Origin of the sequence: Paenibacillus spiritus (assembly GCF_008710135.1) — a bacterium.
Lineage (GTDB): Bacteria > Bacillota > Bacilli > Paenibacillales > Paenibacillaceae > Paenibacillus_AQ > Paenibacillus_AQ glufosinatiresistens.
On sequence record NZ_VYKK01000017.1, the window covers coordinates 1 to 57,327 of the forward strand.

General features: G+C 57.2%; 55 protein-coding genes, 8 tRNA genes, 1 other RNA gene and 1 riboswitch (1 of these 65 only partly in view). Of the genes, 56 read left to right on the forward strand and 8 right to left on the reverse strand.

Annotated elements, in window-relative coordinates:
* Nucleotides 1-62 precede the first annotated feature (62 nt).
* The 36 genes from F4V43_RS12995 (at nt 63) to F4V43_RS13170 (ending at nt 29,099) form a co-directional block, all read left to right on the forward strand.
* A tRNA-Ser gene (locus F4V43_RS12995) sits at nt 63-154 on the forward strand.
* Between the two features lie 25 nt (nt 155-179).
* Nucleotides 180-256 (forward strand) — tRNA-Met (locus F4V43_RS13000).
* 9 nt (nt 257-265) lie between these two features.
* A tRNA-Val gene (locus F4V43_RS13005) sits at nt 266-341 on the forward strand.
* 37 nt (nt 342-378) lie between these two features.
* Nucleotides 379-454: transfer RNA gene (locus F4V43_RS13010), tRNA-Thr, on the forward strand.
* Between the two features lie 14 nt (nt 455-468).
* A tRNA-Asp gene (locus F4V43_RS13015) sits at nt 469-545 on the forward strand.
* An 18-nt stretch (nt 546-563) separates the two neighbouring features.
* Nucleotides 564-636: transfer RNA gene (locus F4V43_RS13020), tRNA-Phe, on the forward strand.
* A gap of 8 nt (nt 637-644) precedes the next feature.
* Nucleotides 645-730 (forward strand) — tRNA-Tyr (locus tag F4V43_RS13025).
* 141 nt (nt 731-871) lie between these two features.
* The gene (locus tag F4V43_RS13030) at nt 872-1,795 is read left to right on the forward strand and encodes an NAD(P)/FAD-dependent oxidoreductase (RefSeq protein WP_150458687.1); all 924 of its coding nucleotides are present in this window, start codon (nt 872-874) and stop codon (nt 1,793-1,795) included.
* 192 nt (nt 1,796-1,987) lie between these two features.
* Nucleotides 1,988-2,962: a PucR family transcriptional regulator gene (locus F4V43_RS13035; protein ID WP_223879884.1), complete on the forward strand. Its 975-nt coding sequence runs from the start codon at nt 1,988-1,990 to the stop codon at nt 2,960-2,962.
* 98 nt (nt 2,963-3,060) lie between these two features.
* Nucleotides 3,061-4,182, forward strand: a complete 1,122-nt coding sequence (locus tag F4V43_RS13040; protein ID WP_150458688.1) for an ABC transporter ATP-binding protein — start codon at nt 3,061-3,063, stop codon at nt 4,180-4,182.
* 219 nt (nt 4,183-4,401) lie between these two features.
* Entirely contained in the window at nt 4,402-5,340 is a 939-nt protein-coding gene (gene hprK / locus F4V43_RS13045) for an HPr(Ser) kinase/phosphatase (protein ID WP_150458689.1), read from the forward strand.
* Nucleotides 5,341-5,352: 12 nt separating this feature from the next.
* Nucleotides 5,353-6,441, forward strand: coding sequence for a prolipoprotein diacylglyceryl transferase (lgt, locus tag F4V43_RS13050; RefSeq protein ID WP_150458690.1), 1,089 nt, complete (start codon nt 5,353-5,355; stop codon nt 6,439-6,441).
* Entirely contained in the window at nt 6,442-7,095 is a 654-nt protein-coding gene (gene ppaX, locus F4V43_RS13055; RefSeq protein ID WP_150458691.1) for a pyrophosphatase PpaX, read from the forward strand.
* The gene (locus F4V43_RS13060) at nt 7,092-7,628 is read left to right on the forward strand and encodes an acyltransferase (protein WP_150458692.1); all 537 of its coding nucleotides are present in this window, start codon (nt 7,092-7,094) and stop codon (nt 7,626-7,628) included. Before ppaX ends, F4V43_RS13060 begins: the two co-directional genes overlap by 4 nt.
* A complete protein-coding gene (locus tag F4V43_RS13065; RefSeq protein WP_150458693.1) occupies nt 7,629-8,810 on the forward strand; it encodes an acyltransferase in 1,182 nt (393 codons plus the stop codon).
* 391 nt (nt 8,811-9,201) lie between these two features.
* Nucleotides 9,202-10,416 (forward strand): ATP phosphoribosyltransferase regulatory subunit, encoded by a 1,215-nt coding sequence (locus F4V43_RS13070; RefSeq protein ID WP_150458694.1) that lies wholly within the window; start codon nt 9,202-9,204, stop codon nt 10,414-10,416.
* Between the two features lie 22 nt (nt 10,417-10,438).
* The gene (hisG, locus tag F4V43_RS13075) at nt 10,439-11,074 is read left to right on the forward strand and encodes an ATP phosphoribosyltransferase (RefSeq protein WP_150458695.1); all 636 of its coding nucleotides are present in this window, start codon (nt 10,439-10,441) and stop codon (nt 11,072-11,074) included.
* Nucleotides 11,075-11,110: 36 nt separating this feature from the next.
* Nucleotides 11,111-12,418, forward strand: coding sequence for a histidinol dehydrogenase (gene hisD, locus F4V43_RS13080; RefSeq protein ID WP_150458696.1), 1,308 nt, complete (start codon nt 11,111-11,113; stop codon nt 12,416-12,418).
* On the forward strand, nt 12,408-13,010 hold the full coding sequence (gene hisB / locus F4V43_RS13085; RefSeq protein WP_150458697.1) for an imidazoleglycerol-phosphate dehydratase HisB: 603 nt from the start codon (nt 12,408-12,410) through the stop codon (nt 13,008-13,010). The genes hisD and hisB overlap by 11 nt, the downstream gene beginning before the upstream one ends.
* A 2-nt stretch (nt 13,011-13,012) precedes the next feature.
* Nucleotides 13,013-13,630, forward strand: coding sequence for an imidazole glycerol phosphate synthase subunit HisH (gene hisH / locus F4V43_RS13090; protein WP_150458698.1), 618 nt, complete (start codon nt 13,013-13,015; stop codon nt 13,628-13,630).
* Nucleotides 13,631-13,701: 71 nt separating this feature from the next.
* A complete protein-coding gene (gene hisA / locus F4V43_RS13095) occupies nt 13,702-14,442 on the forward strand; it encodes a 1-(5-phosphoribosyl)-5-[(5-phosphoribosylamino)methylideneamino]imidazole-4-carboxamide isomerase (RefSeq protein WP_150458699.1) in 741 nt (246 codons plus the stop codon).
* A gap of 63 nt (nt 14,443-14,505) precedes the next feature.
* On the forward strand, nt 14,506-15,264 hold the full coding sequence (gene hisF, locus F4V43_RS13100; RefSeq protein WP_150458700.1) for an imidazole glycerol phosphate synthase subunit HisF: 759 nt from the start codon (nt 14,506-14,508) through the stop codon (nt 15,262-15,264).
* Nucleotides 15,261-16,034 (forward strand): bifunctional phosphoribosyl-AMP cyclohydrolase/phosphoribosyl-ATP diphosphatase HisIE, encoded by a 774-nt coding sequence (gene hisIE, locus F4V43_RS13105; RefSeq protein ID WP_150458701.1) that lies wholly within the window; start codon nt 15,261-15,263, stop codon nt 16,032-16,034. Before hisF ends, hisIE begins: the two co-directional genes overlap by 4 nt.
* 21 nt (nt 16,035-16,055) lie before the next feature.
* The gene (gene hisJ / locus F4V43_RS13110; RefSeq protein ID WP_150458776.1) at nt 16,056-16,877 is read left to right on the forward strand and encodes a histidinol-phosphatase HisJ; all 822 of its coding nucleotides are present in this window, start codon (nt 16,056-16,058) and stop codon (nt 16,875-16,877) included.
* Nucleotides 16,878-16,932: 55 nt separating this feature from the next.
* Nucleotides 16,933-17,892, forward strand: coding sequence for a ribose-phosphate diphosphokinase (locus F4V43_RS13115; protein WP_150458702.1), 960 nt, complete (start codon nt 16,933-16,935; stop codon nt 17,890-17,892).
* A gap of 221 nt (nt 17,893-18,113) precedes the next feature.
* Nucleotides 18,114-19,460, forward strand: a complete 1,347-nt coding sequence (locus F4V43_RS13120; RefSeq protein WP_411898463.1) for a tetratricopeptide repeat protein — start codon at nt 18,114-18,116, stop codon at nt 19,458-19,460.
* Nucleotides 19,461-19,560: 100 nt separating this feature from the next.
* Complete coding sequence (gene trxB, locus F4V43_RS13125) at nt 19,561-20,517, forward strand: thioredoxin-disulfide reductase (RefSeq protein WP_150458703.1); 957 nt, start codon at nt 19,561-19,563, stop codon at nt 20,515-20,517.
* Between the two features lie 195 nt (nt 20,518-20,712).
* On the forward strand, nt 20,713-20,940 hold the full coding sequence (locus F4V43_RS13130; protein ID WP_150458704.1) for a DUF1858 domain-containing protein: 228 nt from the start codon (nt 20,713-20,715) through the stop codon (nt 20,938-20,940).
* A gap of 30 nt (nt 20,941-20,970) precedes the next feature.
* Nucleotides 20,971-22,296: a DUF438 domain-containing protein gene (locus tag F4V43_RS13135; RefSeq protein WP_150458705.1), complete on the forward strand. Its 1,326-nt coding sequence runs from the start codon at nt 20,971-20,973 to the stop codon at nt 22,294-22,296.
* Between the two features lie 219 nt (nt 22,297-22,515).
* On the forward strand, nt 22,516-23,466 hold the full coding sequence (locus F4V43_RS13140) for an ROK family glucokinase (RefSeq protein WP_150458706.1): 951 nt from the start codon (nt 22,516-22,518) through the stop codon (nt 23,464-23,466).
* Between the two features lie 43 nt (nt 23,467-23,509).
* On the forward strand, nt 23,510-24,412 hold the full coding sequence (rapZ, locus tag F4V43_RS13145) for an RNase adapter RapZ (RefSeq protein ID WP_150458707.1): 903 nt from the start codon (nt 23,510-23,512) through the stop codon (nt 24,410-24,412).
* A 17-nt stretch (nt 24,413-24,429) separates the two neighbouring features.
* Nucleotides 24,430-25,425: a uridine diphosphate-N-acetylglucosamine-binding protein YvcK gene (locus tag F4V43_RS13150; RefSeq protein WP_150458708.1), complete on the forward strand. Its 996-nt coding sequence runs from the start codon at nt 24,430-24,432 to the stop codon at nt 25,423-25,425.
* A gap of 57 nt (nt 25,426-25,482) precedes the next feature.
* On the forward strand, nt 25,483-26,415 hold the full coding sequence (whiA, locus tag F4V43_RS13155) for a DNA-binding protein WhiA (RefSeq protein ID WP_150458709.1): 933 nt from the start codon (nt 25,483-25,485) through the stop codon (nt 26,413-26,415).
* A 132-nt stretch (nt 26,416-26,547) separates the two neighbouring features.
* Nucleotides 26,548-26,817, forward strand: coding sequence for an HPr family phosphocarrier protein (locus F4V43_RS13160; RefSeq protein ID WP_150458710.1), 270 nt, complete (start codon nt 26,548-26,550; stop codon nt 26,815-26,817).
* 162 nt (nt 26,818-26,979) lie between these two features.
* Nucleotides 26,980-27,735: an SIMPL domain-containing protein gene (locus F4V43_RS13165; protein WP_150458711.1), complete on the forward strand. Its 756-nt coding sequence runs from the start codon at nt 26,980-26,982 to the stop codon at nt 27,733-27,735.
* A 245-nt stretch (nt 27,736-27,980) separates the two neighbouring features.
* Complete coding sequence (locus F4V43_RS13170; protein WP_150458712.1) at nt 27,981-29,099, forward strand: DUF3298 and DUF4163 domain-containing protein; 1,119 nt, start codon at nt 27,981-27,983, stop codon at nt 29,097-29,099.
* A gap of 32 nt (nt 29,100-29,131) precedes the next feature.
* Here the strand turns inward: F4V43_RS13170 and F4V43_RS13175 are convergent, their stop codons facing one another.
* Both F4V43_RS13175 and F4V43_RS13180 read right to left on the reverse strand, forming a co-directional pair.
* On the reverse strand, nt 29,132-30,172 hold the full coding sequence (locus F4V43_RS13175) for a YncE family protein (protein WP_150458713.1): 1,041 nt from the start codon (nt 30,170-30,172) through the stop codon (nt 29,132-29,134).
* 96 nt (nt 30,173-30,268) lie between these two features.
* A complete protein-coding gene (locus tag F4V43_RS13180) occupies nt 30,269-30,961 on the reverse strand; it encodes a YiiX/YebB-like N1pC/P60 family cysteine hydrolase (RefSeq protein WP_191089576.1) in 693 nt (230 codons plus the stop codon).
* Between the two features lie 195 nt (nt 30,962-31,156).
* Between F4V43_RS13180 and F4V43_RS13185 the strand changes: the two genes are divergently transcribed.
* Nucleotides 31,157-31,789, forward strand: coding sequence for a GDSL-type esterase/lipase family protein (locus tag F4V43_RS13185; protein WP_150458715.1), 633 nt, complete (start codon nt 31,157-31,159; stop codon nt 31,787-31,789).
* 98 nt (nt 31,790-31,887) lie between these two features.
* Here the strand turns inward: F4V43_RS13185 and clpP are convergent, their stop codons facing one another.
* Nucleotides 31,888-32,484 carry an ATP-dependent Clp endopeptidase proteolytic subunit ClpP gene (clpP, locus tag F4V43_RS13190; RefSeq protein ID WP_150458716.1) on the reverse strand — a complete coding sequence of 199 codons (597 nt, stop codon included), beginning with the start codon at nt 32,482-32,484 and terminating at the stop codon, nt 31,888-31,890.
* A gap of 192 nt (nt 32,485-32,676) precedes the next feature.
* Nucleotides 32,677-32,751: transfer RNA gene (locus F4V43_RS13195), tRNA-Arg, on the reverse strand.
* Between the two features lie 262 nt (nt 32,752-33,013).
* Here F4V43_RS13195 and F4V43_RS13200 point away from each other — a divergent pair.
* The 9 genes from F4V43_RS13200 (at nt 33,014) to smpB (ending at nt 44,168) form a co-directional block, all read left to right on the forward strand.
* Nucleotides 33,014-34,078 carry a sugar-binding transcriptional regulator gene (locus F4V43_RS13200; RefSeq protein WP_150458717.1) on the forward strand — a complete coding sequence of 355 codons (1,065 nt, stop codon included), beginning with the start codon at nt 33,014-33,016 and terminating at the stop codon, nt 34,076-34,078.
* A 104-nt stretch (nt 34,079-34,182) separates the two neighbouring features.
* Entirely contained in the window at nt 34,183-35,193 is a 1,011-nt protein-coding gene (gene gap / locus F4V43_RS13205) for a type I glyceraldehyde-3-phosphate dehydrogenase (protein WP_150458718.1), read from the forward strand.
* 108 nt (nt 35,194-35,301) lie between these two features.
* Nucleotides 35,302-36,483 carry a phosphoglycerate kinase gene (locus F4V43_RS13210; protein ID WP_150458719.1) on the forward strand — a complete coding sequence of 394 codons (1,182 nt, stop codon included), beginning with the start codon at nt 35,302-35,304 and terminating at the stop codon, nt 36,481-36,483.
* 25 nt (nt 36,484-36,508) lie between these two features.
* Nucleotides 36,509-37,264, forward strand: a complete 756-nt coding sequence (gene tpiA / locus F4V43_RS13215; protein ID WP_150458720.1) for a triose-phosphate isomerase — start codon at nt 36,509-36,511, stop codon at nt 37,262-37,264.
* Nucleotides 37,264-38,808: a 2,3-bisphosphoglycerate-independent phosphoglycerate mutase gene (gpmI, locus tag F4V43_RS13220; RefSeq protein WP_150458721.1), complete on the forward strand. Its 1,545-nt coding sequence runs from the start codon at nt 37,264-37,266 to the stop codon at nt 38,806-38,808. Before tpiA ends, gpmI begins: the two co-directional genes overlap by 1 nt.
* Before the next feature lie 46 nt (nt 38,809-38,854).
* Complete coding sequence (gene eno / locus F4V43_RS13225; RefSeq protein WP_150458722.1) at nt 38,855-40,141, forward strand: phosphopyruvate hydratase; 1,287 nt, start codon at nt 38,855-38,857, stop codon at nt 40,139-40,141.
* Nucleotides 40,142-40,375: 234 nt separating this feature from the next.
* Nucleotides 40,376-40,609 carry a preprotein translocase subunit SecG gene (secG, locus tag F4V43_RS13230; protein WP_150458723.1) on the forward strand — a complete coding sequence of 78 codons (234 nt, stop codon included), beginning with the start codon at nt 40,376-40,378 and terminating at the stop codon, nt 40,607-40,609.
* A gap of 204 nt (nt 40,610-40,813) precedes the next feature.
* The gene (rnr, locus tag F4V43_RS13235) at nt 40,814-43,549 is read left to right on the forward strand and encodes a ribonuclease R (RefSeq protein ID WP_150458724.1); all 2,736 of its coding nucleotides are present in this window, start codon (nt 40,814-40,816) and stop codon (nt 43,547-43,549) included.
* 139 nt (nt 43,550-43,688) lie between these two features.
* Complete coding sequence (smpB, locus tag F4V43_RS13240; protein ID WP_150458725.1) at nt 43,689-44,168, forward strand: SsrA-binding protein SmpB; 480 nt, start codon at nt 43,689-43,691, stop codon at nt 44,166-44,168.
* A 190-nt stretch (nt 44,169-44,358) separates the two neighbouring features.
* Here smpB and F4V43_RS13245 read toward each other — a convergent pair whose 3' ends face one another.
* Genes F4V43_RS13245 through F4V43_RS13260 form a run of 4 tightly spaced genes read right to left on the reverse strand, consistent with a single transcriptional unit; the run spans nt 44,359 to nt 48,769 of the window.
* The gene (locus F4V43_RS13245; protein ID WP_150458726.1) at nt 44,359-45,141 is read right to left on the reverse strand and encodes a PHP domain-containing protein; all 783 of its coding nucleotides are present in this window, start codon (nt 45,139-45,141) and stop codon (nt 44,359-44,361) included.
* Between the two features lie 29 nt (nt 45,142-45,170).
* The gene (locus F4V43_RS13250) at nt 45,171-45,986 is read right to left on the reverse strand and encodes an energy-coupling factor transporter transmembrane component T family protein (protein ID WP_150458727.1); all 816 of its coding nucleotides are present in this window, start codon (nt 45,984-45,986) and stop codon (nt 45,171-45,173) included.
* A complete protein-coding gene (locus F4V43_RS13255) occupies nt 45,961-47,889 on the reverse strand; it encodes an ABC transporter ATP-binding protein (RefSeq protein ID WP_150458728.1) in 1,929 nt (642 codons plus the stop codon). The genes F4V43_RS13250 and F4V43_RS13255 overlap by 26 nt, the downstream gene beginning before the upstream one ends.
* A complete protein-coding gene (locus tag F4V43_RS13260; RefSeq protein ID WP_150458729.1) occupies nt 47,879-48,769 on the reverse strand; it encodes a cell division protein FtsQ in 891 nt (296 codons plus the stop codon). The genes F4V43_RS13255 and F4V43_RS13260 overlap by 11 nt, the downstream gene beginning before the upstream one ends.
* A 192-nt stretch (nt 48,770-48,961) precedes the next feature.
* Here F4V43_RS13260 and F4V43_RS13265 point away from each other — a divergent pair, with 192 nt between their 5' ends.
* The 10 genes from F4V43_RS13265 to F4V43_RS13310 all read left to right on the forward strand — a co-directional run.
* Nucleotides 48,962-49,816, forward strand: coding sequence for a MurR/RpiR family transcriptional regulator (locus tag F4V43_RS13265; RefSeq protein ID WP_150458730.1), 855 nt, complete (start codon nt 48,962-48,964; stop codon nt 49,814-49,816).
* A 155-nt stretch (nt 49,817-49,971) separates the two neighbouring features.
* Nucleotides 49,972-50,336: a transfer-messenger RNA gene (gene ssrA, locus F4V43_RS13270) on the forward strand.
* A gap of 429 nt (nt 50,337-50,765) precedes the next feature.
* Nucleotides 50,766-51,578: an Rpn family recombination-promoting nuclease/putative transposase gene (locus F4V43_RS13275; RefSeq protein ID WP_223879885.1), complete on the forward strand. Its 813-nt coding sequence runs from the start codon at nt 50,766-50,768 to the stop codon at nt 51,576-51,578.
* A 343-nt stretch (nt 51,579-51,921) separates the two neighbouring features.
* Nucleotides 51,922-52,362 (forward strand): hypothetical protein, encoded by a 441-nt coding sequence (locus F4V43_RS13280; protein ID WP_150458732.1) that lies wholly within the window; start codon nt 51,922-51,924, stop codon nt 52,360-52,362.
* Nucleotides 52,359-52,883 (forward strand): RNA polymerase subunit sigma-70, encoded by a 525-nt coding sequence (locus tag F4V43_RS13285; protein ID WP_150458733.1) that lies wholly within the window; start codon nt 52,359-52,361, stop codon nt 52,881-52,883. The genes F4V43_RS13280 and F4V43_RS13285 overlap by 4 nt, the downstream gene beginning before the upstream one ends.
* A 722-nt stretch (nt 52,884-53,605) precedes the next feature.
* Entirely contained in the window at nt 53,606-54,034 is a 429-nt protein-coding gene (locus tag F4V43_RS13290) for a VOC family protein (protein ID WP_150458777.1), read from the forward strand.
* Between the two features lie 3 nt (nt 54,035-54,037).
* On the forward strand, nt 54,038-54,955 hold the full coding sequence (locus F4V43_RS13295; protein WP_150458734.1) for a VOC family protein: 918 nt from the start codon (nt 54,038-54,040) through the stop codon (nt 54,953-54,955).
* Nucleotides 54,956-55,157: 202 nt separating this feature from the next.
* Entirely contained in the window at nt 55,158-55,358 is a 201-nt protein-coding gene (locus F4V43_RS13300; protein ID WP_150458735.1) for a cold-shock protein, read from the forward strand.
* Nucleotides 55,359-55,437: 79 nt separating this feature from the next.
* On the forward strand, nt 55,438-55,650 hold the full coding sequence (locus tag F4V43_RS13305) for a cold-shock protein (protein ID WP_150458736.1): 213 nt from the start codon (nt 55,438-55,440) through the stop codon (nt 55,648-55,650).
* A 389-nt stretch (nt 55,651-56,039) separates the two neighbouring features.
* Nucleotides 56,040-56,149: riboswitch (cyclic di-GMP riboswitch) on the forward strand.
* A gap of 199 nt (nt 56,150-56,348) precedes the next feature.
* Nucleotides 56,349-57,327, forward strand: the start of a protein-coding gene (locus tag F4V43_RS13310; RefSeq protein ID WP_150458737.1) for a polysaccharide lyase family protein. Its footprint extends 2,237 nt past the window's final position; 979 of the gene's 3,216 nt are visible here — the first part of the coding sequence; the start codon lies at nt 56,349-56,351; its stop codon lies beyond the right edge, outside the window.

The following is a 57,327-nucleotide window of genomic DNA, read 5'->3' on the forward strand; positions in this document are numbered from 1 at the left end:
AAAGAAGTTGCAATGTGAGTTTCGGATCCGGTTTTCAGGCGATCAAGCCTGGACCATTGGATGGAGAGATACCCAAGTGGCTATAAGGGGACCCTCTGCTAAGGGGTTAGACTGCGTAAGCGGTGCGAGGGTTCGAATCCCTCTCTCTCCGCCATCCTCAATTTTATAGTTCTTCGTATGGCGGCGTAGCTCAGCTGGCTAGAGCGTACGGTTCATACCCGTGAGGTCGGGGGTTCGATCCCCTCCGCCGCTACCATACATACCTGGAGGCTTAGCTCAGCTGGGAGAGCATCTGCCTTACAAGCAGAGGGTCGGGGGTTCGAACCCCTCAGCCTCCACCACTCATTTAGTGAGTGGTAAGTACGGAATTAGTAACATGCCGGTGTAGCTCAATTGGTAGAGCAACTGACTTGTAATCAGTAGGTTGGGGGTTCAAGTCCTCTCGCCGGCACCATTGTAATCAAATGCGGAACCGTGGTGTAGAGGCCTAACATGCCTGCCTGTCACGCAGGAGATCGCGGGTTCGAATCCCGTCGGTTCCGCCATTTTTTACAACCGAATATGGCTCGGTAGCTCAGTCGGTAGAGCAGAGGACTGAAAATCCTCGTGTCGGCGGTTCGATTCCGTCCCGAGCCACTTTTTATGGAGGCTTAGCGAAGTGGCCAAACGCAGCAGACTGTAAATCTGTTCTCGTACGAGTTCGGTGGTTCGAATCCATCAGCCTCCACCAGTTATATAAATGACAAGCTGTCCTTTTCGAAGGACGGCTTTTTTGTTGTCTCTGCTTGGGGACAGACCGGCAAGGGAGTTTAAAATAACCGGATTCGTTTAAATATAAGATAATCCAAATGTGAAATGAGGAATTTCTTCCATGATATATGATACCGTAATTGTCGGCGGCGGCTTTGCCGGTCTGCAAGCGGCCATTCAGTTAGGCCGCTATTCGGCGCACCGGATTTTGGTCGTCGACAAAGGCGCGGGCCGCTCTTCCATTTGCAGAAGCTATCATAATATCCTTGGCTTCCCGGATGGCATCTCCGGGGAGGAGTTGCGTTCCAGGGGGCGGCTTCAGGCGGAGCGGGCCGGCGTGCTTTTTGCAACGGATACTATTATAAAGGCCGGCAAGCAGGGGGAACAATTCGAACTGGAAGGCGCCGAGGGGAAGCGATACAAAGCAAGAACTGTTCTGCTGGCGACGGGGATCATGGACCGTTATCCCTCTCTGCCCGGTCTCACGCGCTGTCTGGGAAGATCCGTCTATGTCTGCCCGGACTGCGACGGCTTCGAGATTCAGGGCCGGAAGACGGTACTGCTTGGTTCCGGGACGGCCGGATATCAGATGGCGCTGATTCTGGCTGCGCGCACAGACGACTTGACCTATCTCAATCACGAGCGGCAGCCCCTGTCTGCCGAACAGCTTGAACGCCTGGAGTCTCTGGGGGTACGCTACTTGGAACAGGCGGCCGCTGCCATTGAGGAAGAGGACGACGGGATGCTTACCGGCGTTCGGCTGGAGAGCGGTGAGAGGCTGGAGGCCGAGCGCGGGTTCATTGCTTTTGGCGGGAATACGGTCCACTCCGAGCTGGCGGAACAATTGGGACTCGAACTTCACAAGAACAAGCATGTGGAAGCCGACTCACGGTCGCTTACGACGAATGTGGAAGGGGTATGGATTGCAGGCGACCTCGGCGTGCATGCCGAGCAGGCAACGGTAGCCATGGGCGAAGGGGCCATCGCCGCCATCTGGATCAATAAGCACTTGCAGAGGCTTAAAGGTACGGATCCGTTCCATTGAGATTTCTACTCATTCGACAAAGTGTGATAAAATAATGAAAAAAGCAAAAGTGGTGGGGCGCAGGTGGCAATGAACAGTGAAACGCTACGGCTTAGGCTTGGACAAATTACCGGAAGAAATACGGGGATTGAGTTGATGGGGAAGCAGCAGGCTGCTTCTCTTTTTGGCGTAGAGGAACAGGGGAGCGCTCCAGTGTTAGCAGGCGCCCGGCTGTGGGTGCGGCTTCACGAGCAGGAAGGCAAGACCACGGCACTCTGGATTGACGGCGAAGGGTTGACCGCGCTGGAACAGGAACTGATTTCGCTGGCCGCAGCCAACGTGGTTATGGCTCCGACATTATCATCGGCTCACAAAGAAGAAGGAGAAACGGAAGCCAGAGAATTGGGGGCCTGGCTGGAACGGCAGCTCGAGCAGGATCAACGCGATGCCGAGATCCCGGAGGAGATGGGGCTAAAGAGCCGGACATTCGGCAGCATGATTCCTTTTCTGCTGGTGAGCGAGACGGTAGGGGCCCCGGAATTGACTTACGGCTCGCTGATGAAGCTGGTGAGGAGCTATCTGGACAAAACGGCTCTGCTGATTCCGCTGCAGGACAAGGAATGGCTGGTGTTGGCCCGGGAAGAGCTGCTCACCGGAAGCGAAGAGAAGGAAGAAGACGAAGACTACGATACAAAGGATCTGCTCGCTCAGGCGGCGATGGGGCTGCACGAGCTGATCGCCTCCGAGTGGGGCGGCCTGTTCCATCTGGGGGTCGCGCCGGCCATGGTTCCGGCCAAGGAGCTGGTAGGCAGTACGGCGCTTCTGCGTGAGACGCTGATATTGGGGCGGATTTTTCAGATAGGGGAATACATTCATTTGCCCTGGAGGCTTCACCTGGAGCGGCTGGTCAACAGTATCCCGGAGTCCCGGCGGAGACTTCTGCTGGAGCAGTTCGGCCAGTTCGCCTCGGTGATGGCCGACAAGGAAATGCTGCTTACGCTCGAAACGTTCTTCGAGATGGAGTGCAATGTGAGCGAGACCGCCAAGAAGCTCTACATTCACCGCAATACGCTCCTGTACAGGCTTGACAAGATCAAGCAGGAGACCGGCGCCGATGTCCGGGTATTCGGGGATGCGGCTATTGTGAAGCTGACGCTGCTATTGTATAAAGTGACGAAAAGGAAATAGGTTTTTTGTGAACGTTACAAATAGCGTTTACATAAAGACTGGGGTAAGATAGGACTATAAGTTATTGCGAATTTATTCCGATTCAAGGGGGAAGTTCAATGGCAGGCGTACGTTTAGAGCATGTGTTCAAGAAATACCCGGGTTCCGATAAAGCCACGGTTATCGATGTCAACCTCGACATTAAAGATAAGGAATTCCTCGTACTCGTCGGTCCTTCCGGCTGCGGGAAATCCACGACTCTGCGCATGATCGCCGGTCTGGAAGAAATTTCGGAAGGCAAGCTGTTCATCGGCGACCGCGTTGTGAACGACGTAGCCCCGAAAGACCGCGATATCGCGATGGTGTTCCAGTCCTACGCCCTGTACCCGCATATGAGCGTGTACCAGAACATGGCGTTTGGTCTGAAGCTGCGCAAAGTCAAGAAAGACGAGATCGACAAGAAAGTACGCGAAGCTGCCAAGATCCTCGATATCGAGCATCTGCTTGAGCGCAAGCCGAAGGCGCTTTCCGGCGGTCAGCGTCAGCGTGTTGCCCTGGGCCGCGCAATTGTACGTGATCCTCAAGTGTTCCTGATGGACGAACCGCTGTCCAACCTGGATGCCAAGCTGCGCGGTCAGATGCGCGCTGAAATCACGAAGCTCGTAAAACGTCTTGAAACGACTTGTATCTACGTAACGCATGACCAGACGGAAGCTATGACCATGGGCGACCGCATCGTCGTTATGCAGGACGGCATCATTCAGCAGGCCGCTTCCCCGGAAGAACTGTACAACTATCCGGAGAACCTGTTCGTAGCAGGCTTTATCGGTTCCCCGACGATGAACTTCATTCATGGTACGCTGTCCGAGTCGAACGGAGCCGTTCGCTTCAAAGCCGAGAACCTGGACGTAGAAGTTCCTGGCGGCAAAGCCCAGACGATTCGCAGCAAAGGCTATATCGGCAAGGAAGTCATCATGGGCGTTCGTCCGGAAGACATTCACGAAGAGCCGGTATTCCTGGAAGCTTCGCCTGGAACGATCTTCACTGCTCTGGTTGACGTTACCGAGAACCTGGGCCATGAAATGCTGCTCTACCTGAGCGGCGTAGGCAAAGATACCGTAATCGCCCGTGTGGACGGACGTTCGACGACTCGCGAAGGCAGCAAGCCGAAACTCGCAGTCGACATGAACAAAATTCACCTGTTCGACAAGGAATCCGAGCTGAACATTCTGCTGGGATAAGAATCGGCAGCCCGCCGATTGAATATGAAGGCCGCGTCTTCCGATGAGGAAAACGCGGCTTTCTTTGTCTTGCTGCCCCCGGTACAGCATGATTGCAATAGCGCATGGTATCCGATAAGATAACAGGAGAATTACCAACTGTCAGAGAGCTGGAATCCGTCCGGAAATTGCGGAGAACGGATCGCCACCAAGCTGGGCGACGAAAGGAAGAATTAGAAGATGGCCAAGAAGGTTAAGGTATCTGAGCTGGTACAGCATTTTCAGTTGGAGGTCATATCGGGACACGAGGGCCTGAAACGGCCGATTACAGTGGACGATTTGAACCGTCCCGGCCTGGAGATGGCCGGTTATTTTGAATATTATCCCGAAGACCGCGTGCAATTGCTGGGCAAGACAGAGCTGGCATTCTTCAGCATGCTGCCTACCGAGGAGCGGGAAGCCCGGCTTCGCCGGATCTGCGACGACCGGACGCCGTGCATTGTCATTACACGCGGGCTGGAAGTGCCGCAGGAACTGATTGGCATCAGCAACGAGAAGCAGCTGCCGGTTCTTCGCAGCGCGATGGCGACCACAATTTTCTCCAGCCGATTGACCAGCTTCCTGGAAGGAAGACTCGCGCCGACAGCAACCATTCACGGCGTGCTCTGCGATGTATACGGAGTCGGTATGCTGATTACGGGGAGCAGCGGCATCGGGAAGAGCGAGACGGCGCTGGAGCTCGTCAAACGCGGCCATCGGCTCATCGCCGATGATGCGGTAGAGATTCGCCAGACTTCCGATAACCAGCTGCACGGCACGGCGCCGGAGCTGATCCGGCATTTGCTGGAAATCCGCGGGGTCGGCATTATCAATGTCATGACGCTGTTCGGCGCCGGAGCTATCCGCAACCATAAGCGGATCACGCTCGTTGTCCGTCTGGAAGCCTGGCAGCAGGACAAGCAGTACGACCGTCTGGGGCTGGACGAAGAGACGACGCGCATTATTGATACCGATGTGCCCCTCGTAACCATACCGGTCCGCCCGGGCCGAAATCTGGCCGTCATTATCGAAGTAGCGGCGATGAATTACCGGTTGAAGCAGATGGGCTTCAATGCAGCGATGCAATTCACGCAGAAGCTGACGGCGACCATTTCGGAAGATATGGATGATCTCGATTAGGGGGTAAGCATAATGCATGGATTTCCGCTCGCACTGGACCCGATCGCCTTCTCGATCGGTGCGCTGAAGGTGCATTGGTATGGATTGATTCTGGGTCTGGGCGCGCTTACCGGGCTTTACCTGGCGATTCGGGAAGGCCGCCGCTTCGGGATGCCGCAGGAGTTCTTCATGGATCTGCTGCTGCTGGGCGTGCCGTCCGCCATTGTAGGGGCGCGGATATATTTTGTGGCGTTCAAGTGGGAGGACTATAAGAACAATCTAATTGATGTCTTTAAAATCTGGAATGGCGGCATTGCCATTTACGGAGCACTTATCGGCGCTATTATCTGCGCCATTCTGTACACGCGCAGCAAAGGCTATTCGTTCTGGCGAATCGCGGATATATGCGCGCCTTCGCTTCTGGCCGGTCAGATGATCGGCCGGTGGGGCAACTTTGTCAACCAGGAAGCCTATGGCGGACCGGCGACCGAGACCTTTTTGAGAGACAAGCTCCATCTTCCGGACTTCATTGTAGACCAAATGTACATAAACGGCGCCTATCATCATCCGACCTTCCTCTATGAATCGCTGTGGAGTCTGGTCGGCATCGCCGTGCTGTTCATTCTCCGTCGCCAGAAATTCCTGCGCGCCGGTGAGCTGTTCATGTCCTACTTCATCTGGTACTCCATCGGACGTTTCTTCATTGAAGCGCTGCGGACAGACAGTCTGGGCTTCAACGGCAGCACAGGAGTTGCCTCCATGCTGAATACGCTGTGGAAGCCGATGGAATGGATGGGATTCGAGCAGGGCAGCTTCGACCCGAACTACGGCAATATCCGGACCTCTCAGCTGCTGGCGCTGCTCCTTGTTGTAGCCGCGGTGGCGATTATCATCATTCGCCGGGTTACCGGGGCGGCCCAGGCCCGCTATCTGGACCCGATTGTGTCTTCGAAGCAGCAGCCCGAGGGACAAGAAATGGCATCCCCGGCCGCCCCGGATCGTGTTCCGGATCGTTCGGCTGCGCAAGGTGAGCCAAGCGAACAGTCAGGACTCGCCAAGACCAAAGACCAAGAGAAGACCGGGACGGCTTCGCCGCCGGATCAGCCCGAGGAGAAACGGTAAATGATAAGTTGCATGCTGTTCGATCTGGACGGAACGATTGTAAACACGAACGAGCTGATTCTCAGCTCGTTCCGTTATGCGCTGGAGACTCACCGTCTTCCGCTGCCGACGCGGGAAGAAATGATTCCCCACATGGGGACGACCCTGAAGCATCAGTTGACGGCGTTCACCGGACGAACCGAGGTGCAGGAGCTGGAAGAGGCCTACCGGTCGTATCAGAATGAGCATCATGATCGGTTGATTCAGGCTTTTCCGGGAGTGGATAAGACGCTGGAGGAACTGCATCGCCGGGGCGTGAAGCTGGGTGTGGTAACGACCAAGATCCGGCCGACGACCATTCGGGCGCTGGACATGTTCGATCTGGCAAAGTATATGGAGACGATTGTAACCGTCAATGAGGTTACGCATCCCAAGCCGCATCCGGAGCCGGTGCTGACGGCGCTGCGGCAGCTTGGGGCAGCCCCGGGGAAGACGCTGATGGTCGGCGACAGTCCGGCGGATATCCAGTCGGCGAAGGCGGCAGGCGTGCTCTCCGCCGGCGTGGCCTGGTCGCTGAAGGGGCCGGAGACGCTCAGACGCTATGAACCCGACTATATCATTGAAGAGATGGGCGAGCTGCTGGCCCTTGCTGCGGGAGGACGGGGGAGCCAGTGAGAAGGACGACCTCATATCCCGTAGAGAGCGAGAACTCGCTGTGGCATATTTACCGGAGCGTGAGCCCCTGGAAGGGGATCAAGAATTTTATCTGGATTCAGTTGTGCCGGTACTGCCCGAATCTGAAGGTGAAGAACTGGATTTACCGCCATGCGCTTGGTATGAAGGTCGGGGAGCATACGGCTTTTGGCCTGATGGCGATGGTCGATGTGTTCTTTCCGGAGAAGATTACGATCGGCGACAATTCAATCATTGGCTATAATACAACCATTCTGGCCCACGAATACTTGATCGACGAGTATCGGCTGGGCGAAGTGGTGATCGGCAGCCGGGTCATGATCGGAGCCAACACCACGATTCTCCCGGGAGTGACAATCGGAGACGGCGCTGTAGTGGCGGCGGGGTCGGTTGTACACCGGGATGTGCCGCCCGGGGCGAGAGTCGGCGGGAATCCGCTGCGGGAGCTGAAGCCGGCAAGCCGGTCAGAGGCTGCGGCGGACCTCCACTCGGACAGAGATGAGGAGGAATCTTAAATGGCATCCAAAGAACGCATTCCGCAGCTGGATATATTCCGGGCCATCGCGATTCTCGCGGTGCTGGCTATCCATGCAACCTCGCGGACGCTGGCGGAGACGCTGAACACACCGCTGTTTCACCCTTTTCTGTACATCAATAAATTCAGTCAGTTCGCCGTGCCGTCCTTTGTCTTCCTCAGCGGCTTCGTGCTGTTCTACAATTATATCGACCGGCCGCTGGGAGGGCGCACGCTGCTTACGTTCTACCGGAAGCGCCTGACATATATCGTAGTTCCGTATGTCGTCTTCTCGCTTCTCTACTACGGACTGAAGCTTCAAGCCGGACATGCCTGGGGAACCCCGGCAGGGGAGATGGGGGCCAAGCTGTTCAAGTATTTGTGGACGGGTACGGCGTATACGCATCTGTACTATATTGTCATCATTATTCAGTTCTATGTGTTGTTCCCGCTCTTCCTGTGGGTGCTGCAGAAGAACCGCCGCATCGCCGCCTGGGCGCCGCTGGCCGGTCTCGCGCTGCAGTGGGGCTTCGTCGTGCTGAATAAATATATGGTTCGCCATGATCTGTGGCATCTGTCCAAGGGGAGCCTGTCCATCTCTTACTTCTCCTACTTCCTGCTGGGGGCGGCGATCGCCGTCTACTACCCGACCGTCAAAAGCTGGCTCGTCCCGTCCCCCGGTTCCAAGGGCAGGGGCCGGACCGGACTCTGGGCGGTTCTGTGGCTGCTGTGGCTGGCCGCCGGCATCGTTCATGTGGAGCTCTGGTATACGACGTACACGGACAAAACGGTCATCAACAGCTTCTGGTACGAAGGATTCGCCAATGCCCACGCGCTGCTGTCGTGCCTGATCCTGTTCCGGCTGTCCTTCCTGCTGTACGGAGCGGGACGGAGCCTGTTCACCCGCCTTCTGGTATCGGCGGGGGCCTGTTCGTTCGGGATTTACCTGATGCATCCCGCCGTTCTGTATGTGTATCGGCGGATTGATTTTCACGGCGGCTACGCCGCCTATTCGCTGGCAATCCTCGGCGGATTCCTGTCAGCCCTGCTGATCTCCTGGGTGGTCGTGGCGCTGGCCTTCCGCTATGTGAAGCCCGCTTGGATTCTGTTCGGCTCGGCGCCCCGGCGGTCCGCGAAGAATCGTACCGATGCCGGCGTCCGTTCGGCTGGCAAGACCGGATAGCCGGTTGGTCCCAACGGCAGGAGACGACTGCCGGGTCCCCGATAGGAGCCCGTTCCCGCTTGAAGCTTGGCGGGAACGGGCTTTTTGACTAGCCATTACCGGTTCTTGGGAAATGCGGGCGCGAGAAGCCCGGGAAATATTTCAGACCCGGAAGGGCCGCAAGGGAGGAAGAACACCCCGAAAGGGGAATTGTAAAGAAGAGCCAAGCGCCGCAATTGACGGAACTTCACAGGCCGTGGTACCATAGTAAAAATCCTTTACTTTACTACCACTTTACCATAATAAAGCGATTGTCCGGAGTGAGTGGTGCGGTAAAGCGGATATTCCGGCAAGTGAACAACGAACCAACGGCCCGAAGGCCGATTCGCATATGGATGAGGTGAATCCCGACATGTCGAAACCGAAAGGCTTCGAGAAGCCGGTCGGCGTACGCGATTATTTGCCCCGCGCCGTCGGCAAGCTGCGCAAGATCGAGAATGATGTGCTGCAATGCATGAGCCTCTGGGGCTACCGTCAGATCATGACGCCCACGCTGGAGTATTACGATACGGTCGGAGTGGCCAGCTCCACTTCCGATCAGAAGCTGTATAAACTGCTGAACAACCGCGGCCAGGCGCTGGTGCTGCGTTCGGAGATGACGGCGCCGGTGGCCCGGGTGGTCTCTTCGCTGCTCCGGGACGAGCCGCTTCCGCTGCGGCTGTCGTATCACGCCAATGTGTTCCGCGCCATTGAAGAAGAAGCCGGCCGCGAGGCGGAATTCTACCAGACCGGCGTGGAGCTGGTCGGGGACGACTCGGCGGAGGCGGACGCCGAGGTCGTGGCTTTGGCCATCGCTTCGCTTCAGGCGGCGGGGGTACGGTCTTTTCGCATTGCGATGGGCCATGTCGGCTTCCTGAACGGTCTGTTCCAGGAGACGCTGCCCGGACAGCCGCAGGCGCAGGAAGAGCTGAAGAGCCATCTGCTGGGCCGCGACTATGTGGCCTTCCGCGAGACGTTGGAGCGGCTCGCGCTGCCGGGCAATCTGAAGGAAGAGATGGAGGGCCTGCTCCGGCTGCGGGGCGGCAAGGAGATCTGCGGCCAGGCGCTGTCGCTGAGCGGCGACCCGCTCGCCCGGGAATCGATCCTGCATTTGTGCCGGGTATGGGAAGTGCTGGAGGCCTACGGCGTCTCTGAGCATGTGCTGATCGATCTGACGATGATCGGGGACTTCAGCTATTACACCGGCATGACCTTTGAGGGCTATGCTTCGGACCTCGGATTCCCGGTATGCAGCGGGGGCCGATATGACAATCTGCTGAAGCAGTTCGGCCGGGATGTGCCGTCCACCGGCTTCTCGCTCAAGACGAACCGGATTCTGGACGGCGTGCCGGAGGAGGCCGCGGCGGATACCGCGCTGCCGGTGCTGGTTCGGTACGAGGCGTCCCGGCGGCGGGAAGCGCTGGAGGCGGCAGCCCGGCTGCGGGCGGAGGGCAGAAAGGTCATCACGCGGCTTGTTGCGGCGGCCCGCGAAGGGAGTTCAGCGGCGGCTAGCGAGGCGGCAGCTCCGGCAGAGGAATACGCCGAGGTCGTGACCTATGCCGCTCCCGCTGCGAACAGAGCGGAATAGAAGACACAGGGAGGCGGCGGAAGTGGCACAGGTATTGAAGGTAGCGATGCCCAAGGGGCGGATTTACGATAAAGCGGCGGCGCTCTTCCGGGCGGCGGGACTGCCGGTTCCGGAAGATGCCGAAGCGACCCGCAAGCTGGTGATTCCGGTACCGGAGGCGGGGATGGAATTTATTCTGGCCAAGCCGGTCGATGTGCCGACCTATGTGGAATACGGCGTGACGGATATTGGCATCGTCGGCAAAGATGTATTGCTGGAGGAAGACCGGGACGTCTACGAGCTGCTCGACCTCGGCATCGCGCGGTGCCGGATGTCCATCATCGGCCTGCCCGACTGGAAGCCGGGCATTCAGCAGCGGGTGGCGACGAAGTATCCGAATGTAGCCTCGCGGTATTTCCGCGAGCAAGGCCAGCAGGTCGAGGTCATCAAGCTCAACGGTTCCATCGAGCTGGCCCCGCTGATCGGGCTGGCTGACCGGATTGTGGATATGGTGGAGACGGGACAGACGCTGCGCGAGAACGGGCTGGTGGAGCTTCAGAGCATCTTCGGCATTACGAGCCGGCTTGTGGCGAACCGGGTCAGCTACCGGATGAAGAATGCGGAGATTCAGCAGCTGTGCGACCGGCTGGAGCCCGTCATCCGGGCTGCGCAGCGGTAAGTACGGGAGAGCGGGAGCAGAAGGGGGAAGCGGGCAGTGAAGATAGTAACGGCAAGCGAGTTTGAACTGCGGCGGGATGTGGATTACGGCACACCGGAGCAGAATGCTGCGGTCCGGGAAATTGTGGCCGGGGTCAAAAAGGAAGGGGACGCCGCGCTGTTCCGCTATACGGAGCGGTTCGACGGCGTCCGGCTGGATGCCGGAGGCATCCGGGTAACGGAGGTGGAGCTGAAGGCGGCGTATGAAGAGGTGGAGCCTTCATTCGTGAAGGCAATCCGGGGAGCGGCGGACAACATCCGCACTTTCCATGCCCGGCAGAAGCGCAACTCCTGGATGGATCTGCAGCCGGACGGCAGCGTCCTGGGCCAGATCATCCGGCCGCTTCAGCGGGTCGGAGTCTATGTTCCCGGCGGGAAGGCTGCCTATCCTTCCTCGGTGCTGATGAATGTCATCCCGGCCCAGATCGCCGGGGTTCCGGAGATCGTCATGGTAACCCCGCCCGCGACCGGCGGCAGAGAAGGCATTGATCCGTATATTCTCGTGGCGGCCGCGGAAGCGGGTGTAAGCGAGATCTACCGGATCGGCGGCGCGCAGGCGATAGCCGCACTGGCCTACGGCACGGAGTTGGTCCCTCCGGTCGATAAGATCTGCGGGCCCGGCAACATCTATGTCGCGCTGGCCAAGCGCGAGGTGTACGGGGCCGTCGATATCGACAGCATCGCCGGGCCGAGTGAAATTGTGGTGCTGGCGGATGATACCGCCGAGCCGGCCTACGTCGCCGCGGACCTTTTGTCGCAGGCGGAGCACGACGAGATGGCCTCGGCCCTTCTCGTCACCCCGTCCCAGCGGCTGGCGGACCAGGTCGCCGCCGAAGTGGAGCGGCAGCTTGCCGCGCTGCCGCGCGAACCGATCGCCCGCGCCTCGGTGGAGGCGTACGGGGCGATCATTGTGACCGGGTCCCTGGAGGAAGGGATTGCGGTGGTGAACCGGCTGGCGCCGGAGCACCTCGAAATCGTGACGCGGGACCCGATGGGCCTGACCGGCGCGATCCGGAACGCCGGCGCGATCTTCCTCGGCCCGTACAGTTCGGAGCCGGTGGGCGACTATTGGGCCGGGCCGAATCATATTATTCCGACGAACGGGACGGCGCGGTTCTCGTCGCCGGTGGACGTCGATGATTTTATCAAGAAATCAAGCCTGATCTACTACAGCCGGGAGGCGCTTCTGCAGAACGGCGCTGCCATCATGGAGCTGGCGCGCCGGGAAGGGCTGGAGGGCCACGCGCGGGCGATAGAAATCCGGCTGGAGCGCGAAGCGAAAGGGGAAACGAGCCATGGAGAATAAGGAATCGAGCAGACAGGCGGCGCTGTCCCGCCGAACGAACGAGACGGATATCAAGCTGTCTCTGGCCGTAGACGGCAGCGGGCAGGCGGAGCTGAACACGGATGTGCCCTTTTTGAACCATATGCTGGACCTGTTCACGAAGCACGGACAGTTCGATCTGGACGTGACGGCCAAGGGAGACATTGAGATCGACGATCACCACACGGTGGAGGACATCGGGATCTGTCTCGGCCAGGCGCTGCGGGAGGCGCTCGGCGACAAGGCGGGCATCAAGCGGTATGCCAGCGTGTTCGTGCCGATGGACGAGTCGCTGGCCCAGGTGGTCATCGACATCAGCAACCGGCCGCATTTCGAGTACCGGGCGCAGTATCCCTCTTCCCAGGTCGGCAGCTTCTCTACGGAGCTGGTGCAGGAGTTCCTGTGGAAATTCGCGCTGGAGGCGCGCATTACGCTCCACGTGATTGTGCATTACGGCAGCAATACCCACCATATGATCGAGGCGGTGTTCAAGGCGCTCGGCCGGGCGCTCGACGAGGCCACGTCCATCGACCCGCGGGTCAAGGGCGTGCCTTCGACGAAGGGAGTGCTGTAAATATGGCGGTCGCCATCGTAGACTATGGCATCGGCAATCTGCACAGCGTCGCGAAGGCGATTGAACGGCTGGGGCAGGAAGCGCTGGTAACCGGCGACGCTGCCGAGATTCTGGCGGCTGACCGGGTTATCCTGCCGGGCGTAGGCGCGTTCGGAGATGCGATGGCGCATCTCCGGGACACCGGGCTGGATCAGGCGGTGCTCGAGGTAGCCGCCGAAGGGCGGCAGCCGCTGCTGGGCATCTGCCTGGGGATGCAGCTGCTGTTCACCCGGGGCGAGGAATACGGCGCCCACGAGGGCCTCGGCCTGCTGCCGGGCCGCGTGGTCCGGTTCGAGCCGCGCGAAGGCTACAAGGTGCCGCATATGGGCTGGAACCGGCTGCGGTTCCTTCAGCCGGAGCACCCGCTGCTGGCGGGGCTGGACGAAGGGCATGTGTACTTCGTCCATTCCTATCATGCCCTGGCGGAAGAGCCGGGAGATGTGCTGGCGGTGTCGGATTACGGACACCCGGTAACGGCAGTCGTCGGGCGCGGGAGCGTGATGGGCATGCAGTTCCACCCGGAGAAGAGCGGGGAGCCGGGGAGACGGCTGCTGGAGAACTTTATGAAGCTGGAGCTGTAGCGAAAGAAGGCGGCGGAACCGATTGGGGCCGGCCGCGCGGGGAACCAATACAGGGAAGCGGGGGAACGGCCATGTCATCATTCATCGTATATCCGGCCATCGATATTCTGGGGGGCAAATGCGTCCGGTTGAAGCAGGGGGACTATAATCAGGAGACGATCTACCACGAGAATCCGCTGGAGGCGGCCAAAGCCTGGGAGGCGCAGGGAGCGAAGTACATTCACCTGGTTGATCTCGACGGGGCAAAGGCGGGTCATCCGATCAACGATGCCGTCATCGGGGCCATTGCTTCGGTCGTGAATGTGCCGGTGCAGGTCGGAGGCGGGCTCCGCTCGCTGGCCGATGTGGAGCGCCTGTTCGCGGTCGGCGTCAGCCGGGTCATTATCGGCACGGCGGCGATTGAGGATACGGCCTTCACGGAAGCGGTGCTCGCGAAATACGGCGACCGGGTCGCCATCGGTATCGACGCCAAGGACGGCTACGTGGCGACGCGGGGCTGGCTGAATCTCTCCGAGGTGCGGGCCGAGGATCTGGCGAAGTCGCTGGCGGTCAAGGGAGCCGAGACATTCATCTATACGGACATTTCCCGGGACGGCATGCTCCAGGGGCCGAATGTGGAAGGAATTCTGTCGATGGCGAAGGCCAGCGGGAAGACGGTGATTGCTTCGGGCGGGGTCAGCGCGCTGGACGATCTGCTGCGGCTGAGCGCCCACAGGGATGCGGGAGTCGGCGGGGCCATTGTCGGCAAGGCGATCTATACGGGCGCAATCTCGCTGCCGGAGGCGCTTGGAGCGCTGGAGCCCCGGGCTTAGGCGAAGGCACAGTGAGCTGGGCAGAGAGCAGAATAGAGAGAAGAGGAAGAGAGGAGGGACCCCATGCTGGCAAAACGGATCATTCCCTGCCTGGATGTGAAGGACGGGCGGGTCGTCAAGGGCGTGAATTTTGTGAATCTGCGGGATGCCGGCGACCCGGTGGAGCTGGCGGCGCTGTATGACCGCGAAGGCGCCGACGAGCTGGTGTTCCTGGATATATCCGCCTCGGTGGAGGGGCGGGCGACAATGATCGAGGTCGTGCGGCGGACGGCCGGAGAGATCTCGATCCCGTTCACGGTCGGCGGCGGCATCTCGTCGCCGGAACATATGAAGGCGATTCTGCGGGCCGGCGCCGACAAGATCGGGATCAACACGGCGGCGGTGACGAACCCGGCGCTGATCGCGGAAGGCGCGCAGCGTTTCGGCTCCCAGTGCATCGTGCTGGCCCTGGACGCCCGGTTCAATCCCGAGTGGGGCGAGTGGGAGGTGTACACCCACGGCGGACGCAAGCCGTCGGGTCTGCGGGCGTTAGCGTGGGCCAGGGAAGCCGAAAGGCTGGGAGCCGGCGAGATTCTGCTGACCAGCATGGATGCCGACGGAACGAAGGACGGCTTCGATCTGAAGCTGACGGCGGCCGTTGCGGACGCGGTCGATATTCCGGTCATTGCCTCCGGCGGAGCGGGCCGGGAGGAGCATTTTTACGAAGTCTTCACGCAAGGGAAGGCCGACGCGGGGCTTGCGGCGACCATCTTTCATTATAAGGAAATTGCGATCGGCAAGCTGAAGGCCGACCTGAAGAACAGAGGAGTGGAGATTCGATGAGCGACGGACGACAGGAAATCGGCAGCCAGACTTACGGGGCGCCGGGAATCCGCTGGAACGGGGACGGGCTGGTTCCGGCCATCGTGCAGGATACCGATACGCGCGAGGTACTGATGCTCGCCTATATGAACGAACAATCGCTTCAACTGACGCTGGAGAGCGGAGAGACCTGGTTCTGGAGCCGCTCCCGCAGCGAGCTCTGGCATAAAGGGGCCACCTCCGGCAATACGCAGCGGGTGGACCGGGTCCTGTACGACTGTGACGGCGATACGCTGCTCGTGCTGGTGCGTGCGGACGGACCGGCCTGCCATACCGGGGAGAGAACCTGCTTCTTCCGGGAACTGCCTCCGGCAGAAGAACGGCAGGACAAGCAGCAGGGCGAGACGCCCTCGCTGGGCGGGCTTGTCCCTTCGGCTGCGGATGGGACGAATGCGGCGAGCACGGCGCAGGCGGCTTCCTCGGAAGGCGCGGGACGTTTTGCCGTGCTGGCGGAGCTGGAGCGGGTCATTGCCGAACGGGAGACGGCGCGGCCGGAAGGCGCGTACACGACGTATTTGTTCGACAAGGGCGTGGACAAGATTCTGAAGAAGGTCGGCGAAGAGGCTTCGGAGACGATTATCGCCGCGAAGAACAAGGATAATGCCGAGCTTCGGCTGGAGGTCAGCGACTTGATCTACCATCTCTTGGTCCTGCTGCAGGAGCGCAAGCTGCCGCTTGATGAGATTATGGCGGAGCTGAGCGCCCGGCACGAGCGTCCGCGCCGCGATTAGAAGGAGGCTTGAACCATGGCCGTGTTGATCGATTATCATACCCATCATGAGCGCTGCGGACACGCCTCAGGCAAGCTGGAGGATTATGTGCGACGGGCGATTGGGCTCGGTTACAGCCAGCTTGGGCTGTCCGACCATCTGCCGCTTCTTCACGTCGACCCCGACCGCTATTATCCGGAGATGGCGATGCCGCTGTCCGAGCTGCCGCGCTATGTGGAGGAGTGCCTCGAGCTGCGGGAGAAGTACCGGGGAAGCATCGAAATCCGGGTCGGTCTGGAAGCCGATTATATCGAAGGCTATGAAGAGGAGATTGCGCGGGTGCTGGAGCCGTATCCGTGGGATTATCTGATCGGCTCGGTCCATTTTCTGGGAGAATGGGACATCACGGATTTCCGGCAGACGGCGGGCTGGGAAGGCCGCGATCCGCTGGAGGTCTATCGGGCCTATTACCGGGCGGTGAAGCGTTCGGCGGCAACGGGGATGTATGATATCATTGGACATATGGATGTCGTCAAAAGATTCGGCTTCGGCCCGGACACGGAAGAGGGCCGCGCCGAAGCCCGGGAGCTGGCGCTGGATGCGCTGCGGGGCATCGCCGCTTCCGGCGCCGCCATGGAGCTGAACGCTTCGGGCCTCACGAAGCCCTGCAAGGAGATGTTCCCCGCGCCGTATCTGCTGCGGGAGGCGCGGGCGCTCGGCATACCGCTGACGCTGGGCTCGGATGCGCATGATCCGGCCAAGCTCGGCGAAGGCCTGGACGCCGCCCGGGCGCAGCTCCGGGAGATCGGCTTCACGGAGCTGGCGGTATTCGAGGGACGGCGCCGGTCGGCGGTCCCGCTGTAGGTTCCCGGCGGAGCCGGTTCAAGTATCGGTATTTTCAAAAAAGGGAGGACCCATGATGGCGGATTTCCAGCAGCCTCATCTGCGCATTTTCTCCGGCTCATCCAACCCGAAGCTGGCTGCGGACATTGCCCAGCGCCTCGGGGTAGAGCTCGGGCCGATCAAGCTTACCCGGTTTCTCAGCGGGGAGATCTATGTCCACTACGAGGAGAGCATTCGCAACTGCGATGTTTTCCTAGTGCAGTCGCTGTCGCATCCGATCAACGAGCTGTTCGTCGAGCTGCTTGTAATGATCGATGCCGCCAAGCGCGCCTCGGCGCGGACGATCAACATTATTGTGCCGTACTACGGCTACGCCCGCCAGGAGCGGAAATCGGCTCCGCGGGAGCCGATCTCGGCCAAGATGGTCGCGGATGTGCTGACGACCGCCGGAGCGACGCGCGTGCTGACGATTGATCTGCACGCCGCGGCGATTCAAGGGTTCTTCAATATTCCGGTCGACCATCTGACCGCGCTTGATCTCATCAGCGGTTATCTGAAGACGAAGGGGCTGCGGGATGTGGTCGTCGTCTCTCCCGATGCGGGGCGGGCCTCGATGGCGGAGAAGCTGGCCAGCCGGCTGGATTCGCCGTTCGCCATTATGATCAAGAAGCGCCCGGCTCACAATGAATCGGTCATCACGCATGTCATCGGCGATGTCGAGGGACGAACGCCCGTCATTATCGAGGATCTGATCGATACCGGAACGACCATCGTGAATGTGGTCGAAGGACTGCTGGAGCGGGGCGCGAACAAGAGCATTATCTGCGCCACCCACGGACTCTTCTCCGGGCAAGCGCTGGAGAAGCTGAGCCATCCGGGCATCGAGGAGGTTGTCGTCACCGACTCGATTGCGTTGCCGGAGACGCACCCGGACACCTTCAAGGTGCTGTCCGTAGCGACGATTCTCGCCCGGGCGACCCGGATTATCATGGAAGGCGGATCCATCGACAAGCTTCGGGAGGACGCGGGCATCTAGAGCCCGCGTTTTTTTGCGGCCGTCCCGCCAGATGTGCTGTCTTCCCGCTTAACTGAGCCTCTTGCCTTTCCGCCCGCTTCCCCATGTTGATCTTCAAGCCCTACTTGCCGGGAACTGGCCGTGCATTTATGATATACTGTTGGATGACGGTCGCCCCATGACAAGGATGGAGAAGGCGGCCCAGGCAAGAAGGGAAGCAGATAAGGAGGTGCTTTGCTTCCATGATCGAACAGACATCAGAGCGGGGCGGAGAGAGCGGGAAGCTGCTGTCCGTTACGCTGGATGCGCATTTTTTCTTTGAACGGGCGGTTCGTTCGCTCGACAAGCTGCAATACGACAAAGCGCTGAGAAATTTCCGCAAAGCGGTTGAATACGAGCCGGAGAACCCGGTCAATCATTGCAATATGGCCGGTATCCTGTCGGAAATGGGCGATTATCAGGCCTCGAACGAGGTGCTGGCCCATGTGCTGGAAGCCATTGATCCGGCGATGACGGAATGCCATTTCTACATGGCGAACAACTATGCCAATATGGAGCAGTTTGAGCAGGCGGAGCGTTCGCTGATCGCTTATTTGGAAGAGGACCCGAGCGGCGAGTTCCTGGCCGAGTCCGAAGAGCTGATGGAGCTTCTGCGCCATGAGCTGGACCGTCCGGTTGCGCCGCACCGGATCAAGAGCCGGGAGGGCATGGCCGAACACGAGCAGGCCCGGACGCTGCTGGAAGAGGGGCAGTTCCCCCAAGCCGTACAGATGCTGGAGGAGATCGTCGAGAAGGTACCCGATTTCCTGGCGGCGCATAATAATCTGGCGCTTGCGCATTTCTATATGGGACGCTTCGCCAGAGCCAAGGCCAGCATCGCTCGCGTGCTGGAACTGGAGCCGGGCAATCTGCATGCGCTGTGCAATCTGGCGATATTTCTGCAATACGAGGGTAAAAGAGAAGAGACGGAGTCGCTTCTTTGCCGTCTGGAGAACATGCTGCCGTTTCATGAAGAGCATGTCTTCAAGCTGGCGACGACGATGGGCATTCTCGGCCGGCACCGGGCCGCTTACGGGCATTTCCGCCGCCTCCTGAAGAACGGCGAGGCCGGCGCAGATGCCGTGCTGCTGCATTACTGCGCGGCCGCAGCCTGCAACAGCGGTCTGTACGCCGAAGCGGAGCGCCGCTGGCGGCAGGCCGGCAAGGCCGACCCGGATTCGGCGGTACCCGGCTTCTATCTCGCCCAGCTCGGGCGGTCGGCCGCCGCGGGCGAACCGCTGCCGCCGGTCAGCTACAACTACCAGCTTCCTTTCCAGGAACAGCTCAAGCAGTGGAAGGACCGCTCGGGCAGCTTCGCGGAGCAGGCCCGCAGCAACCCGCTGCTGCGCTCCTCCTTCTTCTGGGCGCTCCGCTACGGAGACACCGCCCTGAGACGGCAGGTGCTGGAGGCGCTGGACTGGATCGGCGACAACGAGCTGGCCGAAGTGCTGCGCGAGCTGGCGCAGCAGCCGCTGCCGACGCAGGGCGAAGAAGTGGAAGAAGCGGCGCTGAGCCGGCTGCATCATCTGATCGGCATGGAGCCTTCCTAAGAGGGGGGACACCCCGCCGGTCAACCTTGATCGCCTGAAGCTGATGTGCCTGTATTTGATTTTGCAGAATTCCATCCATGACGAGGAGGCCAACAAGCCTATGTACAAAACCATTGTAATCGGAACCGGACCCGCCGGGCTGACCGCTGCGATCTATCTGGCGCGGGCCAACCTGAATCCGCTCGTAATCGAAGGGCTGCAGCCCGGCGGTCAGCTGACGACGACGACGGAAGTCGAGAACTTCCCCGGATTCCCGGAAGGTATTCTGGGACCTGACCTTATGGGCAATATGCGCAAGCAGGCGGAGCGCTTCGGCGCCGAGTTCAAGAACGGATGGGTGGAATCGGTCGATCTCTCGCAGCGTCCGTTCAAGCTGACTGTCAGCGGTATGGGCACCCTGGAGGCGGAGACGGTTATCATCTCCACAGGCGCCTCGGCGCGTTACCTCGGCATTCCGGGCGAGCAGGAGAACGTGGGACGCGGCGTCAGCACCTGCGCCACCTGTGACGGATTCTTCTTCCGCGGCAAAAAAATCGTCGTCGTCGGCGGCGGCGACTCCGCCATGGAGGAAGCCAGCTTCCTGACCCGCTTCGCTTCGGAAGTCACGGTCGTTCACCGCCGCGGCGAGCTGCGGGCCTCGAAGATCATGCAGGACCGCGCGAAGGAGAACCCGAAGGTCTCCTGGGCGCTGAACCGTACGCCGCTTGCGGTGGCGACGGACGAGCAGGGCGCCGTCAAGGGACTGAGCGTCCGCAACAACGAGACCGGCGAGGAAGAGCTGGTGGAAGCCAGCGGCGTGTTCGTGGCCATCGGCCATACGCCGAATACCGGCTTCCTCGGCGGGCAGATTACGACCGACGGGAACGGCTACATTGCGGTTCGTCCGGGCACGACGGAGACCAATATCCCCGGCGTGTTCGCCTGCGGCGACGTGCAGGATACCCGGTACCGCCAAGCCATTTCGGCAGCCGGAACTGGCTGTATGGCGGCGATGGACGCCGAGAAGTTCCTGGAGGGCACGATGGTGCACGACTGGAGCGAATCGCTGGATAAATAATCCCGAAGCGCACTGCGCTTGGGTTTCGTAACAAAAGGGAGGCCGTCCGTTTAGGGCGGTCTTCTTTTTTGTCGCAGGAATGCCCCAACTGCTGTGCGTTCCGTCACACGTGCGGAACCGGTCCCGGTGATACCATGATGATAATGATTATCACTTAAATTTGAAGTAAAGGTAACGGAAAAGGAGCGCTTCCTTATGGATAAAGTGCTTAACCCTGATGAAACGGTCTTCGACCTCGTCAGCCGCCATCCTGAAGCGATGGAGATTATGACGGAACTGGGCTTCCGCGATATTGCCAAGCCGGGCATGCTTCAGACCGCAGGCCGGTTCATGACGCTGGCCAAGGGCATGAAGATGAAGAAGATGGAGCCGGAGACGGTCTATGCGGCTTTTCGCAGCCGCGGATTTCAGATTGCCGAGTAGAAGACGACCTATATATTAGGAGGAACGAAGATGAGCGAATTGATCAACAACCGGGAGATTGCAGCGCCGGAGCAGACCCGCCGTCAGGAAATGCTGAAAGAGATCATCAAGGAGCTGCACGCCGGCAAGAGCGTGGAGGAAGTGAAGGCCCGCTTCGAGGAAGCGGTCGGAGATGTATCCGTATCGGAGATTTCCGCAATGGAGAACGCGCTGATGATAGAGGAAGGCATTCCGGTTGCAGAAGTCCAGCGGCTCTGCTCGGTGCACACGGCGATTTTCAAGGGATCGATTCAGGACATCCACCGTTCGAATGCGCCCGAAGAGCAGGAAGGCCATCCGGTCCACACATTCAAGGAGGAGAACCGGGAGGTCGAGCGCGTCGTTAATTTTCGCCTGAGACTGCATGTGGACAAATTCACAAGGGAAGACAGCCAGGAGACGATCTACAAGCTGCTGGAAGACCTCAGCCTGCTGATGGATCTCGATAAGCACTACAGCCGCAAGGAGAATCTGCTGTTCCCGTATTTGGAGAAATACGGCATCTACGGGCCGACCAAGGTCATGTGGGGCGTGGACGATGCGATCCGGGCGGTCATCAAGGAAGCCAAGGCGCTGCTTGCGCCTTACGATTCAGCCAACAAGCCGGCGGTACTCGATGCGCTGGAGATCGTGATCCGCGAAGTGAACGAAATGATCTTCAAGGAAGAGAACATCCTGCTGCCGATGGCCCTGGAGAAGCTGACCGAAGACGAATGGGTCAAAATCGCCCGCGAGAGCGACGAAATCGGCTTCTGCCTCACCTCGCCGCAGCGGGAATGGGTTCCTGAACGCGCCCCGGAGCCGGGCGCGGTTAACCCGGCAGCCGCCGGAGGCGCCGCCATGTCCGGTGCGGAGGGTTCCGCCGGAGCGGAAGCCGGCGAAGCCGCAGACGCTGCCGGACAGACGCCGCAGGGCTATGTCCGTTTTGCCACCGGCATCCTGTCGGTCGAGCAGCTGGAGCTGGTGCTCAACCACCTGCCGGTGGATCTGACGTTTATCGACGAGAACGATGTCGTCCGGTATTTCTCCCACGGTAAGGAGCGGATCTTCGCCCGCACGAAGGCAGTCATCGGCCGCACCGTCCAGAACTGCCATCCGCCGCAGAGCGTGCACGTCGTCGAGAAGCTGCTGGAGGACTTCAAGTCCGGCCGCAAGGATGCCGAGGATTTCTGGATTCAATTCAAGGATAAAATGGTGTATATCCGCTACTTCGCCGTCCGCGACGAAGCGGGCGCTTACCGGGGAACGCTGGAGTTCACGCAGAACATCGCGCCGATCCGGGCGCTCGAAGGCCAGAAACGGATTCTGGCCGATTAGCCTGATTCAACCGTCCGTCTGCCGCTAGGGCAGCGGGCGGTTTTGCTTTTTCTACATGGCTCACCGTCTGACCCGCGCTTCTAATGATGAATAAGGTCTCTGATTGCAGTTTTTTTGAAAGGGAGCCGGGTGTGCCGTGAATCCTTGACCGCAGGAACACCTTCCATTATAGTGAGTAACGTAATGCCAATACGAGAAGAGAAAAAGGTGGCTTGTAACATGTCGGAAAACATCTACGTAGGCGTGGATTTGGGCGGGACCGCCATTAAAGTGGGAATCTGCAATGCCGAAGGGCAGCTGTTGCACACTTTTGAGGGTCCGACCGGAACCCAGGACGGCGTTGAGACCGTCATCGACAATATCGAGAAATACGTTCGCCAGATTGTTGAGGATTCCCCCTACACCTGGGATCAGCTGGCCGGCGTAGGCGCCGGCGTGGCGGGATTCACCAATATTAAGGAAGGCATTATTATTCTGGCGCCGAACATCGGCTTCCGGGATGTGCCGATCCGCGCCATATTGGAGAACCGACTGAACAAGCCCGTACGCATAGACAACGACGCCAACGTGGCGGCTCTCGGCGAAGCCTGGAGCGGCGCGGGCCGCGGCATCGACAACTGCGTCTGCTATACGCTCGGAACGGGCGTGGGCGGCGGCATTATTATCAACGGGAAGATCTATCAGGGCTACGCCGGTCTGGCCGGCGAGCTGGGCCATATCTCCGTTGTTCCGGACCTGGAAGCGATTCAATGCGGCTGCGGCAAAATGGGCTGCCTCGAAACGGTATCCTCGGCTACAGGCATCATTCGCATGGCCACTGACGCCGTGGCCCGCGGCGACCGGACGACGCTGTCGCTCGTCGAGCAGATCACGGCCAAGGACGTCTTCGACGCGGCCAAGGCTGGCGACGAAGTCGCTCTGCGCATCGTCGGACGCGCCGCCTTCTATCTCGGCAAGTCGATGGCCGCCTTCGCCGCTGTGCTGAATCCGGAAGTCTTCATTATCGGAGGCGGGGTATCCAAAGCCGGCGACATTCTGTTCGACGAAGTGCGCCGCGTGTTCGCCCAGCTCACTCCCGCTCCGCTGCAGACCGGCGTGTCCATCATTCCGGCCCAGCTCGGCAACGACGCCGGCATCGTCGGTGCGGCCGGACTGCTGCTGCGTTCTTAACATCGGGTCCACGTTCATACCTTAATCTAGGAGGGGAAGCTTGATGACCGAACAGGATATCGTTCCCGCAGCCGCCGGAGCCACCCTCATTATCATTACGGGAATGTCCGGGGCGGGCAAGACGATTGCCGTCCAGAGTCTGGAGGATCTTGGCTTCTTCTGCGTCGACAATCTGCCCCCCGTGCTGATCCCGAAATTTGCGGAGCTGATTGAGCAGTCCAAAGGCAAGATCGCCAAGGTAGCGCTCGTCATCGACCTGCGCGGACGGGAGTTTTTTACGGCGTTGTCGGAATCGCTGGCCTTCATGAAGGACCAGTTCACCATCAGCTGCGAGATTCTGTTCCTGGACGCAACGGACTCTGTACTGGTACAGCGTTACAAGGAGAGCCGCCGCCATCATCCGCTGGCTCCCAAGGGCATGCCGCTGGACGGCATCCGGCTGGAGCGCAAAATGCTGGAGGAACTGAAGAACTCCGCCACCCAGGTGATTGATACCAGCAATATGAAGCCGGCGCAGCTGAAGGAGAAGATTGTCTCCCGTTTCTCCCATGTCGGCAAAAGCACGCTGTCCGTCAACATTACGTCGTTCGGCTTCAAATACGGAATCCCGATCGACGCCGATCTTATCTTCGACGTCCGTTTTCTGCCTAATCCGCATTATGTCGATCAACTGCGTCCTCATACCGGCCAGAACAGCGATGTATATGACTATGTAATGAAATGGCCTGAAACGCAGGCGTTCCTGACCAAACTGCTTGATATGCTTCATTTCCTGATTCCCCAGTACCACAAGGAAGGCAAGGCCCAGGTCATTATCGGCATCGGCTGTACCGGCGGGAAGCATCGTTCGGTCGCCATCTCCGAGTATCTGGGCAAAATGCTGGGAGTCAGCGAGACGGAATCCGTATCGGTCAGCCACCGGGACGCCGAGCGCGACCGCCACTAACGAGGGAAGGGATCGCAATGGCTGAACCAGCAAGGCACCGGCCGCGCATCGTCGTTATGGGCGGGGGAACCGGTCTGTCCGTGATGCTGCGGGGACTCAAAGAGAAGCCGCTCGATATCACGGCCATCGTTACCGTGGCCGACGACGGCGGGAGCTCGGGCATTCTGCGCAGCGAGCTGCAGATGCCGCCGCCCGGCGACATCCGCAATGTGCTGACGGCAATGGCGGACGTAGAACCGCTGATGGAAGACATTATGAAATACCGGTTCAGCAGCGGAGAAGGGCTGGCCGGGCACAGCCTCGGCAATCTCATCCTGGCCGCGCTGACCGACATCTCCGGCGACTTTGTGACCGCGGTGCGGGAGCTGAGCCGGGTGTTTGCCGTTCGCGGCCGGGTGCTGCCGGCCGCCGGAGAAGCCGTCGTGCTGCACGCCTTGATGGAGGACGGCACCCTGGTCAGCGGCGAATCGAAGATTCCCGAGGCCGGCAAGAAGATCAAGCGCGTTTTTCTGGAGCCGGCCGATGTGGAACCGCTGCCGGAGGCGCTTGAAGCGATTGCCCAGGCGGACGCCATTCTGCTGGGGCCGGGAAGTCTGTACACCAGCATCCTGCCGAATCTGCTCGTGCCGAAGCTGGCGGAGGCGGTCGTATCCTCGGAGGCCATCAAGATCTTTGTCTGCAACGTGATGACCCAGCCCGGCGAGACCGATAATTATACGGTCAGCGATCATCTGCAGGCGGTCTATGACCATATCGGCCTGCATCTGTTCGATTATGTGATCGTCAACAACGGCGAGATTCCGGCGCCTGTCCAGGACAAATATGCCGAGAAGGGCGCGAAGCCGGTCGAATTGGACTCGGAAGCGCTGCTGGATAACCGGTATCAGCTGATTGCCGACCGGCTTGTGCTGTTCCGCACTTATCTTCGGCATGATACGGAGCGGCTGAGCCATCATATCTACCAGCTGGTAGAGGAATGGATGAGCCGGCGAAGCGAGCGGCCGGTCGTCTGACACCGGCCACTAGCGGCGCGTACCGCGCCATTTTGATGGGAAGAAGAGGTGAGGACCTTGTCTTTTGCGGCGTTGACCAAAAAAGAGCTGACGATGATCGAGAGCCCGCCTTGCTGCGAAAAAGCCGAAATGTCGGCCCTGATCCGGATGAACGGCTCGGTGCAGCTCTCGAACAAGCGAATCGTTCTCGATATCTCGACGGAGAATGCCGCGATTGCAAGGCGGATTTATTCTTTGCTGAAGAAGCATTACCAGGTTCATACCGAACTTCTGGTTCGCAAGAAGATGCGGCTGAAGAAGAACAACGTCTATATCGTCCGCATTCCCGCCCGGGTCGAGGAGATTCTGAACGACCTGAAGATTGTCTCGGAGGGTTTTGTCTTTACCGACGGGATTGACCCGTCGATGGTACGCAAGAACTGCTGCAAGCGCGCTTATCTGCGCGGCGCCTTCATGGCGGGCGGCTCGGTCAATAATCCGGAGGGCTCTTCGTATCATCTGGAGATCGCTTCCATGTATGAAGAGCACTGCAAGGCGCTCGTTGAGCTGGCCGGTGAATTCCATTTGAACGCCCGCTGCATCGAGCGGAAGAAGGGCTTCATTCTTTATATCAAGGAAGGCGAGAAGATCATCGAGTTCCTGAATCTGATCGGCGCGCACCAGGCCCTGTTCAAGTTCGAGGATGTGCGGATCATGCGCGACATGCGCAACTCCGTCAACCGGATCGTCAACTGCGAGACCGCGAATCTCAACAAGACCATCAGCGCAGCCGTCCGCCAGATCGAGAACATCAAGTTCCTTGAGAAGGAGATGGGCCTTGAGAATCTGCCCGACAAGCTGCGGGAGGTGGCCGAGATCCGGCTGGCCCATCCCGACATCAACCTTAAGGAAGTTGGCGAGATGCTGAAGGGGAACGTCAGCAAGTCCGGCGTGAACCACCGGCTGCGGAAGATCGACGAGCTGGCGGAGAAACTGCGGGGCGGCGGCTGAGCCGCCCGGTAAGCGATTTCCGAAAACGCCAACTTTTTTTCTAGTTCGCTTTTGCGGTTTCGGATATAATGTTATAATGTGAGAAAATTAAATGCGTATTTGGGCAGATCTTAATTAGGGGGTAAGCGTTTCATGACAAAGCACCCGGTAGTTGTACGGTTGAAGACGGGTCTCCATGCTCGGCCCGCGGCATTGTTCGTGCAGGAGGCCAACAAGTTCTCTTCGGAAATCTTCGTTGAGAAAGAGGATAAAAAAGTAAACGCCAAGAGCATCATGGGGATCATGAGTTTGGCGATCAGCTCCGGTACGGAGATTCATATCAGCGCGGAAGGCGCCGATGCCGATCAGGCTGTGGCGGCTCTTATCGGCCTTGTCAGCAAGGAAGAGCTCGAGAACCAGTAAGCCTTCAGCTTCCATCCCTATTAAGGCAGAGAACGGACGCCGGACCCAACCGGCGTCCGTTTATTTGTGCCGGGAGAAATCCTGAATTCCGCTGCAACCTTTGTTCGCAGCTTCCGTCAAAGAAGGTACGGAAACGTACTCATTTTGAAGGAGGAACAACGCATGAGAAACTGGATCAAATCGGCGGGAGCCGTTGTCCTGGCAGGCAGTCTGTTGTTTGGAGGAATGGCATTGAGCGGAGCAGGGCAGGAGCCGAAGAAGGCGTTTGCGGCCGAGGAATCCACCAAGAATACCGTCAGCGTCGTGGGTAAAGGCGAGCTGTCGATGAAGCCTGACATCGTCTACCTGAACATTGGAGCCGACTCTTCGGCCGCCACGGCCCAGGAAGCGCAGAAGGCCAATGCCGCCAAGATGTCGAAGGTGACGACACTGCTGAAGAACACGTGGGGCATCAGCGACAAGGATCTCCAGACCGCCGAGTTCTACGTCCAGCCGAATTACACTTACAGCGAGAAGGGGGGCCAGCAGGTGAAGGGCTACAACGCTCACCATGTCGTGCAGGTAGCCTATCGCGACCTGGATAAGGTGGGCGCTCTGCTGGACGCCGTATCGGGGGCCGGAGCGAATAATATCGGCAGCGCCCGCTTTGCGGTCGAAGATACATCGGCCTTTGAAGCCCAGGTGATCGAGAAGGCAATGGCCAACGCCGATGTCAAAGCCGGCGCCATCGCCAAAGCGGCCAAACGCGGGCTCGGACCGGTGCTGTCCGTCAGCCAGAGCGTGAGTACCGATACGCCGGTCATGTATGAGCAGGCCAAAATGATGGCGGCTTCCACGGCCGCAGACGCCGACACGACGATTTCGACCGGCGAAGTGAAGGTGACCACCCAGCTCAGCGTGGTCTACCAGCTTAATTAGGACCGCCCTTAGCGGCCGTCCCGAGGGGTGCGACAGTCCGTCGCCGCAATGCGGCGGCGGTTTTTTTTTATCGCTATCGAATAAAATTTGAAATATCGTTTAAGAAAATGTCATAGACGCGGGCCGGAACGGCGCCAAAGCTTACCAAATTGTAAAGGCTGCTGTAACCCCCTGCGCGTACAGCCCCTTTTATAATAGTAGAAGCGGATTGTTAGAATTCATAACCCGAAAGGACGACGACAGCGATGAACAAGAACAAGGATACAAGAACAGGCAGCAAATGGCGGACACAGGCCGCACGGTGGGGAATTGGAGCCGCGGCTGCGGCGCTCTTGGCGGCAGGCCTTCCGGCGGAGACGGGCCTGGCTGCGCCGGCGGCTGCTGTGCAGAAGGCGGCGCAGAGCACCGTCCTGCTGAAGTGGAATGGAGCGGTTACGAAGCAGCAGGGACTCTATAAGGAGGGTGCCGTCTGGGTTCCGGTCTCCTTCCTGCGGGATACGCTGAAGCTGAACGTAACCTACAATAAAGAACAGCAGACCTATCAAGTGGGTTCCGGCGTGCGGAAGCTGACCCTGTATGTCTCGGAGTACGGAATTTCGCCGTCGGTGAACGGGTTCTTCCTGTCCGAGTACGAGGGTCTCCTGCAGAGCGGGAAGCTCTATGTTCCGGTCGGTCTGCTGACCGACTATATGGGATATCAGGCGGATTTTAGCAAGGCCTCCGGCCGGCTTAACCTGATGCCGAAGGCCCAGAACGCCTTGGCCGTCAGCTCGTCCACCTATGCTGCGGACAAGGAAGGGGCCGCCATTCATCTGGAGTATCCGCAGATTTCCGGGCTGAACAACGCTGCAGTACAGCAGAAGATCAACGAGACGCTAAAGCAGGCGAATGCCGCTTTTACCGCGGAGATGAACAACGAGCTTGCGAAGAGAGGCGAGGATGAACGCCCGTATGAGTTCGACTCGCGCTTCCTGGTGACCTATAACAGCAACGGGCTGCTCAGCCTCGTCATGGATCAGTACAGCTATCTGGGCGGAGCCCACGGCATGACCTACCGCCAAGGCTTTACCTTCTCCCTCAAGGACGGCAAGCGCCTGCTGCTGAAAGATCTGTTCGGAGCCAATCCCAACTACAAGAAGGTGCTGAACGCCAAAGCCGGCAAGGAGCTGAGAGCGATGGGCGGCTATCTTGGCGGGTTCACGGGGCTGACGACCGAGAAATACTTTTATTTGAAAGAGGGCAAGGCGGTCCTGTTCTTCCAGCTCTATGACTATACCGCATATGCCCAGGGCTTCCCGCTTGTTACTTTTGACTTCAAGGAGCTGCTGCCTCCGGGTCAGAGCGTGCTTGGCGCGCTGAAATAGTGAGACCGGAAGTCTGCCGAAGGCCTCACTGCTTAATCCGGCCTTACCCAAAAGTCAATGAGCCGGAGATCGCCGGTGGGTTGGAGGGGGTGAGTAGCGATCCATTTGAAGTTATTCTCGATGTCGTATTGATATACTTGGTTATCCCAGATGGAGTAGAAGATGTTTCCATGTACCAGACTGCGGTTGGGAGGAGCCGCTAGGGGAAAACGATGAGTAACCTTACCCGTGTCAGGATTTATAACTGTAATAGAGTTATCTGTGGATTGGCCCAGCGAGTATTGGGGGACCAGCAGACTTTCGCCGTAGCTGAGCACTTGATAGGGAGAGGCACCTTTCCAGGGTATGGTCTGGATTTTACCGCTTTCAAGGTGAAGAGTAGCCAAGACTTTCGCTGGTCCATTGAAATCATCCATCGCATTATTAGCAAGCATTAGTGTGGTAGGGTCTAGGAAGAAGGTGTCGGTTGAGAATGTTGTCAAACGGTTCTTATAGTCGTGAATCGCATGCAGTTCGGAGTCGTACACCGATATGTGCTGCATGCGCTCCTGAATATGATCGGAGAGCACATAGATCCGATCTTGATTCGAAGTAATCGTGCGAAGAACGCCGGGAACCTTGATTTGCTTGACAATTTTGCCGGAAGCCAAATCAATCTTATTCAATTCGCCATAAGAGATATCCGTGTTATGAATCACAAATGCATAACCTCTCTGAATAGCTACATCCATAGGATAATCACTGGTGGGGACCGTAACCAGCTTGTTTAGTTGGCTGTTCAATTCAATAATTTGATTTCCGGAATGTCGCGGTGTACCCGTACTTACAAAATAATAATTACCTTTATAAGTTTTACCGGGTGTGACTCCACCTGCACTAAGCTTTAAGGTGCGAATCAGCTTCCAGTCATCCGAATAGAACCGGAACTCACTGTGAGAGCTACGAAAGGAAGTAAATACGGCCATATAAGCGTAGTCATCCGGAAGTTTGTATTTATCCTTCTCGGAAGACGAGCCGCAAGAGGACATAAAAGCCGCCAATAAAATCCACACTATTAATATTTTTACCCGCATACAATAGTCCCTTCTTAAAGATATTTAATGAATATCGGCAAGAATTGACTTAAATTCTTGCCGACATTCAGTCAGAAGTAGAGGTAGCTGTCCTGATTATTGTGAGTAAACTACGTAAGCATGTTCACTCTGAGTTAAGTCAACGGGCCAAACAGCCCCTCCATCGTTTAAATTAATGTTGTACATACTGTTAAACATGTAGTATACGAGTTGAGAACAATAAAAACTTGAAGATTGATTAATATTAAAGAAGTTGTAGTTATATGGTTTGTTTAGATGATTGTATGCTTTAAGAGCAAGATCAATATCTTGTTGAAGTGTAGTACCAATTACAGTACGCAGTTGGAAATGTTCGTACCTTGCATCCCAATCGTTGGGCCATAATTTAACGCCATTCATATCCCCCTTATTTCCAAAAGACTCTAGAACATAATTGCTGGAATAGACAAGGCCCGCATGTCCTCCGGCCCAAGTGCTAGAAGAACTGCTGGCTGTGTCTGTAGTAACTAAAAATTCACCAGCTCTTGAGGTATACGAGCCTGCAGCTTGTCTGGACATATCTGTACTAATTGTACTAGCTTGATTTTCTGCTGTTTTAGGATCACCGATAAAAAGTGGTTCTTGTTTATCCATTTGGGTTTTAAGTCCCTCGGTTGCTTGTTTCGCGGTTTCTAAATCATTAATTTCCGATTGATTTAGCGAACTGAATGAGGAGGAGTCATTGGCAAAAGCGCTGGTAACGGGCAGAAGTAAAAAGATAGAGATACAAAGTGTAATAATTTTTTTCAATAATAACATTCTCTTCCTTTATTGTTATGTGGATCCACATTGTTCATGGTAATCTACATAACGAAAAGATTATATAGGAACATAGATACAATTTTTTACAAGTATTTAATCTTAGGACATTCTCCCGGTTCCGCCCCAGGCCGCTCTTCATATGCTGAATAGGTGAACGAGGCATTCGGCAAAGGAGGAGCGGGAGTGGTCTATCAGTACACGGCGCTAGGAGACTCGCTGACAACAGGCTTCGGGGCGCTGCCGGGAAACGGCTTCGTTCCGTTGTACCGGCGGATGACGGAAGCCCGGCTGAGGTCTTTCGTGGCGCACACCAATCTGGGCATTAACGGCCTGACGACAACGGAGCTGCTCTGGTACATTCAGCGGAACGCCATGTTCCGCCAGGCGATCCGGGAAGCGGATGTCATTACGGTGTCGATCGGCGGCAACGACTTAATCCGGGCGGCCCGCTCGGCAAGGGGGAATGGCGCTGCGGCGCTCCCCCTAGGAGCTGTCCACGAAGCCACGCGGCATTACGGAGAGATTATGCAGGCTATCGGCTCGATCAAAGCGCAGGACGGCAGGCCCTATCTTCTGCGGACGGTCGGACTCTACAATCCGTACCCGAGATGGGCGGAAGCGGCGGAATGGGTGAGACACTTTAACCGGCATGCCGGGCGGTACAGCAGCAGAACCAGCGGCTTCGCCGATATATACGGCGCCTTCGCAGGCAGCGAGCGGGAGCTCCTGTCCCTCGACGGACTGCATCCGAACGGCAGGGGCTACCGGGTCATTGCCGAACGGCTGAATGCGCTGGGTTACAGTCCGCTGGTGTAAGAAGAAGGGCCTACAAGCTGCATTTTGTTCACAAAAAGACCCCCTTGAGCCTTATGAGGCCAAGAGGGTCTTCGTCATGCGCTGCCTGGGTCCTGGGATTATTGACCCACGGACATCGGGTGCTCGATGACTTTGTCGACGAGACCGTAAGCGGCAGCGTCCTCCGCGCTCATGAAATAGTCGCGGTCTGTATCCTTCTCGATGCGCTCCAGCGGCTGGCCGGAACGTTCGGCCAGAATGCGGTTCAGCTTGTCGCGCATCTTCAGAATGCGGCGGGCACGGATTTCAATATCCGAAGCCTGGCCTTGGGCGCCGCCGAGCGGCTGGTGAATCATAATCTCGCTGTTGGGCAGCGCGTAGCGCTTGCCGATCGCGCCGGCCGTCAGCAGGAAGGCGCCCATGGACGCGGCCATGCCGACGCAGATGGTGGATACGTCCGGCTTGATGTACTGCATCGTATCGAAGATCGCCATGCCGGCTGTGATGGAGCCGCCGGGACTGTTGATGTACAGGGAAATATCCTTATCCGGATCCTCCGCCGCCAAGAACAGCATCTGGGCAATAATGGAGTTGGCCACCACATCATTGACTTCGGTACCGAGGAAGATGATGCGGTCCTTCAGCAGGCGGGAGTAGATGTCGTAAGCCCGCTCGCCGCGGTTGCTCTGTTCAACGACCATTGGAATATAACTCATTTTCGGATAACCTCCTTTGAATTGAACGGCTTAGGATACTGCTTTACCACATGATAACCAAATTAAAACAAAAAGTCAAAGAAAGTCAAACTCGGACCGAAAAAAGAGCCGCTAAGCGGCTCTCTGGTTAATTCGTGGCACGATGGTTAATTACAAGTATGTCTTGCTGTTCCTGTATAATCTAGAAGTTAATGGCGCGCCCGCCAAGAATCGAACTTGGATCTCAGGCTTCGGAGGCCTACGTCATATCCATTGGACCACGGGCGCAACAGAACTTATTATAGATCAACATCAGGAAGAATGCAAGTCATATGTCCAAATTTATGTGACCGGGCCCTGCGGCGCGGCCGGACAGGCTGATGCCTTTTTCGTCTGCTGCATAAGATGATAGAGACGGGCGAATTCTAGACGGGAGCACTTGCACTCGGTGGAAGTTTTGGGTAGAATACAAGTGGGACTTAAAACGTTAACCCGGGACGTTTTAAGACCATATAGAGAAGGGGAAGAGAGAAACCGCAGGAGTGAAAGCATGCGTAACCTATTAGAGATCCAAAAGCAGCTTCTGCCTGATCTAATGGAGACCCTCAAACGGCGGTATACGATTCTGCACCAGATTCTGCTGTCCGACATCATCGGACGACGGACGCTGGCCGCATCCCTCGATATGACCGAGCGGGTGCTGCGGGCGGAGACGGATCTGCTCAAAGCCCAGGGGCTGATCGAGATTGAGAGCGTCGGCATGCGCATCAGCGAAGCCGGCCGCGAACTGCTTGATCTGATGGAGCCCATCGCCAAGAGCCTGTTCGGCCTTGACGAACTGGAAGAGCTGATTCGCCGAGAGTACGGCTTGTCCAAGCTGGTCATTGTACCGGGAGATTGCGATGCTTCTCCGGTAACCAAGCGGGAGTTGGGACGCGCTGGCGCCAAGGCGCTGCTGAGCGTGCTGAAGCCCGGCGATACGGTTGCCGTAACGGGCGGTTCCACGCTCGCGGAGATGGCGGATCAATTAACGGCGCCCATTGCGCCGACTTTTCAGAAGACTTGGTTCGTACCGGCACGCGGAGGGCTTGGAGAGAGCATGGAGATCCAGGCCAACACCATTGCCTCCACCATGGCCAAGAGGGTGGGTGCGAATTACCGGCTGCTGCATGTCCCGGATCTGCTGGGAGAGGACGCTTATCAGTCCCTGGCCCATGATCCGAACATCGGCGAGATTGTGCACACGATCCGGCATTCCCGAATCATCGTGCACGGCATCGGCGATGCCATGGAGATGACGCGCCGGCGCAAGCTCGGAGAAGACGCGATTGCGGCTATCCGAACGGCGGGAGCCGTAGCCGAGTCGTTCGGCTACTATTTCAATGAATCGGGCGAAGTGGTGCACACGATGCTGACGATGGGACTCCGCCTGGAGGACATCATCCGCACCGAAGTGGTCATCGGCATCGCCGGAGGCAAGCGCAAGGCCAAAGCCATTCACGCCATGCTCCGGTTCGGCCGCGAGAACATTCTTGTGATCGACGAAGCCGCCGCCATGGAAATCGGACGCGAAATCGAAGCCGCCCGCAGCGCGGGAGACGCCGTTTCCACATAATGGCGAGCATTAGCCCTCATCATGCGTTATACTTAACCTGTTGTCTTGACAGGCCTCAACCGTCTGTCTTGAATAAATAAATGATACTTAGGAGGAACTATTCAATGACTGTAAAAGTAGGTATCAACGGATTCGGACGTATCGGCCGCCTTGCTTTCCGCCGTATTCAAGAAGTGGAAGGCATCGAAGTAGTAGCTATCAACGACCTGACCGATGCCAAAATGCTGGCGCACCTGCTCAAATATGATACAACGCAAGGCAAATTCCAGGGTGAAGTTGAAGTTCATGACGGCTTCTTCAAAGTAAACGGCAAGGAAGTTAAAGTCCTGGCTAACCGCAATCCGGAAGAACTGCCTTGGGGCGACCTGGGCGTTGACATCGTTCTGGAATGCACAGGCTTCTTCACTTCCAAGGAAAAAGCCGAGCTGCACCTGAAGGGCGGCGCCAAGAAAGTGGTTATCTCCGCTCCGGCTACCGGCGACATGAAGACCGTTGTATACAACGTCAACCATGACATCCTCGACGGTTCCGAGACGGTTATCTCCGGCGCATCCTGCACCACGAACTGCCTGGCTCCTATGGCCAAGGTTCTGAACGACAAGTTCGGCGTTGTAGAAGGCCTGATGACAACGATCCACGCCTACACCGGCGACCAGAACACGCTGGACGCTCCGCATGCCAAGGGCGACTTCAGACGTGCCCGCGCCGCTGCCGAGAACATCGTTCCGAACACGACTGGCGCTGCCAAGGCAATCGGCCTTGTTATTCCTGAACTGAAAGGCAAGCTGGACGGCGCTGCTCAGCGCGTACCGGTACCGACTGGCTCCCTGACTGAGCTGGTATCCGTTCTGAACAAGACGGTAACCGTTGACGAAATCAACGCTGCCATGAAGGAAGCTTCCGATCCGGACACTTACGGCTACACAGAAGACGAAATCGTATCTTCCGACATCAAGGGCATGACTTACGGCTCCCTGTTCGACGCTACACAGACTAAGGTTCTGACTGTAGGCGACAAGCAGCTCGTGAAGACTGTGGCTTGGTACGACAACGAAATGTCCTACACGGCACAGCTCGTTCGTACGCTGGAATACTTCGCCAAAATGATTAAATAATTTCGCAAGCCACTATAGTCCATCCATAGAGCGGAAACGGGATTCGCAGTTTCCGCTCTTTTACGAGTGTTCGATTTGAACCTATTATGCGTGTGTGGAGGATAGATCATGAACAAGAAAAGTGTCCGTGATGTTGAAGTTAACGGCAAGCGCGTATTCGTGCGCGTCGATTTCAATGTGCCGCTCGAAGACGGCAAGATTACCGACGATACCCGTATCCGCGAAACGCTGCCGACGATCAAGTACCTGATCGAGAACGGCGCGAAGGTAATTCTGGCGAGCCATCTGGGCCGTCCGAAAGGCCAATTCGTTGATTCCATGCGTCTGACGCCAGCCGCTGAACGCCTGTCCGAGCTGCTGGGCAAACCGGTAGCCAAGGCCGATGAAGCGATCGGCGACGCCGTTAAGGCGAAGATCGCCGAACTGAAGAACGGCGACGTGCTCGTGCTTGAGAACGTCCGGTTCTACCCGGGCGAAGAGAAGAACGATCCGGAGCTGGCCAAGCAGTTCGCCGAGCTCGCCGATCTGTTCGTCAACGACGCCTTTGGCGCCGCTCACCGCGCCCATGCTTCGACAGAAGGCATCGCGCACTTCCTGCCGGCTGTATCCGGCCTGCTGATGGAGAAGGAACTGTCCGTACTGGGCAAAGCGCTCTCTAATCCGGAGCGTCCGTTCACGGCCATCATCGGCGGTTCCAAGGTTAAGGACAAAATCGACGTCATCGACAACCTGCTGACGCTGGCTGACAATGTTCTGATCGGCGGCGGCCTGTCCTATACCTTCACTAAAGCACAGGGTTACGAAATCGGCAATTCGCTCGTGGACAACGATAAGATCGACGCTGTTCTGGGCTTCATCGAGAAGGCCGAGAAGCTGGGCAAGAAGCTGCTGCTGCCGGTTGACGTTCTGGTAGCCGACAAGTTCGGCGCAGACGCCAATACGCAGATTGTGGACGCTACTGCCATTCCGGAAGGCTGGGAAGGCCTGGACATCGGGCCGAAGACACGTGAAATCTACGCCGATGTCATCAAGAACTCCAAGCTGATCGTCTGGAACGGGCCGATGGGCGTATTTGAAATTGATAAATTCGCAGAAGGCACCAAGGCGGTTGCGCAGGCTTGCGCGACAACCGAAGGCTACACGGTTATCGGTGGCGGCGACTCTGCTGCGGCAGCCGAGAAGTTCCACCTGGCCGACCAGATGGATCATATCTCCACCGGCGGCGGAGCATCGCTCGAATTCATGGAAGGCAAGGCTCTTCCTGGCGTAGTAGCGCTGAACGACAAGTAAGACGATAGAGGGAGGCAAGCTTGCCATGAGCAGAACACCAATTATCGCGGGCAACTGGAAGATGTTCAAGACCGTTCCGGAAGCCGAGAGTTTTGTAGCGGAAGTCAAAGGCAAGGCGGAACTGGAGGGCGTTGAGACCGTAATCTGCGCGCCGTTCACCAACCTGCCGGCTCTGACAGCCGCCGTGAAAGGCACAACGATCAAAATCGGCGCACAGAACCTGCATTTCGAGGACAATGGCGCTTATACCGGCGAAATCAGCGGCGTGATGCTGAAGGATCTGGGCGTAGAGTATGTTATCATCGGACACTCCGAGCGCCGGGCTTACTTCGGCGAGACCGACGAAATCGTCAATAAGAAAATGCACGCTGCCTTCCGGCACGGCCTGACTCCGATTGTCTGCGTCGGCGAGAAGCTGGAAGAACGCGAAGCCGACCAGACGAAGGAAGTCTGCAAGGTACAGACCGAAGGCGCCTTCCAGGGACTGAGCAAGGAACAGGCAGCGCAGACGGTTATCGCGTATGAACCGATCTGGGCAATCGGCACAGGCAAGTCGTCGACTTCCGCCGATGCCAACGAAGTAATCGCCTATATCCGCAGCCTGATTAAAGACCTGTACGACGAAGCGACGGCCGATGCCATCCGTATCCAGTACGGCGGCAGCGTGAAGCCGGAGAACGTAACCGAGTACATGGGTATGAGCGACATCGACGGAGCACTCGTCGGCGGCGCCAGCCTGCAGCCTGCTTCCTTCGTGCAACTGGTTGAGGGGGCGAAGTAATGTCCGCTCCAAAACCGGTAGCTCTGATTATCATGGACGGCTTTGGCCTGCGGGGAACGACGGAAGGCAATGCCGTCGCCCAAGCCAACAAGCCGAACTATGACCGTTATCTGAAGCAGTATCCGAACACGACGCTGACCGCATGCGGCGAAGCCGTCGGTCTTCCGGAAGGTCAGATGGGCAACTCCGAAGTCGGCCACCTGAACATCGGGGCCGGACGGATTGTGTATCAGGACTTGACGATGATCGACAAGTCGATCCGCGACGGCGAGTTCTTCGAGAACGACACGCTGGTAGCGGCTGTGCGGAACGCGAAGGATAACGGCAAGAAGCTGCACCTGTTCGGACTGCTGTCCGACGGCGGCGTTCACAGCCATATCAATCATCTGTTCGCCATGCTGGACTTGGCCAAGAAAGAAGGACTGAGCGATGTCTACATCCACGCCTTCATGGATGGCCGCGACGTGGCTCCGGACAGCGGACAGAAATATATCCAGGCGCTGATCGCCAAGATCGAGGAAATCGGAGTGGGACGCATCGCAACCGTGTCCGGCCGCTACTTCGCGATGGACCGCGACAAGCGCTGGGAACGCGTCGAGAAGGCTTACCGCGCCATCGTAGACGGCGAAGGCCTGAAGTACACCGACGCGCTGTCGGCAATTACGGCGTCTTACCAGAACTCCGTCTATGACGAGTTCCTGGAGCCGTCCGTCATTACCGATGAAGCCGGCAACCCGACGGCAACCGTGGAGAGCGGCGATTCCGTCGTCTTCATCAACTTCCGTCCGGACCGGGCGATTCAGCTGTCCCAGGTCTTCACACAGCCGGACTTCGCCGGATTTGACCGCGGAGCGAAGTTCCCGCAGGGCCTGCATTTTGTCTGCATGACGACTTATAGTGAAACGGTGGTCGGCTATGTCGCCTTCCCGCCGAAGAACCTGGTCAACACGCTGGGCGAAGTGCTGGTTCAGCAAGGGAAGAAGCAGCTTCGCATTGCGGAGACCGAGAAGTATCCGCACGTGACGTTCTTCTTCAGCGGCGGACGCGATGTGGAACTGCCGGGCGAGACCCGCATTCTTATCAATTCGCCGAAGGTGGCAACCTATGACATGAAGCCGGAGATGAGCGCCTACGAAGTGGCTGCGGCCTGCGTAGCCGAGATCGAAGCCGACCGTCAGGACGCCATCATTCTGAACTTCGCCAACCCCGACATGGTCGGTCACTCCGGTATGCTGGAGCCGACGATCAAGGCGGTTGAAGTGACCGACGAGTGCGTAGGCAAAGTGGTGGATGCCGTTACCGCCAAGGGCGGGGTCGTTATCATCATCGCCGACCACGGCAACGCCGATATGGTCTTCGACGAAGAAGGACGTCCGTTCACGGCGCATACGACGAACCCGGTTCCGTTCATCGTGACCGACGAGAACGTCATCCTGCGCGAACACGGCATTCTGGCTGACGTGGCTCCGACCTTCCTGGATCTGATGGGTCTGCCGCAGCCGGCCGAGATGACCGGCCAGTCCATGATTGCAAGACGCAAGTAAGCACAGCAGCAATTCCCATTACGCATACAAAGGAGAATGAATTGAAATGACCATTATTTCCGACGTATATGCACGCGAGGTCCTCGACTCCCGCGGCAACCCTACCGTTGAAGTTGACGTATATCTGGAATCCGGCGCCAAGGGCCGCGCCATCGTACCTTCGGGCGCTTCCACTGGCGCTCACGAAGCCGTTGAGCTTCGCGACGACGACAAGTCCCGCTACCTGGGCAAAGGCGTTCTGAACGCCGTTAAGAACGTGAACGAGATCATCGCCCCTGAAGTGATCGGCATGGACGCCCTGGATCAGCTGGGCATCGACAAAGCCATGATCGCGCTGGACGGAACGCCGAACAAAGGCAAGCTGGGCGCCAACGCCATCCTGGCCGTATCCATGGCCGTAGCCCGCGCAGCTGCCGCTGCTCTGGACGTGCCGCTTTATGTATACCTGGGCGGATTCAACGCCAAGCAGCTTCCGGTTCCGATGATGAACATCGTGAACGGCGGCGCACACGCCGACAACAACGTCGACGTACAGGAATTCATGGTTCTGCCGGTTGGCGCACCAAGCTTCAAGGAAGCCCTGCGTACAGGCGCTGAAATCTTCCACAACCTGAAATCCGTACTGAAGGCCAAAGGCCTGAACACGGCAGTAGGCGACGAAGGCGGCTTCGCTCCGAACTTCTCGTCCAATGAAGATGCCCTGTCCTCCATCATGGAAGCCATCGAGAAAGCCGGCTACAAGCCAGGCGTCGACGTATTCCTGGGCATGGACGTGGCTTCCACCGAGTTCTTCAAGGATGGCAAGTACCACCTCGAAGGCGAAGGCAAGTCCTTCACACCGGCTGAATTCGTTGACCTGCTCTCTTCCTGGGTTGACAAGTACCCGATCATCACAATCGAAGACGGCTGCTCCGAAGACGACTGGGAAGGTTGGAAGCTGCTGACTGAGAAGCTGGGGGGCAAGATCCAGCTCGTAGGCGACGACCTCTTCGTAACGAACACCGAGCGTCTGTCCAAGGGCATCGAAGAAGGTATCGGCAACTCGATCCTGATCAAGGTGAACCAGATCGGTACGCTGACTGAAACCTTCGATGCCATCGAAATGGCGAAGCGCGCCGGTTACACGGCTGTTGTATCGCACCGTTCGGGCGAATCCGAAGACAGCACCATTGCCGACATCGCGGTTGCTACCAACGCCGGCCAGATCAAGACAGGTGCTCCTTCCCGTACAGACCGTATCGCCAAATACAACCAGCTGCTTCGCATCGAAGACGAACTGGGCGAACTGGCTCAATACAACGGCCTGAAGTCCTTCTACAACCTCAAGAGATAATCGGTTCTGCCGGGCAGATTCTGCCGCAGATTCGTGATCTTCGACCGCTTCGGCCTAAGGCCGGAGCGGTTTTTTTGCTTCGGGGAGGGCATTCCGGGTTAAGAGACCGGCGCGATTCCATATCCCAGGAATAGGTTGTCATCGCTTTCGGGCTATGATAAAATAAGAATGCTGTTTGTGTGACGTGAATTCCAATTCTCATAGATAGTGATGCTTGAGTAGGGGGTGGAAGAAATGGAAATTTTCATGAAGGTGCTGCTTCTCATTTTCTCGATCGGCTTGATTACGGTGGTTCTGCTGCAGAAGGGCAAGAGCGCCGGGCTGTCGGGTGCCATCTCCGGCGGCGCTGAGCATCTGTTCGGCAAATCGAAGGCGCGCGGCATGGAACTGGTGCTTCAGCGTATTACGGTTGGTCTGGCGGCCGGATTCTTCATCCTGTCGATCGTTGTAGCTATTCTTACCGACTAAACGGACATTGGACGATCTAAACCTTCGCTCTGTGATGGAGCGGAGGTTTTTTTGATAACAGCGGCGTTCCGGTCATGGTGCGGCAGGATCGTTCCGGCAGGGATGCCGGGGATTAATTTCGTGTATACTAGGGTATGAAGTAGTAATGGAGAAATATACATACAGCCGGGCCCTCGTGCCGCGGCGGCCGAGGTGACTTGTCAAGTGATAACCCAAGACCATTTGCTTGCTTTTATGCGGGAGACCGCTTATAAACCGATGACCTACGACGAGTTCGTCCTGCACCTGAATCTTGTAGGCAGCGAGGAATTGCGGGAATTCGAGGAACTGCTGCGGGTCCTGGAACAGGAAGGCCGGGTCGTGCTGACACGGACGGGGCGCTACGGCGTGCCCGAGCGGATGGATCTGCTCCGCGGGCGGCTTCAGGCGCATGCCAAGGGCTTTGCCTTTCTGATTCCGGACGACCGGGAGCATCCCGACGTCTATATCCATGCGAACGACATCAAAGGCGCAATGAACGGCGACATTGTGCTCGTACGGGTAACCTCGCGCAGTCCTTCCGGCGGCCGGATGGAGGGCGAAGTGGTGCGGATTGTGCGCCGGGGCGTGCAGCAGACGGTAGGCACCTTCCAGAGCTTCGAGACGTACGGATTCGTGCTGCCGGACGACAAGCGGATCAACCGCGACATCTTCGTGCCGAAGGAATCGTTCCACGGGGCGGTGGACGGCGAGAAGGTCGTTGTTCGGATTGTGCATTATCCGGAAGGGAGAGCTGCGGCCGAGGGCGAGATTATTGAAATTCTGGGGCATAAGGATGACCCCGGAGTGGACATTCTGTCCGTAATCCGCAAGCACCAGCTTCCGGAGGGCTTCTCCGACGAAGTCATGGCGGAAGCGAACGCGGCTCCCGACTCGATTACCGAAGAAGAGATTATCCAGCAGGGACGGCGCGATCTGCGCGGCCTGAACATTGTTACCATCGACGGGGAAGACGCCAAGGACCTCGACGATGCCGTGAATGTGCAGCTGCTGGACAACGGCCATTATAAGCTGGGCGTTCATATTGCCGACGTCAGCTATTATGTGCGCGAGAATTCCGAGCTGGACAAGGAGGCGTATGCCCGCGGCTGCTCCGTCTACCTGGTAGACCGCGTGATTCCGATGCTGCCGCACCGCTTGTCCAACGGCATTTGCAGTCTTAACCCACAGGTGGACCGGCTGACGATGTCCTGCGAGATGGAATTCAACGAGCAGATGAAGGTCGTGAAGCACGATATTTTTACAAGCGTAATCCGTACCAAGGAGCGCATGACGTATACGAATGTCCGCAAAATCCTCGAGGGCGAGGACCCGGAGCTGCTGGAGCGCTACGCTCCGCTGGTCAATGACTTCAAGCTCATGAAGGAGCTTGCCATGAAGCTGCGCGACGCGCGGATGCGCCGCGGTGCGGTGGACTTTGACTTCCAGGAGAGCAAGATCATCGTCGACGAGAACGGCAAGGCGGTCGATATCGTCAAGCGCGAGCGTTCGGTGGCCGAGCAGATTATCGAAGAGTTCATGCTGGCAGCGAACGAGACGGTCGCCGAGCATTTTCACTGGCTGAAGGTGCCGTTCCTGTACCGGATTCACGAAGACCCGGACCCCGAGAAGCTGCAGAACTTCATGGCGTTCGCGGCCAACTTCGGCTACCAGGTGAAGGGCCGCGGCAACTCGGTGCATCCCCGGGCGCTGCAGAAGCTGCTGGAGGACATCCAGGGCACCAAAGAGCAGACCGTTATCAGCACGATGATGCTGCGCTCCATGAAGCAGGCGAAGTACGATGCGGAGAGCACCGGCCACTTCGGGCTGGCCGCGGAATTCTATTCGCACTTCACCTCGCCGATCCGGCGTTACCCCGACCTTGTCATTCACCGGGTAATGCGCGAGGTGCTGGAAGGCGGAGGCGCGCTCTCCGAGAAGCGCCAGGAATACCTCGCGAGCCGGATGCCGGACATTGCCCAGCAGTCATCCGAGCGCGAACGCGTCGCCGTTGAGGCGGAGCGGGATACGGAGCAGCTCAAGAAGGCCGAGTACATGCTCGACAAGGTGGGCGAGGAATTCGATGCCATGGTCAGCAGCGTAACGAACTTCGGCATGTTCGTCGAACTCGACAATACGGTGGAAGGCCTGATCCGGCTCAGTCATCTGACGGATGACTATTACCATTTTGACGAGACCCATATGGCGCTGATCGGCGAGCGGACGTCCAAAGTGTTCCGCATCGGCGACGAAGTGAAGATCCGCGTCGCCAAGGTGAACATGGACGACCATACGATCGACTTCGAGCTGGTCGATATGAAGCCCCGCCAGGCGGGGGAACGGCGGGGTGGAGGCTTCGGCGGCCGCCCGGGCAAGAAGGGCGGCAAGGGCGGCCGCGCCGGCTCCGCAGGCGCGGCTCAGGGCGGCGGCCCCGGCAAAGCGGGCCGCGGCAAAGGCAAGCCCGGCAGCGCAGGGCGGCCGGGCGGCAGTGAGGCCGCCGGTGCCCGCGGCGGCCAAGGCGGCGGCCCGCGCGGCGAAGCCGCGGGCCAGGGCGCCGCGCGCGGCAAGCGCGGCAAGGGACGCGGGCCCGGCGAGGATGCGCGCCGGGCGCACACGGCCCTGACGGAGCGCTCCGGCGGGCGCGCTCCGGGCGGAGCCGAAGCCGGCGGTCCCGGCATCCGCTTCAGCTTCGGCTCCGGCAAGGGCGGCTACGGCGCTCCTTCGGAAGGCGCTGGCGGAAGCGCCGCTGACGCGATCAGCGGCGACACGAAGTTCCGCAGCCGGGAGGACCTCGGCGGCGATTACGGCGGCGGCCGGTCCGGCAAGGGCCGCCGGAAGAAGAACACGCCAAGCGGCGTGTTCATCAGCCCGGATGTGACGCCGGGCGGCGGGGAAGGCCGCAAGCGGAAGCGCAAGAAATAGCACCGCGCGGACAAGGGACCCTGGCGGCTTGCTGCGCCGCCAGGGTCTCCTTGCGCGGGCAAAGGCGCTTTTGATACAATAAAGACCGGCGCCCGCACACGGCGGGCGCCCTTATTTTGTCAACCGGGGAGTGATGGTCATGGGCAAGAAAGCGGAGGGCAAAGTCCTCGTCCAGAACAAAAAGGCTTCCCATGATTACTTTATTGAAGATACGTATGAAGCGGGCATGGTGCTGACCGGAACCGAGATCAAGTCGCTGCGCAACGGCCGCGCCAACATCGGGGACGCGTTCGCTACGATCCGCGGCGGCGAGGTGTTCGTGCACAACCTGCACATCAGCCCGTTCGAGCAGGGCAACCGCGCCAACCCGGACGATCCGACCCGCACGCGCAAGCTGCTCCTGCACAAGGGCCAGATTGCCAAGCTGCTCGGCCAGTCGAAGCAGGAAGGCTACACGATTGTCCCGCTGAAGATCTACGTCCGCAACGGCTATGCGAAGCTGCTGCTCGGCCTGGGCAAGGGCAAGAAGCAGTACGACAAACGCGACGCAGCCGCCAAACGCGATGCCCAGCGCGACATTCAGCGCGCGCTGCGGGAGAAGCAGAAGATCGCCCGCTGACCGGCTGACCGACCCGTCAGCCAAAGATGAAGGAACAGCAGGATACCGACTACAAAGACAGGCCATTTCCCCGATGTCACGCATCGGCGGAAATGGCCTGTCTGGCGCTGGGCCGAATCGGTCATTCCCCGACCCTTCCGGGCCGCCGGGAGCGGCAGTCCGAGGAGAACGCTGGCAGCGGCAGGGCCGCCTATAGGGAAGGTGCGGGTTCGGCTTGTTCAAGCCGATGGAGCCGCTTCAGCAGCTTTTTGAGCATAACGGAGGCTTTGACCTGAAGCGGCAGGCTGTCGGCGACGGTAAGCGTATAGGCGCGGTTCAATATAGCCTGCTTCAGCTCAGCCGCCGTATGGCAGGGATGCTGCAGTTCATTGTATACACTGCCGTACTGGAGGCACTGGTGGGTATCGCTCCCGGCGGTTACGGGCTTGCCCAACCCGGCGGCCAGGCGCTCGACCTGCTCCCGGTTGGCCGCGGCTCCGTATTCGTACAGGTCCTTGGCGTTCAGATCGAAGGCATCGAGCCGCATCAACTGCTCTCTCTTCAAATGATGAAGCGGCGTCGATTGCCGGAAAGGATGCGCGCCGATGCGCAGCAGAGGGAGGTCCTCGGTCATCGCTATCAGTTCGTCGAACGGAATGAAGCAGCCCTTCTCCGTACAAGGCTCGAGGCCGCGGCGGACCTCCAGAATATGCTCCTTGCGCCCAATGAGCAGGATATGTCCATTCTCCCGGATATCGACTTCCATACCGGGGAAGATCTTCAGCGAACCTGCTTCGTAATACTCCCCGTTGAAGGGGTACATCCGGTCGAGCGATTCGTACACGTCATGGAAATGGCGGGTATTGAAGTGTTCGGTTAGAGCCAGGGCATCCAGCCCGCTCCCTGCCGCTTCGGCGGCCATTTCTTCATAATAGGCCGGCGAGAAATCGGTGGCCTTGGATAATTTGGCATGGGTATGCAGATCAATGCGCATGAAATCGTCTCCTTGTTTAATGTGGTTTATCAAATGCGGTCCAGACCGAACAGGACGGCTGTATAGAGCGCTGATCCGCCGAGGAACAGAACATCATGCCTGCGCAGCCGGAGATGGGCGAGCTTCAGCTTCTTGGCGGCGGGATTCTTCATGCCGTAAGAGAAGCCGCGCGTCTCCAAGGCTTCTACGGTCGTCCGGGAGCGTTTTGCCGTCGCCAGCATCAAGGGGAAGAAGGCGTACACCAGCAGTCTTACATAGTGAACCGCATACCGCCAGTAGAGAAGACCGGGCCGTTCCGGCACCCGGCCGCGCAGCCGGTAGGAGAGCAGCACGTTGCGGAACTCCTCGAACAGCACCGGCAGAATGCGGTAGCCGTAGGACAGGCTGAAGGAGAAGGCCGCCGGCATGCCGAGCGCCAGCAGGCCGTCGCTGATCTTCTCGGGGTCCATCCCCGAGAAGACGGTAATGCTGGCCAGGGACACCACCGAGAGCTTGAGGGTCAGCTTCAGCAGCGGCAGGGCGGAGGAGACATCGCCGCCAAAGAACAGCGAGAGCAGGAACAGCCATCCGACCTGGCCGATCAGACCGAGAGCGAGAATGAACAGAATGAACGGCGAGACGCGCGAGAGAGCGGTAGTCAGTATCATCAGCAGACATAATCCCGCAAGAACCGTCATGCTGCCGATGAACCAGGGGACCACGGCAAAGAAGAGATACCAGATCAGCAGTCCCCTCGGGTCAAGCCGGGACAGAGACGCATGTCCGCTGCCGTAGGCGGTATTCATCAGCTCCAACTGAATGCGGTCCAACGAGATGCGGTTAAACCAGCTGCGGACAAGCTGCATGGCCGTTCTCCTCCTTTTCTTGAATTTGCATCCGGCGGAGCCGGTCGGCCAGAGCAGCCGGAGAGCTGCTGACCGGATAAAGGCCCAGCGCAGCCGACAGCTCCATGCTCTGGGTCAGAGCAAGCCCGGCCCGGCCGATCAGACCGGAATCGGCAAAAATCTCCGCAGCCGTCCCATCGGCGGTAATCTCCCCCTGATGCATGACGATTACGCGGGTGGCCCATTCGTTGACAAGCTGCATGTCATGCGTGGCGATGATGACCGTCCGTACGTGCTGCTCCAGTTCCCGGAGCATGCCCAGCAGCTCTTCCCGGGTCGCCATATCCAGATTGGCGGTCGGTTCGTCGAGCAGCATGACGGCAGGCCGGACGGCCGAGCCGATCGCAAGCGACACCCGGCGCTGCTGGCCGCCGGACAGGAGACGGGCATCGCGCTCCTGAAGCGGTCCGAGCCGGAAGCTGCGGAGCATGTGATCCACCGTCTTCCCGGGCTCGGCATAACCGCGGCTGTCCAGGCAGTAGGCGATTTCCTTGCGGACGCTGTCTTCGATGAACATATCTTCCGGGTTCTGAAAAATATAAGCGACCTCCCGCGACAGCCGCTCCAGCGTGAGGGTGCGGGTATCCTGACCCAGCACCTCAACTGCTCCGGACGAAGGCCGGGCGATTCCGGCAATCAGCTTCATGAGCGAGGATTTGCCGGCGCCGTTGCTGCCGACCAGGGCAACGCGTTCCCCTTCGCCGATGCGGAGCGTCACCCCGTGCAGGACAGGCTGTACCTGCTTGCGGATCGAGCGGTAGCCCAGCGATACGCGCTCCAGCCGGATGACGGCCGCTTCACCTTGGGCAGGGCCGGAAGCATCGGGCCCTGTCAGGAGCCCCTTAACGGATCCTGACACGAAGCCCGCCCCAGGCTCTGCCGCGGACCCTGGCTCCGACTGTGGGAAGGCCGCCGTCTTCGGCATGTTTGGCACCGATAGAGCTGCCTGCATCCCGGCGGCAGCCGGGGGACCGGCCGGAAGCAGGCGGCTGAAGTATGCGGCCGCCTCTTCCACGGTAATCGGGTACGGTTCCCGTGCCGTCCCGGCGGCCTCCGGTTGGAGCGCTGCAAGTCTGGCTGCCGTCCGGGTTACTTCAGGCGGCTGGATGCCGAGCCGCTCCAGATCTTGCAGACGGTTCAGCGCTTCGGCCACAGGAAGCTGCCATACGACCCGGCCCTGCTCCATCAGGCAGACGTCCTGGCAGTAATCGGCGATAAACTCTGTATGGTGTTCAATGACGATCACGGTTCGGCCGTGAATCGTGTGGATGCGTCGCAGCACGTCGTAGACCTGGCGCGCATGCCGGGGGTCCAGTTGGGAGACCGGCTCATCGACGATCAGGATGCCGGGCTCCAGGGCCAGCGCGCCGGCCAGCGCGAGCAGATGCTTTTGCCCGCCGCTGAGTTCCCAGATGTAGCGGTCCTCGAGGCCGGCCAATCCGCACAGATCAAGCGCGCGCAGCGCCCGCTCCCGGTAATCGGCGAGCCCGTAGTTCATCGGAGCGAAGCAGGCCTCATCGAGCACGGTCGGTCGGACCAGCTGGTTCTCAAAATCCTGATACACATAGCCGACCATCCGGGAGAGCTCGGCCACGCTCCGGTCTGCGGCATCCTCTCCGTTAATTCGGACGTCCCCCGAGAACTCCCCGGAATAATAGTGGGGAATTAGCCCGTTGAACAGCTTGCAGAGCGTAGACTTGCCGCAGCCGTTGCCGCCGATAATGGCGGTGAAGCTGCCGTGCCCTACCGTCAGGGAGGCCCCGTTCAGGACGGAATGATCCGAGCCGGGATAGCTGAAGGTGACTCCGCATATTTCCGCCGCATAGGGAGCGGCCGGGAGCTGGGCGGCCGGATTAACGCGCATAAGGCATACCCTCCGTGTCGGCTCCGGTTCTGGAACTGCGGGCCCGCTTCAGGCGCAGCAGGAGCACAGTCCCGGCGGCGACGGCTGCGGCTGCTCCGATGCTGATCCAGACCGCACCGCTTTGGCCGGCCCACCCGCTCTCCCACTCCCCGATATTCCAATCGGTCTCGGAGAGCAATTCAGCGCCGAACGCGGCGAGCGCAAGAGCGAGCCCGAGAGTCACGATCTTGGGCGTGAGCACGCCCGCCCCTTCGTAACGGGTGGACCGGTCGCGAGGACGAATGCCGAGCAGCGGCTCGATTTTGCCGTACAGACGGGGAACCAGATAGAGCGTAGGCAGGAGCGCAAAAAGAATGCCGGAGAAGAGAACATCGTTCAGAAAGCCTACGCCTTCGACGATCACGACGCTCTCGGCCAGTCCGGGTACAGCTTCAAATTCCTCTACCCCGATCCAGACCTTGCCGATGTCGATCAGGCTGCTGCACAGCTGATGCAGGACGACGCCCGTCATCGCGGCGATTCCGACCTGCATGCGGCTCAGCGGGTTGCGCACCATCCGGCCGGCGATGTACATGGCCAGCGAGAAGGTCAGGAACTTCTCCAGTTCGCCCAGACCGCCGAATTGGCCGAGCATCAGCTCGCCGAAGATGATCTCGCCCAGCGCCGCGCCGACTGCGGCATACAGCGGATGGAACAGGATGCAGAGGGTGAGCGGGATGAAGGCGAAATACTCGACGGACAGTTCTACCGGCCCGAGGCGCAGCTCGGGAATCAGCTCGGTGAACATGTTGGACAGGCCGTACAGCGACATGGACAGGACGAAGATCATCATTTTCTGCGAAGACGTCAGGGTGTAGAGGGTTCGGGTTCTATTCTTCATGGACATCAGCCTCCTTCTCGGATGGGTTACAGGTTCAGTCTAGGGGGGAACTATTAAGCGAGGCGGGAGGGTTTGTCAACGCATTGTAATAAATTTTACATATTGAAAAAGATGAAATAAAATTTACATAACAAATCGCGGGTATGCTGAAGCCATCGCGGAGACTTTATAAGGAAAGAAGGAAGATGCGCCATGCCGTCTATTCCAGGCCGGATCTTTCCGGAGCAAGCCGGTTTTACACCCGGGGAGCGGAAGATTGCCGCTTTCATAGAGAACCATGCCGACGAAGTGCTGTTCCTGACCGAGCAGGCGCTGGCCGACCGGATCGGCACCAGCATCGCTACCGTGTCCCGGTTCTGGCGTTCGGCGGGGTATGACAGCGGGAAGGACTTCCGGCGGAAGCTGCGGGCCGCCTCGGCCCACACGCCGGCGGTGAAGCTGGAGACAACCATCTCCCGCATGGACCCGGACAGCTTGCCGCTTCACACGCTGGAGCAGTCCATCCTCCATCTGCGGGAGACGGCGGGGCGGATCGCGCCCGGACAATTGGAGGAAGCCGCGGCGCTGCTGGCCGGAGCCAACCTCATCTACCTTCATGCTCCGGGACCGGCTGCGGCGCTCGGCGAGCTGCTTCGCTACCGCCTGTCCCGGTTCGGGTTGACGGTACGCCTGATGCCGGCGAGCGGTCACGAGCTGCTGGAGCCGCTGGCCCATGTCCAGGCCGGAGATGCCGTCCTGCTCTTCAATTTCACCCGCCTGCTGCCCGAGACTGAGGTCATTCTCGATTATGTGAAGGAGAAAGGCTGCCCCGCAGTCATGATAACCGACCGGGAGGAATTCCGGGACGGCGCTTCGGTGAAGGTTTCCTTTTATGTCCGGCGGGGTGAACGGGGTGAATTCCATTCCATGGTGGCGCCGCTGCTGCTGGTGGAGCAGATCATCCTGAGCATCGGACTGTCGATGAAGGAGCAAGTGCTGTCCAGGCTGGAGAACCTGGGGAAGCTGCGGGCCAAATATGCCGACAGATTGCCGCGCGGCAGGGCTTGAAGAACAGAAGTGGCAGGGGATGGCACCATTTCCTTGAGGATCTATCCCTTTTCTCCGCCATTTGTGATATACTCTGTATGTAAGACTTAGCGCTTCAATGTCAGCACCGTTCTTGCCGGACGGCCTGCTTGATCCGAAGCTGCCCTTTCTAATGAGGGGCCGTTCTTGGATTCGACGGGGGTAGTTCGAGCATGGGTAGCGAGTAGTGGGGACGCGTCCGCTTCATCAACGCTAAAGCCAATTAAACGGCAAACAAAACAACAACTACGCTTTCGCAGCTTAATAACCTGTGAGCGTGCTTCTACCCTGCATCGCCCATGTGACAGGGATAGGGGCTAACAAGTAGTGGGATACGCTGTCTGGTCTCCGCCTGGGGTCAGCAGAAGAAGATAATCAGGCTGACCCGAAGGGGACCCGGTTACGGGGGGCTTCTAGGGTGACATCAAAACTGTGACTACACTCGTAGAAGCTTGTGTGGCGTTGCCTTCGGACAGGGGTTCGACTCCCCTCGGCTCCATATGGAGTAAAGTGAAAGACACCTTCTAAGGTGTCTTTTTTCGTTTTCACGGTTATTTTGGACTATACGTAGTGGTTGAAAAGCTTGCTATGATGCGATTTCTGGAGCTTACTGTTAATGGATGCAGTGAGTTTCAGCTATACGGAGACAGGAGGTTTTGGCTGCCACGTAACTAGTGATACGATTGCTCCCTTCACCGTGCGTTTTTGTCGTTCATCCCCATCATCTGCACTTGGACTACCTAAAGGCTACTTCTGAATTAGCCCTCAAAGCCTCCAGAGCTTCTCAGACATTCAGTTACTCTGCTGCATATAATTTGTGTTTACAGTAATTCAAACGACAGCCTGATTTAATCTGAGCGGTATTACGTATCTTTGCAAGGTTCAGAACCCTTGAAAAATGATATAATAATAATGAATGGAGCTGATGCCGATGGAACTGCTGGACCCGCGTGTGGACTTTGTATTTAAACGGATATTTGGCAGCGAGAACAATAAAGATGTGCTGCTGGCGTTTCTTAACCGCATCTTCACCGAAGCTGGCGAGCCGCCGCTGACAGAGATCATCCTGATGAATCCCTATACGGATAAAGATGATCCACTCGACAAACAGTCCATCTTTGATGTTTATGCCAAGACGGCTGAGGGTAAGTTGATAGACATTGAGATGCAATTGTTCAACAAATACGATATCGAGAAGCGAACGCTGTTCTACTGGAGCAAGCGATACGCCAGTCAGCTTCAGGAAGGCGAGAAGTATCAGGAACTGAAGAAGTGCGTCACCATTAACATTTTGAACTATGCCTTCTTATCGAATGACGAGTACCATAATATATTTCATCTCCGCGAAGACCGAACATTGATACCACTGCTTGACGATATTGAGGTCCATTTTTTGGAGCTGCCAAAGTTGGATGATGTGATCCCATCAAACGGTGGATTGGAGAACTGGTTGTTGTTCCTCAAGGGCGTAGATACAACCCATTGGGAGGTGCTGAAGATGAATGAACCGGGATTGGAAAAGGCGATGGATACCTTGCAATACTTGAGCCAGGATTCAGAGGCCAGACGTTTGTATGAGGCTAGACAGAAGTATTTGCATGACGAGGCTTCTATGCTGGGTAGTGCGGAAATGGCAGGCATAAAAAAAGTAGCTACAAACATGCTTGGCTTGAATCTGGACATAACGACTATTATAAAAGCTACTGGATTAACAGAGCAAGAGATCGAGGCTTTGAGAAAATAAAGAATGTGATTGCATCCTATGAAAAAAAATCCCTTTTGTAGTACCGTCTAAAATGATAACCGTTGTTATAAGTGATTAACTAATAAAAAAAGCCACCATACAGAAGGTGGCTTTTTTTACTTTGTCTTGAAAAATACATACATTATTTCAATCCACAGATAAAAGTATCTGACCTATATACGCTTTAAGCATAGTATAGACATTATATTTTTTCAATAGAATAACTCTAATATATTACTTCAATGTATGTATATTTCAAATATATATTGTCATAGAAAAATAGATAGAATCCAAGTAAATTATGATTAGAAATACCAATTTGGTACAAAAAAGGAGAATGGATATGAATGATGATTTTAATAGGAAAGAAAAATTTGATATTTATCAGCTAGAATGGTTTTTACCTAGTCCTTCTAAGCCGGTATTTTCAATAAGTGTATCTAATGAAAAGGGATTCTGTTTAAACAGCAAGCTTTATGAATTCATTCCTAAACAGCTAACAATAGGTATAAGTTCAGACGGAAAGAATATTGGGCTGTTAGGAATAGCTGAAAAGGGATATCATGTTTTGAAAAATGGGAAAATAAAAGACCTCGAATTAGTTAAGGTAATCGAAAAGCGAGGAATTTCTTTTCCGGCAAGTTATACTGTTGAAAAAAAAGATGATTTATGGTTTGCTACGTTAGTTCCTCCAAAGCAAGTACCGCTCACTCCCCAAAATACTCCTAAGAAACCCAGAAAAAGTGGACTTCGTAATATGCTTCCTAATAAAGCTATACAGTGAAAGAGAAAATTACTGAGGCTGACGTCGTAAATCATTACTTTCCGCTTGTAGTTAATGAATGCAAAAATTCATACAAAGGTTTGGAAATTGAAGATAGAATTACGGAAGGTGTGGTGGCTCTTATCCATGCTATTCGTACTTACAATACCCATTTTGGATGCTTTGAAGACTATTTTTTAGCACAGTTGAAAATAATTATGAAACAAAAAAACAAAGAAGCATGGGCTATAAGGAGAATGGAATCCATTTTTTCAGTGGATGCACCTGTGCGTATTCATAATGAATCTCACACTCATTTAGAATTCATAAGATCAATTCCATATGATGATACTATTATTGATGTAGAAATTTTTTTGGCAAGACTATCATCTTTAGAAAGAAAGGTTATTTATCTTTTAATTAATGGAGATGATTTAAAAAAGATATCTGATGAGTTGAGCCTTTCTTCGGAACAAGCTGGATTTATAATGGAGCAACTTCAAAGTAGGGCTAAGCATTATTTAGATGTGGATTTAACATAATGTATGTTGTAGCCTGTTTTTGGCTGTCTGGTCTCCGCCTGGGGTCAGCAGAAGAAGATAATCAGGCTGACCCGAAGGGGACCCGGTTACGGGGGCTTCTAGGGTGACATCAAAACCGTGACTACACTCGTAGAAGCTTGTGTGGCGTTGCCTTCGGACAGGGGTTCGACTCCCCTCGGCTCCATATGGAGTATCAGTGAAAGACACCTTTAGGGGTGTCTTTTTTATGTTATCGTACTCTATTGTAATTAGTAATATATTTAAGAACAAAGGCACAGTTCAGAAATGTTACTTCTTATTTTCTTTTTAATACGATGTTCTACCTCTAGAAGCACTGCTACTTCGTATCTAAAAGTTGTAGATAAGGATTTTTCAGGAAAAAAGTGAGGAGTCATAGCGATAAATCCTTATGATAAAAAATCAAAACCCTTTAAAATTTTTATGGATAGATAGTAGAAACACTTGGAATTTATTACGGCTTAAAGAAATGTATTTTGCAACCTATGAATATACTTCTCTACATAAAGATACAAAGATTCAGATGATAAGTTATCCAGATAATAAAGGTAACAAAAAAGATAATTGAAATTACTCTTCCCTCAAAGGAGAAGAACATCTATTCAAAAAAAGAGCTCATACGTTCGTAAAAACATATATTTCCTCCAATCTTTGTGTATAATGAAGCTGAAAGCCCATTTGTACTGCGAAGGGGATGAAGAATGATGTCAATCCGTTTGAACCCGTATTTTGTTTTTAACGGAAATACCCGAGAGGCGTTGGATTTCTATGCGAAAGCGCTGCGCGGGAATGTAGTGGGGATCATGACGTTCGGGGATATGCCGGAGAATCCGAGTCATCCGCTAACCGATGAAATGAAGAACCTTGTGATGCATGCGCAGCTGAAGGTCGGGGATACGGACCTTATGTTCTCGGATACTTTTCCGGGGACGGCGCACCAGGCGGAGGGGGATACGGTTCAGATTGCCATTCATCCCTCGGAAGAAGCGGAGGCGTGGGAGATCTTCAATGCGCTGGCGGACGGCGGTCAGGTTGTCATGCCCCTTCAGAAGACGGATTGGAGCCCCTTGTACGGAATTGTGAAGGACAGGTTCGGCGTTACGTTTCAAGTGAATGTTCCCGGGGAGGAATGATCCTTGGCCAACGTGAATCCAAAGATCGTGCCGCACTTGTGGTATGACAGAGAAGCGGTGGAGGCCGCTCAATTCTACGCTTCGGTATTCCCGGAATCCAGAGTCACGAAGGTGACAACCCTTTCGGGCACGCCTTCGGGCGACTGCGATCAAGTCTCCTTTGAAATCTGGGGACAGGAGTTCATGGCCATCAGCGGGGGACCTCATTTCCGGTTCAACCCGTCGGTATCCTTCTTCGTGAACTTTGATCCTTCGCGCGACAAGAACGCCGCCCGGAAGCTGGATGAGGTCTGGGACCGGTTATCCGAGGGCGGACAAGCCCTCATGCCGCTGGGCAAGTATCCGTTCAGCGAGCGGTACGGCTGGATTCAGGACAAGTACGGCTTGTCCTGGCAGCTGATTCTGACGAATCCGGAAGGCGAGGAGCGGCCGGCTATTTTGCCTGCTCTAACGTTTGTAGGAGAGGTATGCGGCAGGGCGGAAGAGGCCATGTCTCTCTATGTTTCGGTATTCGGCAATTCGCGGCAGGGAATGCTTGTCCGCTACCCGGAAGGCTCGGGACCCGATCAGGCGGGGACGATCCTGTTCTCGGACTTCAGGCTGGAGAACCTGTGGTTCACCGCCATGGACAGCGCGCATGATCATCGGTTCCAGTTCGATGGAGGCGTCTCTTTTATGGTGAAATGCCATACGCAAGAAGAGATCGATCATTATTGGGAGAGGCTGTCTGCGGTTCCCGAAGCCGAACAGTGCGGCTGGCTGACCGACCAGTTCGGCGTATCGTGGCAGATTGTTCCGGCCAATATAGGCGAGCTGCTGGAGAAGGGGACGCCGGAGCAAGCGGCGCGGGTAACGAAGGCTTTTATGAACATGAAGAAATTCGACCTGGCGGCCTTGCAACAGGCTTATAGGGGCGAGTGAGCGCTATCTGACGACTCTGTAAATAAAAATAAAAGGGGAGTTGTCAATGCTCCCCAGATGTGTTATAGTTAGTTTATTGAAATTTCGACCTGAACTCACATATTGTAGAGGGTTATGATTTTGATTTTATAACCTTGTACAATATGTGATTTTTTTTAGGAATTTTAAGATCATGTAAATAATATCGTGGAGGTAATGAATAATGGAAACAGGAACAGTAAAGTGGTTTAACGCAGACAAGGGCTTTGGCTTTATCGAGGTAGAAGGCGGAAATGACGTATTCGTACATTTCAGCGCTATCGTTGGTGACGGATTCAAATCGCTGGACGAAGGACAGCGCGTTGAATTCAACGTGGTTCAAGGCAACCGCGGCCCGCAGGCCGAGAATGTTGTTAAACTGTAAATAGCTGACCGAGAGCCCCAATCCTAGCATTGGGGCTTTTTTTTCGCTCCTTATTCCACCAGAGAAAGAAGGATGCTGCATGTACTATTCACGGAAAAGATTGATGGCGGATCTTCCAGAAGAGATGACGGCCATATGGTCCTGCACCAATGAAGAGTGCAACGGATGGATGAGAGATAATTTTGTTTTTTCGATTCAGCCGGTCTGCGGCCAATGTCGAGCTCTCATGGAGAAGAGTGAGAAGATGCTGCCTGTCGTAACGAACACCAGTCCTAATCAGGTTAAACGCTGATTAAAGGATGCGGAGAGCGCCTTAACCCTGTAAGCCGAGCATCGCCTGCGTGAACTTATCGCGGACGGTGACTCGGCTTTTTTGCCGGCAGATTGTGAGTCTTATGGCCCAACCGTATCGAAGGCGGCTGACAACTGCCCATATGAATCGTCACAATCCTTTCAGAAATGCGAAAGATAGGGGCTGTCCGAGTCTAAATCGAAACTCCCGGAAGACCGATATACAAGAGTAGAAACGCTTGCTGGATAGCTTGCTGAACGTGACCGATTCGCATTGAAGTTCTCCCCTATCCGAACCCTCTTTCCTGCCGTTCTTCCGGTACGCGGCAAGCCGCCGCAGCGATTCCCCGCAAGATGCCGTCCGTCGTCCTTTATTTGCTTCACCCTATATTGTGACAAAGGCAAACCTGCCGAAAGGCAGGGACGCAAAGCCATAGGGCCTTCTTCGCTCTGCTCCGCTTCAAGGGACGCAGGACGAAGGTGGCAGCCGCGCTGCCGGAAAAAGAGTGATTTCTGCCTGAAATCAAATCGGTTCCAATCAAGCAGACTCACTTGGGGGAAGAGCTTTTTGAACGTATGCCGCCGATTTAGACCCGCCGTTTGATAAAAGTAATTCCTCCTCCGCCCATTCGGGCGCCGCTAACCTATCCCAAGGCAGCGGCGGCGATCAGGGAACTATTTTAACGGAGGAGAAATACCATGACTTCATGGAACAGACCTGATGGCAACACCCGCAATATCTGCAATGACCGCCAAGAAGCTTCAACTCCCATCCCCGCCCGGCGCAGCCGCCCGCGCAGCAAGCTGCTGTCCAGAGCAGGCTCCGCCCTGGCGGCGCTCGCCCTGATTCTCGGCGGACCGGCCCTCTCCATGGGACCTGTATATGCCGAGCAGCAGCCCGCAAGCGCTTCAACCGCCGCCGGCATCACAATCACGCCGTCGGTTTCTCCAGCGCTTAAGCCTGCCGTCACGCAAGCGGTCTATGCTCCGCAGGCTGGTGCAGCCGCTCTTGCCGCCGCTGCTCCGCAGGGCAAGCTCTGGGAGATCGGCAAGCATGACGGAAGCTCCGCCGAATTTGCCGACTTCAAGCCGATGACGGCAGTCTACTCCACCTATGCCTCCGACCCGGCTGCGCCGGACTGGAAAGCTTTTCCCAAAGGAATGAAGGCCAGCGTCAACAAGACGCTCTCCATCGGCTACAAGCTGGATGCGCTGCCGGCGTATGGCGCGGAGCTGGATGTGCACATTCTGAATGCCTATATGTCGGTTCCCCAGATGGCCGTGTACTCCAACGGAAGATTGGCGGGCATGCTGCAGATTGCCGGGACCTCGGGCAGCGGCGGCGCCAATCCTTACCGCGATGGATACCGGCTGTATATTCCGGTGGAGCTGCTGAAGAGCGGGAGCAACGAGCTCAAGCTGGAGGTCTATGCCGGCTCCTATGCCGGCACATCCGGCGACGCCTATCTCTGGTACGAGTGGGACGAGCTGTCGCTGACCGCTCTGGAGGCCCCGGCCGCCGAGCCGATTCATGGCCGGTATGTCCACCTCGGAACCGCGATTACGAACGGGTTTGCCATGAACGACAACGTGACCCGGCTGCTGCCGGGTCTGACCGAATGGCTCGGTTCCGCCTACAGCGGCAATATGATGCGGGTCCCTGCCTGGTCCGATACGC

Excerpts from the sequence above, each read along its gene's own strand:
- F4V43_RS13250 (WP_150458727.1), bottom strand. The coding sequence starts at position 45,986 with ATGCAGCTTGTCCGCAGCTGGTTTAACCGCATCTCGTTGGACCGCATT.
- F4V43_RS13255 (WP_150458728.1), bottom strand. The coding sequence starts at position 47,889 with ATGCGCGTTAATCCGGCCGCCCAGCTCCCGGCCGCTCCCTATGCGGCG.
- F4V43_RS13165 (WP_150458711.1), top strand. The coding sequence starts at position 26,980 with ATGAGAAACTGGATCAAATCGGCGGGAGCCGTTGTCCTGGCAGGCAGT.
- F4V43_RS13290 (WP_150458777.1), top strand. The coding sequence starts at position 53,606 with ATGTCAATCCGTTTGAACCCGTATTTTGTTTTTAACGGAAATACCCGA.
- hprK (WP_150458689.1), top strand. The coding sequence starts at position 4,402 with ATGGCCAAGAAGGTTAAGGTATCTGAGCTGGTACAGCATTTTCAGTTG.
- F4V43_RS13030 (WP_150458687.1), top strand. The coding sequence starts at position 872 with ATGATATATGATACCGTAATTGTCGGCGGCGGCTTTGCCGGTCTGCAA.
- F4V43_RS13210 (WP_150458719.1), top strand. The coding sequence starts at position 35,302 with ATGAACAAGAAAAGTGTCCGTGATGTTGAAGTTAACGGCAAGCGCGTA.
- F4V43_RS13150 (WP_150458708.1), top strand. The coding sequence starts at position 24,430 with ATGGCTGAACCAGCAAGGCACCGGCCGCGCATCGTCGTTATGGGCGGG.
- F4V43_RS13135 (WP_150458705.1), top strand. The coding sequence starts at position 20,971 with ATGAGCGAATTGATCAACAACCGGGAGATTGCAGCGCCGGAGCAGACC.
- hisA (WP_150458699.1), top strand. The coding sequence starts at position 13,702 with ATGTCATCATTCATCGTATATCCGGCCATCGATATTCTGGGGGGCAAA.
- F4V43_RS13245 (WP_150458726.1), bottom strand. The coding sequence starts at position 45,141 with ATGCGCATTGATCTGCATACCCATGCCAAATTATCCAAGGCCACCGAT.
- gap (WP_150458718.1), top strand. The coding sequence starts at position 34,183 with ATGACTGTAAAAGTAGGTATCAACGGATTCGGACGTATCGGCCGCCTT.
- F4V43_RS13170 (WP_150458712.1), top strand. The coding sequence starts at position 27,981 with ATGAACAAGAACAAGGATACAAGAACAGGCAGCAAATGGCGGACACAG.
- F4V43_RS13300 (WP_150458735.1), top strand. The coding sequence starts at position 55,158 with ATGGAAACAGGAACAGTAAAGTGGTTTAACGCAGACAAGGGCTTTGGC.
- F4V43_RS13070 (WP_150458694.1), top strand. The coding sequence starts at position 9,202 with ATGTCGAAACCGAAAGGCTTCGAGAAGCCGGTCGGCGTACGCGATTAT.
- rapZ (WP_150458707.1), top strand. The coding sequence starts at position 23,510 with ATGACCGAACAGGATATCGTTCCCGCAGCCGCCGGAGCCACCCTCATT.
- hisIE (WP_150458701.1), top strand. The coding sequence starts at position 15,261 with ATGAGCGACGGACGACAGGAAATCGGCAGCCAGACTTACGGGGCGCCG.
- ppaX (WP_150458691.1), top strand. The coding sequence starts at position 6,442 with ATGATAAGTTGCATGCTGTTCGATCTGGACGGAACGATTGTAAACACG.
- eno (WP_150458722.1), top strand. The coding sequence starts at position 38,855 with ATGACCATTATTTCCGACGTATATGCACGCGAGGTCCTCGACTCCCGC.
- F4V43_RS13200 (WP_150458717.1), top strand. The coding sequence starts at position 33,014 with ATGCGTAACCTATTAGAGATCCAAAAGCAGCTTCTGCCTGATCTAATG.
- F4V43_RS13160 (WP_150458710.1), top strand. The coding sequence starts at position 26,548 with ATGACAAAGCACCCGGTAGTTGTACGGTTGAAGACGGGTCTCCATGCT.
- F4V43_RS13140 (WP_150458706.1), top strand. The coding sequence starts at position 22,516 with ATGTCGGAAAACATCTACGTAGGCGTGGATTTGGGCGGGACCGCCATT.
- secG (WP_150458723.1), top strand. The coding sequence starts at position 40,376 with ATGGAAATTTTCATGAAGGTGCTGCTTCTCATTTTCTCGATCGGCTTG.
- F4V43_RS13130 (WP_150458704.1), top strand. The coding sequence starts at position 20,713 with ATGGATAAAGTGCTTAACCCTGATGAAACGGTCTTCGACCTCGTCAGC.
- F4V43_RS13115 (WP_150458702.1), top strand. The coding sequence starts at position 16,933 with ATGGCGGATTTCCAGCAGCCTCATCTGCGCATTTTCTCCGGCTCATCC.
- F4V43_RS13275 (WP_223879885.1), top strand. The coding sequence starts at position 50,766 with ATGGAACTGCTGGACCCGCGTGTGGACTTTGTATTTAAACGGATATTT.
- hisF (WP_150458700.1), top strand. The coding sequence starts at position 14,506 with ATGCTGGCAAAACGGATCATTCCCTGCCTGGATGTGAAGGACGGGCGG.
- F4V43_RS13175 (WP_150458713.1), bottom strand. The coding sequence starts at position 30,172 with ATGCGGGTAAAAATATTAATAGTGTGGATTTTATTGGCGGCTTTTATG.
- F4V43_RS13265 (WP_150458730.1), top strand. The coding sequence starts at position 48,962 with ATGCCGTCTATTCCAGGCCGGATCTTTCCGGAGCAAGCCGGTTTTACA.
- F4V43_RS13120 (WP_411898463.1), top strand. The coding sequence starts at position 18,114 with ATGATCGAACAGACATCAGAGCGGGGCGGAGAGAGCGGGAAGCTGCTG.
- F4V43_RS13065 (WP_150458693.1), top strand. The coding sequence starts at position 7,629 with ATGGCATCCAAAGAACGCATTCCGCAGCTGGATATATTCCGGGCCATC.
- trxB (WP_150458703.1), top strand. The coding sequence starts at position 19,561 with ATGTACAAAACCATTGTAATCGGAACCGGACCCGCCGGGCTGACCGCT.
- F4V43_RS13305 (WP_150458736.1), top strand. The coding sequence starts at position 55,438 with ATGTACTATTCACGGAAAAGATTGATGGCGGATCTTCCAGAAGAGATG.
- tpiA (WP_150458720.1), top strand. The coding sequence starts at position 36,509 with ATGAGCAGAACACCAATTATCGCGGGCAACTGGAAGATGTTCAAGACC.
- smpB (WP_150458725.1), top strand. The coding sequence starts at position 43,689 with ATGGGCAAGAAAGCGGAGGGCAAAGTCCTCGTCCAGAACAAAAAGGCT.
- lgt (WP_150458690.1), top strand. The coding sequence starts at position 5,353 with ATGCATGGATTTCCGCTCGCACTGGACCCGATCGCCTTCTCGATCGGT.
- hisH (WP_150458698.1), top strand. The coding sequence starts at position 13,013 with ATGGCGGTCGCCATCGTAGACTATGGCATCGGCAATCTGCACAGCGTC.
- F4V43_RS13260 (WP_150458729.1), bottom strand. The coding sequence starts at position 48,769 with ATGAAGAATAGAACCCGAACCCTCTACACCCTGACGTCTTCGCAGAAA.
- gpmI (WP_150458721.1), top strand. The coding sequence starts at position 37,264 with ATGTCCGCTCCAAAACCGGTAGCTCTGATTATCATGGACGGCTTTGGC.
- clpP (WP_150458716.1), bottom strand. The coding sequence starts at position 32,484 with ATGAGTTATATTCCAATGGTCGTTGAACAGAGCAACCGCGGCGAGCGG.
- F4V43_RS13040 (WP_150458688.1), top strand. The coding sequence starts at position 3,061 with ATGGCAGGCGTACGTTTAGAGCATGTGTTCAAGAAATACCCGGGTTCC.
- F4V43_RS13280 (WP_150458732.1), top strand. The coding sequence starts at position 51,922 with ATGAATGATGATTTTAATAGGAAAGAAAAATTTGATATTTATCAGCTA.
- hisB (WP_150458697.1), top strand. The coding sequence starts at position 12,408 with ATGGAGAATAAGGAATCGAGCAGACAGGCGGCGCTGTCCCGCCGAACG.